Origin of the sequence: Paenibacillus durus ATCC 35681 (genome assembly GCF_000993825.1) — a bacterium.
GTDB classification, from domain to species: domain Bacteria; phylum Bacillota; class Bacilli; order Paenibacillales; family Paenibacillaceae; genus Paenibacillus_AQ; species Paenibacillus_AQ durus_B.
The window spans coordinates 3,168,288-3,225,958 of sequence record NZ_CP011114.1; the positions used below are offsets into that span (position 1 = coordinate 3,168,288).

Below are 57,671 nucleotides of genomic sequence, written 5' to 3' on the forward strand. Positions count from 1 at the left end.
AGCTCGACATCGCCAGCCACGATTTTGCCTTGACCCAGTGCAACGTCGATCAGCGTGCTGTAATTGGAGAGGCTTTGCAGCGGGATGCCCGCTTCCTTGAATGCATCTGTTGCACGATCCAGTTCATAGCTGAAAATTGCCAGCACCGCAAGCGGCTCTCCTCCCGCTTCCTTCACGGCCTGCGCAGCCTTAATCGAGCTGCCTCCGGTCGAAATCAGGTCTTCAATGACGATGACCTTTTGGCCGGGTGCAATGATGCCTTCGATTTGGTTCTGTTTGCCGTGTCCCTTCGCTTTGTCGCGGATGTAGGCCATCGGCAAATTCAGCTTGTCCGCGACCCAGGCCGCATGCGGAATGCCGGCGGTTGCCGTTCCGGCGATGACTTCCGTGCCGGGATATTCGGCCGCAATCAGTTCCGCGAACGCGTCGGCAATATAACTGCGGATTTCCGGATACGATAAGGTAAGACGGTTATCGCAGTAGATCGGGGACTTAATGCCCGAAGTCCAGGTGAACGGTTCCTGCGGACGCAGCGCGACGGCTTCGATCTTTAACAGATAAGATGCAATTTGTTCACTTCTATTCAGCAATGGGCTCACGCTTGAATCATCTCCTTAATAATATGCTCAGCAGCCTGACGGGGGTCAGAAGCGGCTGTTATAGGCCGTCCTACGACCAGGAAGTGGCTGCCCTGCCGGATCGCCTGTCCCGGCGTCATGACGCGGCTCTGGTCGTCCAGCGAAGAGCCGGATGGCCGGATGCCCGGTGTCACGGTGCGGAAGGCTGGGCCGCAGGCTGCCGATATGACTGCGGCTTCCTGAGGCGACGCCACGACACCGTCCAGCCCGGCGGCTGCGGCGAGCTTCGCGTACCGGACAACCGTATCCGGCACCTCGCCGGGAATGCCGATCTCACCGTTCATAACGGCCTGGCTGGTGCTGGTAAGCTGGGTCACGGCAATAACCAGCGGACGGGCAAGCGCGGGATTCTTGCGCAGGGCCGCATCGACGCCCTCTCTTGCGGCAGCCATCATGGCTGAGCCGCCGGATGCATGTACGTTGAACATGTCGACTCCAAGGGCGGTCACGCTCTCGGCTCCGCCTTTTACCGTGTTCGGGATATCATGCATCTTCACATCAAGAAACACGGAGTAGCCGAGAGACTTCAGCTCTCTGACAAAATCTGGTCCGGCGGCGTAGAACAGCTGCATCCCGACCTTCATGTAGCACGGGATGCCTTCCAGCTTGCCGATCAGCTCTTTCGCCTGCCCGGCATCCGGGTAATCAAGCGGGATCATCAGCCGATTGGCCATGCTCTCCCATTGCTTGTCCCGTGTAACGGTATTATCCTGCGCCGCAGCTCCCTGCAGTGGCTGCCTTTCTCCGGTCATAACGACACTCCTTCGCTGAAATATGAAAGCTTCCGCTTCCGAATCGATAGCATATAAATGCCCGGGCACAGCGGAACGGTCTGCGAGTTGACGCAAACCGTTCCTGTAATTCCCTGTGCCATACGCACCATTCTTATTGTCCGATAAAAGCCGGCATCGACTGCGAGGAGAAATTAATCGTCTCCAGCATGCGCAGCAGCGCCGTTACGGTATCAAGCGAGGTCATGCAGACGATGCCGTTCTCGACCGCTTCGCGGCGGATAAGGAAGCCGTCGCGCTCCGGCGTCTTGCCCTTCGTGAGCGTGTTGAACACGAAGTTCGCCTGGCCGCTGCGAATAATGTCGATAATGGTAGGCTCGCCTTCGCCGAGCTTGTTGACGTTCATGACGTTGAGGCCCGCATTTTCCAGCGCTGATGCAGTGCCGCCCGTAGCGATGATCTTGTAGCCAAGACTGTGGAAGCCCTTCATCAGCTCGACCGCTTCCGCTTTATCCTTGTCGGCCACGGTTACGATAATCGAGCCGGTGGTCGGGATTTTCATGCCCGCGCCGATCAGGCCTTTATACAGTGCCTTAGCATACAGTCTGTCGCGGCCCATTACTTCGCCGGTGGACTTCATTTCCGGACCGAGCGTCGGCTCTACTCTGCGCAGCTTGGCGAACGAGAAGACCGGCACTTTGACGGAGACATAATCGCTCTCCGGCCATAGCCCTTCGCTGTAGCCTTCGTCCTTCAGCTTGCCGCCGAGAATAACCTTCGTGGCCAGATGGGCCATCGGGATGCCAGTCACCTTGCTGAGGAACGGAACAGTACGCGACGAGCGCGGATTTACTTCGATGACGTAAACCTCGCCACGGTAGATGACAAACTGGATATTGACCAGTCCGACTGTCTTCAGTTCTTTAGCGATCTTGATCGTAATATCAGTGATTTTCTGTTTCAGGCTGTCTTCCAGATGCTGCGGAGGGTAGACCGCGATGGAGTCGCCGGAATGGACACCCGCGCGTTCCACATGCTCCATAATGCCGGGAATAACCACCGTTTCACCGTCGCAAATGGCGTCGACTTCAACCTCTTTGCCCAGCATGTAACGGTCGATCAGCACCGGATGATCCGGATTGACCTTAACCGCTTCTTTCATGTAGCTGAGAAGTTCGTTATCGGAGTAGACGATCTCCATCGCCCGTCCACCAAGCACATAAGAAGGACGCACCAGAACGGGATAGCCGAGCGCTTGAGCCGTGCCCACAGCTTCTTCCACCGTTGTTACGGTGCTGCCTTTCGGCTGCGCGATATTCAGACGCGACAGCAGCGCTTCGAACCGTTTGCGGTCTTCCGCTTCGTCGATACTTTCGAGGCTTGTGCCAAGAATGTTGACGCCTGCCGCACTAAGCGGAGCGGCCAGGTTGATCGCCGTCTGTCCGCCGAACTGCACGATAACGCCAATCGGTTTCTCCTGCTCGATCACATTCATGACATCCTCGAAGAACAGCGGCTCGAAATAGAGCCGGTCGGAGGTGTTAAAGTCGGTAGACACAGTCTCCGGGTTATTGTTGATAATAACTGCCTCGTATCCGGCCTTCTGGATCGCCCAGACGGCATGCACCGTAGAGTAGTCGAACTCGATGCCTTGGCCGATGCGGATCGGTCCGGAGCCGAGCACAACCACTTTTTGCTTATCGGACGGAATGACTTCATTCTCGGTTTCATAGGTTGAGTAATAGTAAGGGGTGATCGCCTCGAATTCGGCCGCACAGGTGTCGACCATCTTGTACACAGGCTTCAGCCCCTGCTCCAGACGCTTCGTCCGGACTTCGGCTTCTTTTGTCTGCTTGCCCCCCGGCTGACCTTCCGAGCGCAGCTCGGCAATGGCGCGGTCGGTAAAGCCCAGACGCTTCGCCTGGTACAGCGTTTCAGCCGTCAGGCTCTCTTCTTCGCGGATACGGTCCTCAAAGCCGATCAAGCCTTCGATTTTGTCCAGGAACCACCAGTCAACCTGAGTAATATCCTGAATTTCCTGAAGCTGATAACCACGGCGGAATGCCTCGGCAATCAGGAAGATGCGCTCGTCGTCCGGCTTCGCCAGGCGGGCCTTCAGCACTTCATCCTCAAGCAGCTCCGCTCCCGGAAGCTTGAACCGGTGAACCCCAATCTCCAGCGAACGGATCGCCTTGTGAATCGACTCTTCGAAGGTGCGGCCGATTGCCATCACTTCGCCGGTCGCCTTCATCTGCGTGCCGAGCTTGCGGTTCGCATAGATAAACTTGTCGAACGGCCAGCGCGGGATTTTGCTGACGATATAATCGAGCGTCGGCTCGAAGCAGGCATAAGTCTGCCCCGTAACCGGGTTGATGATTTCATCAAGCGTGTAGCCGAGGGCGATTTTGGCCGCCATCTTGGCGATCGGATAACCAGTAGCCTTCGACGCCAGCGCAGATGAACGGCTGACGCGCGGATTCACTTCGATGACATAGTATTGATAGCTCTGCGGATCAAGCGCAAACTGCACGTTACAGCCGCCTTCGATGTTCAGCGCGCGGATAATCTTCAGTGAGGCGCTGCGAAGCATCTGGTACTCGCGGTCGGACAGCGTTTGGCTAGGCGCCACGACGATACTGTCGCCGGTATGCACACCGACCGGGTCAAAGTTCTCCATGTTGCAGACCACGATACAGTTGTCATTCGCATCGCGCATCACTTCATATTCGACTTCCTTCATGCCCGCGATGCTCTTCTCGATCAAGCATTGGCTGATCGGGCTGTAGCGGATGCCGGCTTTTACCGTCTCGCGCAGCTCTTCTTCATTCGCGCAAATGCCGCCGCCGGTACCTCCCAGTGTGTAAGCCGGACGGACAATCAACGGATAGCCGATTTCCGTGGCAAATTCCAGCGCTTCCTCCAGTGTGGTAACAATCGTGCTCTCCGGCACGGGCTGTTCCAGTTCACGCATCAGATCACGGAACAAGTCGCGGTCTTCCGCTTTCTCGATGGAATGCAGCTGGGTTCCGAGCAGCTTAACGTTCTCTTGCTCCAGTACGCCAGCGCGGGCCAGCTCGACGGCCATGTTCAAGCCGGTCTGCCCGCCGAGCGTCGGCAGCAGTCCGTCCGGACGCTCCTGGCGGATGATGCCGGTCACGAAATCAAGTGTAATCGGTTCGATATATACTTTATCCGCCATATTTGTATCGGTCATGATGGTGGCGGGGTTACTGTTAATAAGGATAACCTCGACGCCCTCTTCCTTGAGCGCCTGGCAGGCCTGGGTTCCCGCGTAGTCGAATTCGGCTGCCTGGCCGATAACGATCGGTCCGGAACCGATCACGAGTATTTTCTTAAGCTTATCGTTCTTAGGCATTCTCTTAGTAAGCTCCTTTCACGGCTTCAAGCTGCTGTTTCGGGGTAGGAGCCACGATCCGCGCGTTCGCCGCAAATTGCGCCTGGCGGGAAACGGCGGGAGTACCCTGCTTATGCTCCGCAATCATGTCCAGGAAGCGGTCGAATAAATAACTGCTGTCATGCGGTCCCGGGGCCGCTTCCGGATGGTATTGCACCGAAAAAGCGGGATAGCGGGTATGCTTCAGCCCTTCGATCGTCTTGTCGTTGTTGTTGATATGCGTAACTTCAAGCTCCGTACCTTTTACCGAGTCTTCGTTTACGGTGTAACCGTGGTTCTGGGACGTAATGTAGCAGCGTCCGCTTTCCAGTTCCTTGACCGGATGGTTGCCGCCGCGATGTCCGAATTTAAGCTTCTCGGTGTCTGCTCCGCAGGCCAGTGCAAACAACTGGTGGCCCAGGCAGATGCCGAAGATCGGGTATTCACCGAGCAGCTCGGAAATCGTCTTAACGGCATATGGAACGTCTTTGGGGTCCCCGGGACCGTTGGACAACTGGATGCCGTCGGGGTTAAGGCGGCGGATCTCGTCAGCCGTAACATTATGAGGTACGACAATGACATCGCAGCCGCGATTGTTCAGTTCGCGCAGAATCCCCGTTTTGGCGCCGTAATCCACAAGCACGATCTTCTCCTTCGTTCCGGGGCTGCTGTATGCGCTGGCAGTGGAAGTGCGGGCCACCTGGTTGCGCAGCTCGGCGATCGATGTATCATTCATCATTTCCATCAGTTCTTCCACCGGCTTGGTCGAAGTGGTCAGGATGGCCTTCATCGTGCCATAGTGGCGGATGATGCGCGTCAGCATACGGGTATCGATATCGCTGATGCCGGGAATCCCGTACTCTTTCAGCAGGTCGTCGACGCTGTATTCGGCGCGCCAGTTGCTCGGCACCGTCTCATGCCGGCGCACGACGAAGCCATGCACGAAGGGCCGCACGGACTCGAAATCATCACGAGTGATGCCATAATTCCCGATCAGCGGATACGTCATGGTCACGATTTGTCCGCAGTACGAAGGATCGGACAGTACCTCCTGATATCCTGTAATCCCCGTATTAAATACAACCTCTCCAGTCTTCTCGCCCTCTGCGCCGAATGCGGTGCCGGTAAACAGCGTTCCGTCCTGTAGCAGCAATCTTGCCTGCATTCCTGTCCACTCCTCTTCATTCTGTATTCTCAAAACTGTATGTGTTCTTAACCTCCGGAGTGTCTGCTTCGGGTTCCTTCGACTCTTAGGCCTAAGAACCCCGCTTCGTTCTTTCGGTTCGCTTCTTATTCTTCACTCCATACAATACGGCCGTCCGTGAGGGTCATCACCGGCCAGCCTTTAAGCTTCCAGCCTGTAAACGGCGTATTGCGTCCCTTGCTGGCAAAGTTATTCGGATCGACTTCCTTCTCCGTCTCCAGATCAATCAGCGTCAGGTCAGCCGGGGCTCCCGGCTCCAGAACGCCGGTGCTTAGACCGAACACGCGGGCCGGATCGGAGGTCATTCTCTTGACCAGCAGGGAAAGGTCCATCTTGCCGGCGGCGACAAACTTTGTATACATCAGCGGAAAAGCCGTCTCGAATCCGACAATCCCGAACGGCGCAAGCTGCATGCCTTTGGCTTTCTCCTCCGCGCTGTGCGGCGCGTGGTCCGTCACGATGATGTCGATGGTTCCGTCAAGCAAAGCTTCGATGCAAGCATCCACATCGCGGCGTGAGCGCAGCGGCGGATTCATTTTCCAGTTGGCATCAAGGCCGGGGATATCTTCCTCAGACAGCAGCAGATGATGGGGGCATACTTCGGCGGTCACGCGGATGCCGATTTCCTTCGCCTGACGGATCAGCCGAACCGACTGTTCGGTGCTAACATGGCACACATGGTAATGCACGCCTGTCGCTTCTGCCAGCAAAATATCCCGTCCGACATGGATCGCTTCCGACTCGTTCGGAATGCCCTTAAGCCCATGCTTGCGGGCAAAGCTTCCTTCGGCCACCGGAGCCCCAACGACCAGGGAATTATCCTCGCAGTGCGCGATTACCGGCATATCCATGGAAGCCGCGATACTCATCGCATCCTTCATCATTTGAGCCGTCTGCACGCCTACGCCGTCATCCGTAAAGCCGATCGCTCCGGCTTCCTTGAGAGCGGCAAAATCGGTGAGCTCTTGTCCCTGCTGTCCTTTCGTAATCGCGGCATACGGCAGCACTTTGACCAGTCCGGCCTCGCGAGCCTTGTCCTTAACAAGCTGTACGATTTCCGGGCTGTCCGTAACCGGCTTGGTGTTCGGCATGCAGGCAATCGTCGTAAATCCGCCTTTGGCCGCCGAGCGGCTGCCGGTTTCGATCGTCTCCTTATGTTCAAAGCCCGGTTCGCGCAAATGCACATGCATGTCGATGAATCCCGGAACAAGCAGCTTTCCGGCCGCATCGATCGTCTCGGGACCTTCCGCGAAACTTTCGTTGTCGTTCAGGACAGCCGAGATGACGCCATTCTCAATCTTGATATGCTTGCGTTCCAGACCACCGTCGGCATTCAAAACATTGGCATTTTTGATGATCACGTTCATGCTGTCTCCTTTTGCCCGCGACAGATCCATCCGGGCTCTTATGTTATTATATAATAAAAATTCATTCTTGTGTATATTTATTAACCCGGCCTTTTCGATCTTAGCGGATTGCTCTCTCGATGACAGCCATCCGCACTGGAACACCGTTGGACATTTGAGGAAAAATGAGCGATTTGGTGCTTTCCACCACCGCATCGTCAATCTCGACATTCCGGTTAACCGGCGCCGGATGCATAATGACCGTATTCGGACTTAATCTTGAGGCGCGCTCTTCCGTCAAGCCGAACTGCCGCCGGTATTCCTCGGCCGACTGCAGCATCCCGGTCGCGTGACGTTCAAGCTGAACACGGAGCATCATGACCACATCCGCTTTCAGCGCTTCATCTATCGTGACATAAGGCGCATGCTCCATAAGTTCAGGGGCTTTCATATTATCAGGTGCGCAGAACTGCACCTTGGCCCCCATCTTGGTCAGCCCCCACAGATTGGAGCGGGCTACCCGGCTGTGCATAATATCGCCGATGATCGATACGGTCAAGCCTTTGATTTCACCGAAAGTCTTGATCATGGTATACATGTCCAGCAGCGCCTGCGTCGGATGCTCGTTGTTGCCGTCGCCGGCATTGATCAGCGGAATCGATACCTTCTCCGACAGTTGGGCCAGCACACCGGTCGGCTTCAGCCGCACGACGCCCGCGTCGATGCCCATGGACTCCAGGGTGCGCACGGTGTCGTAAATCGACTCGCCTTTTTCCACGCTGGAAGCGGCGGCTGTGAAGTTCAGCACCTGGGCGCCAAGACGCTTCTCCGCCATTTCAAATGAGAACCGGGTTCTCGTGCTGTTCTCAAAAAACATGTTCGAGACGAACCGGGAAGCGAGCACAGAGCTTACTTTTTCAGTCTGCTTATCCCAATATGCCGCTCTATCCATTATTGCGGCAATTTCCGTTTGGTCTAACCCTTTCAGTCCCAGCAGACTGCGTTCTTTCACTCTGGTAGCTGTCATCATTTATTTTGCCTCCCAGTTCGATAGTATGTGCACTTCGTCCATTCCGTCGACTTCCTTCAGCGCCACTTCAATCGACTCATGCCTTGAGGTCGGCACGTTCTTTCCTACATAATCCGGGCGGATGGGCACTTCCCGGTGACCCCGGTCAGCCAGAACCGCGAGTTGAATCATTCTCGGCCGTCCGCAGTCCATGAGCGCATCCATCGCCGCGCGAATCGTGCGTCCGGTGTAGAGAACATCATCGAACAGGATGATCTTTTTGTCCCGAATGCCGGAACCGCCGCCGGGAATGATCAGCGTCCCTTTTTCGTTACAATCTCCGTCGCTGGCATTATTATTCTTCCCGGGCTCCAAGTCATCGCGGTAAGGGGTGACATCAAGCTCGCCGTATGCAACATCTGCGCCTTCGATTTCCTTAATCCGCTCCGCGATCCGGCGTGCCAGATACACACCTCGGGTGCGGATGCCGATCAGCATGCAATCTTCGATGCCTTTGTTCTTCTCGAGGATCTCATGGGCAATGCGCGAAAGCGCCCGGCGAATCGCCGTCTCGTCCATAATGACGTTTTTTTCGATAATCATTAATCATGCCCTCCAGGTCATGCGCCCTGTGCCCGATCTGCCGCCAAACCAAAAAACTCCTTGCCTGAAGCAGGCAAGGAGTGAAATCCGCAGATTGAAGAAGAATGATGGGCGCGCAGCAAAAGAGCTCCGTATAGACAGACGGATTCCCTACAAAAAGCCGCGAACCTCGATTCACGTTACCTTGCCAGCCTCACGGGACTGAATTAAAGGCGCTATTCATTTATCATATGAATTATGACAGAATGGACAGCCTGTGTCAACATATCCAAGAAAAAAGCCCCCGCACCATAACCGGAACGAGAGCTCTGCTTTCAATTAAATTAAAATTCAAATTCGACGTCGCTCAAGCGGCGTTTGATTTCCGAAATCACGCGCAGCTCTTCCTCTTCACCTTTGGCAATAAAAGTGACGGAGAATCGCACGAACGCGCCCGCATCATCCCAAGGCACGGTGGAGATCAGCTTCTCGCGAATCAGATATTGGGAGAAATCCTCGCCCGACTCGAAGCGGCGTCCGTCCTTGATGCCTTTCGGAGCTTCCACGTACATGAAGAAGGAGCCCTTCGGTTTCGTCGCCTTGAAGCCAAGGCTGTTCAGCGCATCCACCAGCAGGTTATGGCGGCGGGAATATTTGGCCGCGATCGCTTCTGTGATCTCTGGATGGGCAAGACCGTAGGCCGCCGCTTTCTGAATCGCGATAAACTGGCCGGAGTCGTTATTGTCCTTAACGTCGCCAAACGCCTTAACGATCAGCGGATTGCCAGCTACGAACCCGATTCTCCAGCCGGTCATATTGTAAGATTTGGAGAGGGAATGCAGCTCTACGCCAACGTCCTTGGCGCCGCGAACGGACAGGAAGCTCAGCGGCTTCAGACCATCATACGTCAGCGCTGCATATGGGGCGTCGTGAATGACGACAACATTGTATTTCTTCGCCCAGGCCACAACTTCGGCAAAAAATTGCGGAGTCGCGCTTGCGCCCGTTGGGTTGTTCGGATAGTTCAGGTAGAGCAGCTTCGCCTTGTACGCGATGTCTTCCGGAATGGAGCTCAGGTCAGGAAGGAAGTTGTTCTCCTTCTTAAGCTCGACATTGTAGACTTGCCCGCCCAAATATTTCGTGTGGGTGCCCAGCACCGGATAGCCCGGAATGGTCATGATCGTAATATCGCCCGGGTTGATAAAAGCGGAAGGCAGCATCGCGAGCGCCGGTTTCGAGCCGATGGAATGCAGAACTTCAGTAACCGGATCAATACCGTCTACATTAAATACGTCTTTCAGATATTTGGCCGCAGCTTCTTTGAATTCGGCAATTCCGTTATCAGCATAGCCGCGGTTATCTTCCTTGGCCGCTTCCTCAGCCAGCTTGGCGACGATGCCCGCATCCGCCATCTCATCCGGTTCGCCGACGCCCATATCGATCAGCTCAATATCGGGGAAGTCTTTTTTGGCCGAGGCCTTGGCGCGCTTAATCTTCTCAAATTTATAAATATTGGTGTCCTTGCCGTAGTTCGCTCCGCCGATGCGATCTGCGAAATTGTTCTGGATATACGTATTCTGATAGTGTTCAACGCTCATAAAAGTGATCTCACTCCTGCTTCTAGAATATAAGACAATGAACAGGCGCCCAGCCTATCCATTCTATACTGTTAAATATGACGTAACAGCGGCTTCAAAACAATGGACAAATCAGCAGTTGATTTGTACTTATCTGCTCCGCAGGCGGGCGAGCAGTTCTTCCATATCCTCAGGCAGCGGCGCCGAAAACTCCAGATATTCCTCCGTGGAAGGATGGACGAATCCGAGTATGGCCGCGTGCAGAGCTTGCCCGCCTTCCATAAAGATTCCTTTACTCCGGCCGTATACGGGATCGCCGACGAGCGGATGCCCGATAAATTTCATGTGTACCCGAATCTGGTGCGTTCGTCCGGTTTCCAATTGAAGCTGCAGCAGAGTACAATCGCCGAACCGCTCCAGCACGGTAAAATGGGTGATCGCCGTCTTGCTGTTCTTCTCCGTTACCGTATAGAGCTTGCGGTCATGCGGGTCTCTGCCGATCGGAGCATCCACCGTTCCCTGATCATGGGCCACATTGCCTTGGACGACTGCCAAATAGCGCCGGGTCACGCTGTGCGCTTTGAGCTGCGCGGCAAGCGAATTGTGGCTGGCGTCGTTCTTAGCGGCCATAATGAGGCCCGATGTGTCCTTGTCAATCCGGTGTACGATGCCGGGGCGAATCTCGCCGTTAATACCCGATAGGTCCTTGCAGTGATACATCAAAGCGTTGACCAGCGTACCGGAGGGATGACCCGCCGCCGGATGCACGACCATGCCGCGCGGCTTGTTGACGACAATCACGTCGGCGTCCTCGTAAGCGATGTTCAGCGGGATATTCTCCGGCGTCAGCTCCGAGGTTTCCGGCTCAGGAACCGTCACGCTGATTGAATCCCCTGTAGAGAGCTTGTAATTCGCTTTTACCGTCCTGCCGTTTACCGTAACATGTCCTGCCTCGATCCACTGCTGCACCTGAGAGCGGGAAATTTCCTCTTCCCAAGCTTCGGTTACATATTTATCAATGCGTTCTCGGGCGTATTCCTCCTGAACGGTCCAGACGACGATATCGTTATCCACGGCTTCGCCTTCTGCCCCTTCATTACGGGCGTCCATACTCAATTCTGTTCATTCCTTTCCTCTGACTCGCTTGTTTCCTTCACTTCAATCACTTCAGTTGAGCCGCCCCTCATATCCATAATGGAATCGAGTATAATGAGCGCCACCCCGACGACAATACAGGAGTCCGCCACGTTAAAGATCGGAAACGTATAGCTGCCGAAATTAAACCGCAGAAAATCGACAACTTCGCCTGTTAGCGCCCGGTCGAGAAAGTTGCCGACTGCACCGCCAAGCACGAGCGACAGCGCGAAGGGCAGCAAACGCCGCGTCCTTTTTACTTTATTCAGATACCAGACGATCCCAATCAGGACGACAACCGTCACCAGTATGAGAAACCAGCGCTGGTCCTCCAGAATGCTGAAAGCGGCGCCGCGGTTGCGATGCGATGTGATAACAAAAAAGTTTCCGATCACCGGAATTTGTTCGTCGATTTCAAGACGCGTGGAGATCAGATATTTCGTTCCCTGGTCAAGCAAAAATACGATTAGCGCGATCAGATAGTACACCACTTCAGCTTGTCACTCCGTTCTTATTTTTCCCGCCCGAAAGCGGTCCAAACGTGTATAAAAGACTTGTATATTGTAGCACAGGCCTTAAGAACCCGTCCATTGCGGCACACCCCGCGCCTTAACTTTCAAAAGCATCATTTTCCAGCGGTAAAAACCCAGCCAATCGGCCAACCTAACAAGGAAAACGGCATATGGAAAGGAGCCGAGGCTAATGAATCACCTGTCTTCGGAACAGCTTGCCCACCTGCGCGGCCTTCTTATCCGCCAGCGGGACGATATCCGGCACAGGCTTAAAGAGAACGAAGATCACGGTCTTGAAGATTCCATGCGGGATATGTCGGGCGAATTGACCGAAATTGACAACCATCCCGGCGATGTCGCAACCGACCTGTATCATCGTTCCATGGATATCTCGCTTCAAGAGCTCGAGGAACTGGAACTGAAGGATATAGAAGACGCGCTTCAGGCGATGGACACAGGCAAATACGGCATTTGCGCGGCAAGCGGACAGCCGATTCCATATGAGCGCCTGGCCGTTCTTCCCGCCACACGCTACTCCAAGGAATACAGCCCCCGCCAGGAAAAGCCGCATACGCGCCCGGTTGAAGAGCAATTTCTTACTCCTCCTTTCGGGCGAAGCAGTCTCGACGAGCATGAATATAACGGTTTTGACGGCGAGGACGCCTGGCAGATCGTTGAAAGCTTCGGCACCTCTAACACGCCGGCGATGGCAGAGGGAAATAATATCGATTCTTACAATGATATGGAAATCGAAGCTGATGATCCGGACGGCTTCGTCGAGCCCTGGGAAAATTTCATCGCCACGGACATAACGGGCAATCATGTGACCGTCGTAAAAGGACATCAATACCAGAGTTATATGGACAGCGGAGAAGGCGATTACCTGCTTGATCCCAACGCTAAAATTGAGAAGGAGTAGCCGCAACGGCTGCTTCTTTTTTTACAATGCGTCTTTATGCTCAATTTAGGACTTTTATCCTTCTTTCTTTCTAGATAAAATCTATTAGCAGATAGAAAATCAATCTATTCGTCAAATTTCGAGCCTATCTATATAAATATGTTGACAAAAGCAGGGCTAGGAATATATTGTAAGGGAAAATTATTCTTTTTATAATAAACTCAATATGGGCAAAGTTCTCCGAAAGGGAATGACGCAAAGCCATGGATCTACAGTCTCATTCCTCCTTTTGAGACCATGACAGCCAGGTTGCTGAAGAACCGGGATGACTGTACATCAAGCGTCCTAGATGGTAATTTTGTCAACCGACCTGTACTCTGTTTTGAGTACAGGTTTTGTTATTTGTTATTCTGATCTGCCGGATTTACTTCGAAGGATCGATAACATGGCAAACAATATTTAATTTGTGAGGTGGATCTTTTGAAGACAGTCGCAGATTATATGGCGGAAGCACTACACAATCTCGGAGTAACGCATTCTTTTGGCATTATCGGTAAATCCATTTGCCCGATAGTTCTTAAAATGGTGGACTATGGTATTGAGTTTATTCCCGGAAGACATGAATCCAGCTCCGGATTCGAAGCTTCCGGCTATGCCTTGAAAACCGGAAACCTCGGCGTCGCTTTCGGCACCTCCGGTCCGGGGGGGACGAACCTCCTCACAGCGGCGGCACATGCCAAAGCCAATAACCTCCCTGTGCTGTTTATCACGGGACATCAATCCATTCAGGAGCTCGGAATTCCCCAATGCCAGGATTCCTCTTCGTATCTTGCAGATTTGGCGGACATGTTCAGACCCGCTACGCTGTTCAGCAAGCTAATCGAACGAGGCGACCATTTCAGCACGATTTTTAATCATGCCATTTCTATTGCGCTAAGCGGCAAACGCGGACCTGTTCATCTGTGCATTCCGTTTGATGTCCAGACCGAACCGCTTAAAGAATGCCGAATTGTTATCCCTGAACGGGAAACACTTGTCAATTACGCTAATTTTGATCGTGTTATTGATGCCATTAACCATTCCAGCAGACCGCTGATCATAGCCGGTAAAGGCGTCAACCGCTCCGGCGCGCATACGGAATTGGTCCAATTGGCGGAGACCTTTAATATTCCTGTCGTGACAACTCCCGGCGGCAAAGGCGCTATTGCCTGGGATCATCCGCTGTACCACGGTCCGGTCGGTGTGGGCGGATGCAAGCATGGCGACGATTTATTAAACCGCAGTGATTTGTTTATCGTGCTTGGGTCCCGGCTCAGTGATATGACCATTTGCAACCTCAAGGCGGAGAACCATCCAAAGACCTTGATTCAGTTTGATGTAGACCCTACCTTTGTAGGAAAAATATTGAATTCCCAGACGATAGCTGTCGGTGGAGATTTGCGTGATAATTTGTCGCTGTATCTCAAGAATGTTGATACTGCCGCTATTAACAAACGCGAAGCGGAGACCGCTGTTCATTATGCGGAAGAACTGCCAGATCTGCCTAAACTTTCACTGGCGTCGGTAATGAGCACGATGAGCGACCTGATCCCTTATAACAATACCGTATTTGTGGATGACGGCAGCCACGGCTTCAATGCCGTGAAGTGGTACAACGTGAAGAAACCGGGCAGTTTTGTCTTCGACGCCTACTTTGCCTGCATGGGTAACGCCATTGGCATGGCGATCGGTGCAAAGGCTGCTTCCCCTGAGGAAACGATATTTTGCATTACCGGCGACGGCTGCTTCATGATGCTTGGTACTGAAATAAATACTGCCGTTTGCAAGAATATCCCGGTCATTTTTATCGTTGTGAATAATATGCAGCTGGATATGGCGTTAAAAGGAATGGAAAAAACTACAGGCAGAATCGACGGAACTCTATTTGAAGTCCCTATGGATGCCGTAAAATTTGCCGAATCGCTGGGAGCTGTCGGCTTTAGATGCGAGACCGCAGAGCAATTTGCTGCCGCCATCAGCGAAGCTGTGGCTTTAAACCGCGTTGCCGTCATCGAGCTGCTGACTGACCGTGACGAAGTGCCTCCTACCGCACACCGCACACTAAATCTCAATTAATAGTTACACAGACAATAGCAGCATACGCTAGCAAAAATTTAGGAGGCATCTCTATGAAAGAGAACATAAACAGCGGTTTTAAGCATTTCTCCAATCTTTCCGGCGATTATGGAGCCAAGGCGATGGCTCCGGTCAAAGAGCATTTTCCAGAATTGGCTGAATTTATTATGGGCAATGCTTATGGCGACATTTTTCAGCGAACCACTATTGGCGCGGATTGGAAAGAGATTGCCGTTATTTCCTCTTTAATTACGATGGGTCAATTCGAGCAGCTCGGCGTCCATTATGTGATGGCGCTCCGTGTAGGCATGACCGTTGATCAGATCAAAGGCATTTTACTGCATCTGGTACCCTGTGTTGGCGCTCCAAGGATTATTTCCGCTTTTAATGTTCTGCTCTCTACCCTGGATGAGATCCAATAACTGATCTGTCGACAAAATAATGCATCATTCGACTTTTTTATTGCATATCTGAGAAATTTATGTATACAATAAAGAAAAATATCCCAACGCTAAGGTTGCAATGTCGAATGTTGGCGTTAGCAGATAGTTTTTAAGGATATATGCACGAAGACTGACTGCGGAGACTCAGTTGGGCTGAATGCTAAACTCATCAAATTCCGGGAGAGATGAAGACATGGGAAAATTTATTTTGAAGAAAGACACCGCTAAAAAGGTAATTAATATTGAACTAGAAGGAACTTTTTCAGAAGAAGACGGCCTTAAATCGATTCAAGCCTATAAAGAAACGATCAGTGGTATTACTCCTGTAGACTATCAGCTGAAGATTGATTGCAGAAAGCTGAATGTAACCGCACCTGAAATTGTGCCGCTCCTCGAAGGCTGCTTCATCATGTTCAAGGGCGACGGATTTGAAAAAGTAAATCTTACCCTTGAAAATAATCCTGTCCTCAAAATGCAGCTGTCTCGTCTGGGCCGCAAAGCAGGACTGGAAAACCTGGAAATTATTTCAGTCTAGTTATACCAACGGAGTGAACGCTCACGCAACTTAGTGCTCAGTGGATGCTTTCGATGCGAGTTTTGTACGAAGCTGGACAATGAAGTAACGCTCACAAAACTTTTAGGAGGATACATATGGCTGGGATTCGTATAAAGGACATTGATATCTATCATCCAAGCAAAAAGATTGGCAACGACTTTTTCATTGAGCATTTTGACGAAAAGGGCATTGATATCCGTGGACTTCTCGCCGCTCTGGGCCGTGAAAACCGCTACAGCATCGATAATCAGGATGAGAATTCCCTGACGATGGCCTTCGAGGCAGCGAGCAATGTTCTGGAAAAGACCGGTCTTACCGGTGCCGATATCGATCTCATTGCTTATGCGACCCAGACTCCTGAGTATATTTTTCCTACGAACTCCTTGATGATTCACCGGCTGATAAACGGAGCATCCCATACAATCTGCATCGACAGCAATGCGAACTGCGCGGGAATGACAGCTTCGGTTGAACAGGTTAGCCGGCAAATGATGGCCAATCCAAGAATCCGCCGCGCTCTGGTCATCGGCTCAGATCATGTTGCGCCGCATGCCGACAAGAATGATCCTGTGTATTATGCCAACTTCGGTGATGCTGCCGCCGCTGTCATTTTGGAGCGTGATGAGAATTCCGTAGGCTTCATAGATTCCATCTATCAGACAGACACTTGTGTTTACGGCAACTCGATGTTTCCGTCAGAAGGCTTGGCCAAGGTGGGCCGCACCGGCGTTGGTGCCGGGGAGTTCAATGTTAGATTCATTCCTTTTGACGATTCGATCTGCGTTGACGCCGCCTCTGAATCTATCAACACCTTGCTTAGTGAAAATGAGATCGCCCCTGAATCGATTAAAGCGGCTTGCTTCTCTCAATTGTCACTTCCCAATATTCGCGCGGTTTCCGAGAAGACGGGCATCGGCAGCGACGCAGCCGTCTACATCGGCGATGAATTCGGCTATACCTCGACGAGCAGCCCTTTCATCGCTCTGCACAAAGCTGTAACCACTGGCAAAATCGAACGCGGAGACAAGCTTCTGTTCTGGACGGTTGGCGCCGGCTGGCAAAACGTAGCTTTTGTCATGGAGTATTAAGCCTTAATCTAGAAAAACGGCTCACACGCAGATGTTCTGCATGCGGGCCGTTTTTCTAGCCGGAACTAAAACGTATGGAGTTCGAGCTGATGTTGGACGATGCGGACGATATCGGCGATGTAATCCCCGATAATCGGCAGATTAAGAGCCCCCAGCACCTGAAGCACGTAAATGATCGTTGCGGCAAAAAAGGTAAACCCAATGGCGATTCCGACGCCGCGCGCGGTACCCGACAGCACGTTCAGCCATATCAGCCGCCAAGGAGAATGCAGCAGCTCCAAATACTCGGAAATCCGCGACTTTTCCATTCTTTGCGCCCATTCAGTAACCACCCGGTAAACAGCGTCGAGCTTGTCCCTGTCAGGAGGTTCTGACGGGCCTTCCCCGCTACGCACTAGCTGCTTCCAATGCATCGGATCTGATCGAAGGTCCGCCCCTCCGTCTATGTCCTCCTTCATCTTGCGCCCCCTCCGTTTTACGCCGAAACCTAAACGAGCCCGGCGAATAGAGACTGTCTGTCTATTCTTTCGCACGGGACTCGCCTATTAGCGCCGAAATATTCAAGCCGGGAATACTTCTCGCATTAACACCTGCGGTCATACTTCTGACGCTAGTATATGCACTTTACGGATGGGACATGCGCCAATTCAGCTGATGAACGGTAGCTTAGCCGATAAGAATGCCGATCGTTTTACCGCCGATATCCACCGTTTCAAAAGAATCGCCGCTGCCGAAATCAACTGTCGTCACGAGGACATTTTCCCGCAGGACATTCTCGAACGCGGTAACGGCAGCTTTCAGCTCGTCATCGACATCGAGAGTGAGCGCGACACGCTTATCGATCGCCAGATCAAGCCGTTTGCGGTAATCCTGAACCGCGCGTACGATTTCACGCACCCAGCCCTCTTGTTCCAGCTCGGGCGTGATTTCCGTGTTCAGGGCGACCGTAATTCCATAACCGGATGCGGACGCGAAGCCCGGTTTGGCCTGCTTGTCGATCAGCAGCTCTTCTGCGGTGATTTGCAGCTCTTCGCCTTCCAGCGAGGTAACGGCGACCCGCCCGTTTTGTACTGCGCTGCGCGTGGCGTCGCTGTCCATCGATTTCAGGAACCCTTGGATGAAGCCGACGTTTTTGCCGTATTTTTTGCCCGCGACCTTCAGGTTCAGCTTCAAAGTGAAATCAACAAATCCGCTGTCGCTCGTCTCCAGCACGATGGACTTGACGTTGATCTCGTCCTTGATGATCTCCTCGTAATCCGCGACATTAAAGCTGTGGCTGATGGAAACAATTAGCTCGGAAAGCGGCTGACGGGTCTTGATTCCGGTCTCGTTGCGGACGTTGCGTGCCAGCTCGACGATGTTACGGGCGCTCTCCATATCCTGCTCAAGCGTGGTATCGATCAGGCTCTCGTCGGCTGCCGGGTAATCGGCCAAATGTACGCTTTCTCCGCCGCCCAGGTTGACGAAAATATCCTCAGCCAGCATCGGCATGAATGGAGCGACAATCTTCGCCGTCGTCAGCAGCACATGCGTCAGCGTACGGTAAGCGTCCAGCTTCTCTTCTCCAAGCCCGCTGCCCCAGAAACGGTCGCGCGAACGGCGGATGTACCAGTTGCTCAGCTCGTCGATAAAGTTCTCAATCGCTTTGGACGAGTTGACGAAATCATTGACCGCAAGCCCTTTATCCACAACGAGGATCAGGCTGTTCAGCCGGGACAGAATCCAGCGGTCCAGCTTGTGATTCGACAGCTTAAACGGATGCTCGGCCGGATCGTATCCGTCGATGCCCGCGTACAGCGTCAGGAACGCATGAGTGTTCACCAGCGTATCGACGACCTTGGATTTGCTCTCGCCCACAAGCCCGCGGGAGAAGCGCTTGTTGTTCCACGGCGCGCTGTCGGCCAGAATCGCCCAGCGGAACGCGTCGGTGCCGTATTCGTTCATGATATCCCAAGGGTTAATGACATTGCCTTTGGATTTGGACATCTTCTGGCCGTTCTCGTCGAGAATATGGCCTGTCGCGATAACCGCCTTATAAGGCGCCTTACCCTTGAACAGCGTCGATACCGCAAGCAAGCTATAGAACCAGCCGCGCGTCTGGTCGATGCCTTCGCAGATCATATCGGCCGGATATTGGTCGTCCAGCTTATCCGCGTTCTCGAACGGATAATGGCTCTGAGCAAACGGCATTGAGCCGCTGTCGAACCATACGTCGATGACTTCGGAGGTCCGCACCATTTCCGCACCTTCCTTGAACGGGCTGCGCAGACGGATGTTATCCACATACGGCTTATGCAGCTCGATGTCTTCCGGCACATCAGAGGTGGCCATTTCTCTCAGCTCGGCGATGCTATGCGGCGCGAACTCCTTGCCCGTCTCCTGGCAGACCCATACGTTCAGCGGCGTGCCCCAGTAGCGGTTGCGGCTGATGTTCCAGTCCACCAGTTCATCAAGGAACTTGCCGAACCGTCCTTCGCGGACATGCCCCGGATACCAGTCAACGCCATTATTATTAGCAATCAGTTGATCCTTGATGGCCGTTGTGTTGATGAACCAGCTGTCTGTCGCATAGTACAGAAGCGGCGTGTCGCAGCGCCAGCAGAACGGATAGCTGTGCTCGTACTTTTCCTTACCGTACAGCAGTCCCTTCTCCGACAGCATTTTGACGATATCGAGGTCGCAGTCTTTCACAAAGCGTCCGGCAAAATCGGTTACGGTATCGGTGTATTTACCCGACGTATCCACCACATTCACGAAGGTGATGCCGTTCTCGCGGCAGGTTTTGTAATCGTCCTCGCCATGCGCCGGAGCCATATGGACAATCCCTGTACCGCTGGCATCCGTAACGAAGGAAGCGCCGACGATGACATTGCTTCTTTCCGCCTGGATGTAGCTGAACGGTGGCTGGTACGTCTTGCCGACCAGATCGGAGCCTTTTAATTCGGACAGCACCGTATGCTCGCCCTTGGCCACTTCTTCCACCAGATTTTTGGCCATGATATAGACGCCGTCCTCCTGCTGCACCCGGACATAATCCATATCCGGATTGACCGCCAGCGCCATATGCGCCGGAAGCGTCCAAGGCGTCGTCGTCCAGGCCAGCACATATTCGCCGCTGTCGTCCAGCTTGAATTTGGCCGTGGCGCTCAGGTCTTTAACCGTCTTGTAGCCTTGAGCCACTTCATGTGAGCTGAGCGTCGTCTGGCAGCTTGGACAGTACGGGCTGACACGGTGTCCACGGTACAGCAGCCCTTTCTCATGAACCGTTGCCAGAATGTTCCATACGCTCTCGATGTATGTGTTGTTCAGGGTAACGTAAGGATTGTCGAGATCGGTCCAGTATCCGATCGCTTCCGTAAATTCGCGCCACTGCTTCTCGTAGCCGAAGACGCTGTCTTTACACTTTTTGATGAACTTCTCGACACCGTAGGCTTCGATTTCCTGCTTGCCGGAGATGCCGAGCTGCTTCTCAACGCCAAGCTCAACCGGCAGACCGTGGGTATCCCAGCCGGCCTTGCGCACGACGCGGTAGCCCTTCATCGTCTGGTAGCGGCCGATAAAGTCCTTGATCACGCGCCCAAGCACGTGCCCGATATGCGGCGCGCCGTTCGCGGTCGGCGGACCTTCATAGAATACATAGTTCGGCTTGCCTTCGCGGTACTCGATCGATTTGCGGAACGTATTCTCCTCGTTCCATTTCTTTAAGATGCGGACGTCTCTGTCCCGCGCTTTTTCTTTGATGTCTACTTTATGCATGATGGTCAACTCCTTTAAAAATTTCGATCCCCCTAAATCCCCCTTAGCCAAGGGGGACCCCAAGGGCTCCGCCCTCTGGACACCCGGAAGTTTGTCAGGGTCCGGGGCGGCGGCGTTCTATTAAGTTACTGTTGGCGTAATGCTCGCTTGCCGCAAGCGGCCGCTCTACGGCGGCGCAAAGCGTAGGCCCAGCCGCCGCATATAGGCGGCTGGCTTGGGCACCCGAGCCGCGAACCCGTCAGGGCAGCATTTGCGAGGGGCCACTAGCGGGCGGCGCGGAGCCGCTCGCACCTGGGTTGGCCCTTGGCACCCGAGCCGCGAAACCCGTCAGGGCAGCACTCGCGAGGGGCCACTAGCGGGCGGCGCGGAGCCGCTCGCACCAGGGTTGGCCCTTGGCACCCGAGCCGCGAACCCGCCAGGGCAGCCTTCGCGAGGGGCCACACGCGGGCGGCGCGGAGCCGCTTGCACCTGGGTTGGCCCTTGGCACCCGAGCTGCGATCCCGTTAGGGCAGCACTCGCGAGGGGCCACTAGGCGGGCGGGGCACGAGCCGCTCGCACCTGCTTGGCCCTTGGCACCCGAGCCGCGAACCCGCCAGGGCAGCACTTGCGAGGGGCCTCACGCGGGCGGCGCAGAGCCGCTCGCACCCGCTTGGCCCTTGGCACCCGAGCCGCGATCCCGTCAGGGCAGCCTTCGCGAGGGGCCTCACGCGGGCGGCGCGGAGCCGCTCGCGTCCAACCGGCACTGCGAAGGCCCCGAGCGGCGTCCCCGACAGGGGATGCCGCGAGAAGGGCCGCTCCACCGCCAACCTCCGCTCCCCAACCGGCGAGCCCCGCGCTCCTCTCCAACCCTTGCGGGTGTCCAGAGGGTGCAACCCTTGGGGTCCCCCTTGAGGAAGGGGGATTTAGGGGGATCGCCCTCCAAACAAATAAACGCCCCGCCCCCAAAGGGGCGAGGCGACGCTCGCGATACCACCCTAATTCCGCGCAGACTCCTTCCGTGTTAACGGTCAAGGTACAACGCGATCTCAGCTCCCGCGCAAGAACGCGGGTCCGGTGTAACGTCCGGGAAACGGCTCACCTTACACACGACATAACGCTTCGTTTCAGGTTCGCTTCTTGGGGAGGATATTCCGGCACGGTCTGAACATCGGCTTGCAGCAGGGCGCCGACTCTCTGGGGATCATTACCATGACGTACTAGTCCCGTCATCGAATACATATAAAATGTTGCAGATATGTTCTAGTTATAGCCTCTTTGACGACAAAAGTCAACAGGCCAAGGCAAGTGCCTTAAAATACTTCTTCACGAACCTCGCGGCTTTCCAGCGCGTCCCAATCGTCTTGGGACAACAGCTCCAGCTGCGCTTCCACCAGCGTCCGGAACCGTGTACGGTAAATCGAAGCCTGCTTGCGCAGCTCTTCGGTCTCAATCGCGATTTTGCGGGACTTGGATAAGGCTTCGTTGATAATCCGGTCGGCGTTCTTCTCGGCTTCCTTGATGATCAGTTGGCTTTCCTTCTTCGCGTTGTTCTTCACTTCATCGGCAGTTTCCTGGGCTACAATGATGGTCTTCGACAAGGTCTCTTCGATGTTCGTAAAATGGTCCAGGCGCTCCTGCAGAGTCATAAGCTGATTACTAAGCTCCTTGTTCTCACGGATGACGCTTTCGTAATCCTTGATGACCTGATCCAAAAACTCATTGACCTCGTCTTCATCATAACCTCGGAGCCGCCGGGTAAACTCCTTGTTATGTATATCGAGCGGCGTTAATGGCATGCTGTGCACCTCCTAGAAATTTCGGGCCTCGCCCAAACGTCCGTTCATCTCCGCGGACGAAGAAGAAAGTCAAAAAAACAAGTTAGGAAAGGGCGATCGACCCATTCTTCCCGTGAATGCCTTAGAACTCGCCTCTGCTACAATTATCGGCGTCCAGCTCCACAAATGTTAGCTGCCCTCATGAGTTATTCAATTTCGACAGGCGTACCGAAATTCCTGCAAGAAAATTATACAAATTTACCGACCCGGACACGGTATCGGCCTCTTTTGGTCAGTCCGCCAATCTCCAGCACTTTAAACCGTCCAAAGCCTTGAATGGAGACCACATCGCCTTCTTTAAGTTGGAAAGAAGGGTCCTCTTCCACCTTCCAGTTTACCCGGACGCGGCCCGCTTTAACGGGAACGAGAATTTTACTCCGGCTTAACCGGCACACATCCGCAGCGACTCCGTCCAGCCTCAGGGAAGAGACAGTAATCTCCATGGGCTCCAGCCTGACTTCGGATCTGCGAAGCTCCGAAACCGGCAGCACTTCCACGCTGACTGGAGCGCGGCCTACGCTGCTCATATTCAGCGCCAAATAATCAGCGATATCCGACGTCACGACGGCATGGCAGCCGTTCTCCAGGACGTGGATATCGCCAATTTTACTTCGCTTGACTCCCAGACCAAGCAGGGAACCCATATAATCTCCATGCTCCAGTTCCGAAAGTTTCTGCTCAGCAGGTGTTATGCTCAGCACTTTCAGCGCCATATCTTCGTCTTCCAAATCACGGTAATCGGGAGCGATCAGCGCTCTCCGCCGCTCCGCTTCTTCATGCCCGCCATCCCATCTGACCTTCACATCGGGATGACGGTTAACCAAAGATTGCAGGATGTATCCCTGCCGCGGATCAAGGAAATCCGTCAGCTTCACTTCGTGATAACGGGCCGCATTTTCCACCCATTCATAGGCCCGGTCCACAAACTGCCGCTCATCAGGATGAAAATGACCGTAAATTTCGTTCTTCATCCCTTATCCTATCAAATAAATCAGCACGGACCGCAATCCGTTCATCGCTAGCTCCAGCACGAGCAGAGCTACAACCGGCGAAAAGTCAATCGTTCCGAACAAGGGCGGAATAATCTTGCGGAACGGCGTTAAATATGGCTCCACCAACTTTCCGAGCAATTCACCGATGAAGTTGTCACGGACATTCGGCAGCCAGGACATCAGCACGTAGAAAATAATCATGTAGAAATAGATGTTGAACAGGATTTCGATAATGGAATAGATTTGGGGCAAAGCCCATTCACCTCATTCTGTTATAGTCTTGGTCGTCTGCAAGCATTTCCGAAATGGAGCCTTGTATTTCAACGGTATCCGGCGAGCAGAGGAAGATATTCCCCCCGATTTTGGAAATGCCGCCGCTCAAAGCATACACCGTTCCGCTTAAGAAATCGATAATCCGCATCGCCTGGTCATTGCGGACCCGCTGCAGATTGACGACAACAGTACGATGCGAGCGAATGTGGTCGGCGATTTCTTGAGCTTCGTCATAGGACCGCGGCTCGTACAGCACAACCTTTACATTTTTTTGCGAATGGATGCTGACGACGTTCCCTGCCCGCTGGTTTTTGCGCGTTTCTACAGGATTCGGCGCATAATCTTCCTCATCATGCTGGTTAAGCGGTTCACGTTCAACGATCTCCTCTTCTTCCTGTAAACCCAAAAAGCTCATAAACCGGTTCATGACGCCCATTACGATCCCTCCTCATGGCCTACCAATACCGTACCCAGGCGCACCCAGGTGGCCCCTTCTTCAATCGCAACTTCAAAGTCATTCGACATGCCCATCGACAGCTCTGTTATCGGCTCCGGAGTCAGCCCCATACCGTTAAGCTTGTCCCGCAGTTCGCGCAGGCCGCGAAATACCGGACGCGTAAGCTCCGGATCTTCCTCATGCGGCGCCATGGTCATCAGTCCGATGATTTTGACGCGGTTAAGACGTGAGATCTCCTGCAAAAAATCGGGAACCTTGTCCGGACTCAGGCCGTATTTCGACTCTTCTCCGGAGACGTTCACCTGAAGAAAAACGTTCACATAAAGCCCTTCCGCTTCCGCCTTGCGCTGCAGCTCCTTGGCCAGCGACATCCGGTCCAGTGAGTGAATATATTGAAATTTGCCGATAACATCTTTCACCTTATTGGTCTGCAAATGCCCGATAAAATGCCATGTTCCTTGATGTCCCAGCGCTTCCCACTTGCTCTCTGCAACCTGCCAGCGGTTCTCGCCAATATTTACAAGGCCGGAAGCCAGCACGGCGGATGTCGCTTCCAGCGATACATATTTCGTTACAGCGATGATATGAACATCACGGCTGTTCCGTCCGCTTCTTGCGCACGCTCGCTCAATCCGCCGGCTGACTTCGGCTATTCTTTCCTGCAATGTCGAGGACAACGGTCAACTCTCCTTTATTCCGATCCAGCTCGCCATTCTTCCCGTAACACCGTTTTCCTTGCGGTAAGAGAAGAATAAATCATGATTACAGCTTGTACACCAAGATGTACATTCGATATGAGTCGGCAATATTCCTGCTTTTATCATAATGCGTCGGTTCAATTCTTTCAAGTTGAGCATCATTTTGCCATTATGCGCGGTCGATGGCCGGTAAAGACTGTCTGCGGATTCCTCTGCCAGAGCCAGACTACCCTCCAGCTTTCGGACGCGGTCCATTACGAAATCATCCACTTCATAACAGCACCCGCCGATGCTCGGTCCGATAGCAGCCCGGATATCTTCTTTACGGCTGCTGTAGACCATTTCCATTCTCTGAACCATAGCCGAAGCGATTTCCGCAACCGTCCCTTTCCAGCCCGCATGGGCCAATCCGACAACACCTGACACCGGGTCATGGAAAAAGAGGGGTACACAATCCGCATAAAAAGAAGTCAGCAGCACGCCGGGCACATTGGTCAGAAGTCCATCCGTGTCCGCAAACGCCGAAGTCCGGTCCAGGCTGCCGCGCCCCTTGTCGCCAGCAATTACAACAGCAATTTCCGCCCCGTGCACTTGTTCCCCGCATGTCCAGTCTTCGAGCGCAAAGCCGAGGCTTTCAGCGATGGTCTTACGGTTCTTAATAACATCCTCCGGAATGTCGCCCACATGAAGAGCGCAGTTCAGGCTCTCGTAAGGCGCGCGTCCGGCTCCCCCGGTCCGTCCTGTAAACCCGGCTGTTATTTCCGAAAAACGGTCAGTCCACGGCCTCAGGCTGAATAATGCCGGACTGGCGCTATTTTGTACAAACGGTTCCATTCTCTCACCTCGTCTTTAAGTGTACCATAAGATAAACTCCTATAATCTCAAAAAAGACAGCGCAGCGTTCAATACGCGCGCCGTTCATTCCGTTCTTCCCGCTGGATCACCAGCATCTCCCGTTCTTCCGCTTCTGACGAAGGGCGGGGTTCCTCCATTTTGACGAGCACGACATCCGAACCGATCTTCACAATGTTCCGCCACGGAATGACGAGATCGGCGCCCCCGCCGAACAATCCCAAAAACCTTGTATATCCCGGAACGATAATCGCGTCAATGACTCCCCGCCGCAGATCCAGTTCCAAATCGCTGATTTGTCCAAGTCGTCTCCCGTCGATAATATTGATAACGTCTTTGGCCTGAAAATCGGAAATTTTCATTTTTTTGCCCGAAGCCAGAGCTTCCTGATTCATGTCCGCCACCTCTGTTAGTTCAAACGTATACTTTAAGTATATGTAGCGGCGGCTTGGTCAAATGCTCTTTATTTAGGATTGTCAAAAAAATAACCCACCGTCAGGCGGACCCTCGGGTGGGATGGTTGTCCTCATTTGGGTTATGACTTCACATGCTTTTGCATCTGCTGGATGGCCGACTTCTCAAGCCGGGAGACCTGGGCCTGGGAAATACCGATTTCATCGGCGACCTCCATTTGCGTCTTGCCCTCGAAAAACCGCATCGACAGGATGCGTTTTTCCCGCTGTCCAAGCCTCTGCAGCGCCTCCCGCAGCGCAATTTCCTCAATCCAGGAGACATCTTTGTTCTTGTCGTCGCTAATCTGGTCCATGACGTAAATCGGATCACCGCCATCGTGATAGATCGGCTCGAACAAGGATACGGGGTCTTGAATGGCATCAAGTGCGAATACGACATCCTCTTTCGGCACGCCCAGTGCCTCGGAAATCTCAAAAATCGTGGGCTCCCGCGAGTTCTGGTTCGTCAGGCTGTCGCGCACCTGCAGCGCCTTGTAGGCAATGTCCCTGAGAGACCGGGAGACGCGGATCGGATTGTTGTCCCGCAAGTAGCGGCGAATTTCGCCGATAATCATCGGCACCGCATAGGTGGAAAATTTAACGTTCTGCGACAGATCGAAGTTATCGATGGCTTTCATCAGCCCGATGCAGCCCACCTGAAACAAATCGTCCACGAATTCCCCGCGGTTGTTGAACCGCTGAATCACGCTCAGCACCAGTCTCAGATTGCCGTTTACCAATTTCTCTCTGGCGGATGTTTCGCCATGCTGCTGCAGCGAAGTGAACAGCTCCCGCATCTCCGCGTTCGTCAGAACGGGCAGCTTGGCGGTATCCACACCGCATATCTCGACTTTATTTCGGGTCATGATGATTAACCTCCCAAGGAGAAACATTACTGTACATTATCTCCCCGGTCGGCCATTTTATTCCTTGGCAAATCCTCCCGGAAGGTTCCCTTCAGGGCAGGCTAGACCATCTTATTGAACTCTTTGCGGAGCCGTTTGATTATTCTTTTTTCCAGACGGGAAATATAGGATTGGGAGATGCCGAGCAGATCGGCGACGTCCTTCTGCGTCTTCTCCTCGCCGCCGCGCAGCCCGAACCGCAGCTCCATAATGAGCCGCTCCCGCTCGCTTAGCTTCTCCAGCGCCTTCTGCAGCAGTTTGCGGTCGACCTGCTCCTCGATGTTCCGGTAGATGGTATCATTTTCCGTGCCCAGCACGTCCGACAGCAGCAGTTCATTTCCGTCCCAGTCGATATTAAGCGGCTCATCAAAGGATACCTCGCTGCGCGTCTTGTTGTTGCGGCGCAAATACATCAGGATTTCATTCTCAATGCAGCGCGACGCATACGTGGCCAGCTTGATTTTTTTCTCGGGATCGAATGTGTTGACCGCCTTGATTAAACCAATCGCGCCGATGGATACCAGGTCCTCGATATTAATGCCGGTATTTTCAAATTTGCGCGCTATGTACACGACAAGGCGCAGATTGCGCTCGATTAGTACCGCGCGTACAGCCGCGTCGCCCGAAGGGAGCCGCTGAAGCAGATAATCCTCTTCCTCCCGCGTCAGCGGCGGGGGAAGCGCCTCGCTGCCGCCAATGTAGTAAATTTCCTGGCTTTTCAGCCCCAGCAGAAACAGCACCCGGTAATATTGGAGCTGCAGGGTCAGTTTCCATTTGATCATCGTTGTTCCTCCTTCCAGAAGTGCGCGCCAGGAAGCTGCCGTACACGCTCTCCCGCCCGTTTGCGCAGGCCGGTATTTCCGGTATGAAATTCGGGCTTCGCTTTCTATTATTTTTAGTCCCATCAAGCGACTCCTCCCGGCTCAGCGGCAGCTTCTCCCTGTGCCAGATCCGGATGGATGATCGCCCGGTAGGCTCCGTCTCCTGACAGCGTCCCGCCGTCAAGGCCGATCAGCACCTTGCGGTGCAGGGCAATCTCTCCGCCGAGCGTTACGGCAACATGGTCAGGCTTTAGCGCGAGCATAAATGACGCTCCCCTGTTCACTCCGCGGTAGGGGACCAGTCTTAGCCGGTCCTGCCATATAAAGGACTGCCCGTCCGTCTCTAAAAGCAGCTGATCCGCCCCCTCCTGGGATAGACGTCCTTTCCATTCCTGCGGCAAATACTCCTCCCATAGCGATGCCTCCATCACCATAACGGGGGTTTTTGTCAGAGGATCATACAGCCTATTTCCGGTATCAAGCAGTCCGGTGCAGGTAACCGTCACGCCATCGATCTCCACCTGCACCATGCCGATATAAGCTTCAAGCTTCTCTCTTCGCGCGCGGGAGGAATGAACGGCTTTGTAACAGCACAGGACCAGCAGCAGGATCAATAGCACAAACCAAAACCCGATTTTCAGCCGGTATGCATATCCTCCCGTCGCCGTATACAAGATTCCGTTCCAGATATCACCAGAACTTTGGAGCAGGTAATGTACGCCAAGAATGCCGCCCGCCGCCGCAAAGTTAATCACATAAAAGGCCCCCATGCTCCGGAAGAAGCCTTGCAGGCTGGGATAACCGAAAGCGGCCAAGAGCATAACGACCGACAAGCCGAACTTGATCAAAAAGGTATACATGAAGGAAAGCTCCGGCACAAACATCATAACGACATAGAGCGCACCAACTAGAGCGGATAACCACAGCCGCCACCACTTGATCCTTACCTTGACCATCCAGCCGGTCAGCCAGAGCAGCGCCGCGTCGATCAGCAGATTGGCGGCAAAGATCAAGTCGATATAAACTACCATTCACTCACCTGCTTAAGGCTGCATATTCACGGCAACAAGAATGCTTGGCTTCGGGTCTTTTTGCTGCGATAGGAATAGTATAGAAAGTCTCAAGTCCAAAGTCTGTCTAAACCTGGGGGGCGTTAGCGGGCTTTTTTTGTCGAGATTTCTATGTATCCGTCAGGAACAGCTTATGCCTGTATGCCGATCATCAGTACTTTCTGAATGTAAAAAAAGAAGCTGCTCCTTCTGTAGAGCGGCTTCCCTTGTGTTGCTGCCATGTAAAAAAAAGGGTTCCTTCGCCTTGCGGCCAAGAAACCCGGTTATTCTTCTTTCCGAGGGAAAGACTTGCTTGCAGATCAGTCGTTATTACCCCGCGAACGGTTGCGCAGGAAGGTCGGAATGTCCAACTGGTCGGAGCTCGTTTGGTTGCCGAAAGGACGAAGATTATTCGTCTTGTCCGCTGCCGGCTCGGTCTGATTCGAAGCCGGACGGCGTCCCGGCGCGGCAGGAGCGGCCTTGGTTTCGAAGCCGGTAGCAATAACCGTAACCTTGATCTCATCCTTCATGCTCTCTTCGATTATCGCACCAAAGATCATGTTAACATCAGGGTCGGAAGCAGAGGTGACGATCTCCGCCGCTTCGTTGACTTCATACAGCGACAGGTTGGAGCCGCCGGTAATATTCATGATGACACCGCGCGCGCCTTCAATCGAAGTCTCAAGCAGCGGGCTCATAATCGCCTTGCGAGCCGCTTCGGAAGCGCGATTCTCGCCGGTTGCGATGCCGATGCCCATCAGCGCCGAGCCGCGTTCCGTCATGATCGTCTTCACGTCGGCAAAGTCAAGATTGATCAGACCAGGAACAGCGATCAGGTCGGATATGCCCTGTACCGCCTGTCTCAGCACGTTATCCGCTTCGCGGAACGCCTCCAGCATCGGAGTCTTCTTATCAACGATTTCGAGGAGACGGTCATTGGGAATGACGATAAGCGTGTCGACTTTTTCCTTCAGCGCCTCGATGCCAAGCTCAGCCTGTGTGGAACGCTTGCGGCCTTCAAAGGTAAAAGGACGGGTAACTACGCCAACTGTGAGCGCTCCGCATTCCTTGGCGATTTCGGCAATCACCGGCGCTGCTCCTGTGCCGGTTCCACCGCCCATGCCTGCGGTAACGAACACCATGTCGGCTCCCTTTAAAGTATTCGAAATCAGATCGCGGGATTCTTCGGCCGCTTTCTTCCCGACCTCCGGATTGGCGCCTGCGCCCAAACCGCGGGTCAGTTTGTCCCCGATTTGCAGTTTATGTTCCGATTTGGCCATATGCAGCGCCTGGGCGTCCGTATTAACCGTGATGAACTCTACGCCCTGAACGCCGTTTTCAATCATCCGGTTGACTGCATTGCTGCCGCCGCCGCCAACGCCGATGACCTTAATTTGCGCCAGGCTCTCCATTTCAAAATCAAATTCCAACATATTGTTCCCTCTCCCCCTCAATGTGCTTGGATGGCCGGTCCAAGTGTATCTGGACGTTCACTATATGAAATCGCTGAAAATATTTTTTAGACGCTCCACAAATCCCTGCTTCGGAGCGGTCTCCTGGCTTGGTGCGGCGCTTGGTTTGCTGCGGCCCGCCGTCTTCTTGTTCGCGCTCGCTACCGCGCCGCTACCGCGTCCCCGAAAACTGCGGACGACATGGTGCAATATGCCGACGCCGCTCGTAAATCCGGGATCTCTTACCCCGATGTAGTCGGGAACGGCAACCCGGACGGATGCGGATAATTCCGCTTGAGCAGCCTTTAATACGCCCGGCATCGATACAGTTCCGCCCGTTAGTATATAACCTCCGGGGAGATCGCTGTAACCTAGTCTTTTCACTTCCTGACGAATCAGGTGGAAAATTTCCTGGACGCGCGGCTCAATAATCGCAGCCAAATCCTCCTGGTTGAATTCCTTCTCCACATTGCTGCCGATTCTCAGCACCTTGAAGACGACTTCGGTTGCAGCATCGTCAATCCAGGCGCATCCGTATTTGAGCTTGACTTTCTCCGCCTGATCGGTCAGCGTGCGCAGTCCGTAGGCGATATCATTCGTTACAAATTCTCCGCCGATCGGTATTGTTGAGGTTGCAATAAGGGAACCTTCTTCATATACGGCTATCGTCGTTGCGCCGGCTCCGATATCCACCAGCACCGCCCCCCTGGACTTCTCGTCCTTGGAAAGCGCTAACCCGCCGGATCCGAGAGACATCAGCACAAGGTCTTTAACTTTCAGTCCTGATTTCTCCACACAACGCAGCAGGTTATGTATTGGCGTCTTGGCTCCGGTAACGATGGTGGCCTCCACTTCGAGACGGACGCCTATCATTCCGCGCGGGTCCTGAATGCCTTCAAGACCGTCGACGATATATTGCTTGGCAACGACGTCGATCACCTCACGCTCCGGCGGCAGCGCAATCACTTCCGCAGCTTTGAGAACGCGCAGGATATCCTCTTCGCCGATTTCGCGATCTTCGTTCTGGACGGCTACTACGCCGTGGCTGGATTGCAGACCGATATGATTGCCGGAAATGCCGACATACACTTCGGATATTTGAATGCCCACCATCTGTTCCGCGTGTTCGACAGCGCTCTTGATGGACTGGACTGTCTGGTCGATATCTACAATCGCACCCTTGCGTATACCCTCCGAGTCGGCAGATCCGACACCGATAATATTCAAGGTTCCATTGGTAACTTCCCCTATAATTGCCCGAACTTTGGATGTACCGATGTCCAAACTAACAATGATGTCATTGTTGCTCAAGTCCTATGGCACCTCCTGATTAATCATAATGGTATCCCGCCGCCAAAATAGAGACGGAAACGTCTATCTACCTTATTCCACATGCCCATTCCTTTCCCTCTTTTTTCTCCAAATTTTTTGAGCGGGAAGGAGAGTCCTTCGCCTGGAAATAGGAGCGGGAGCAGGATGTTGAAAGTATTGCTTAAATATAAAAAATCCTAAGAAAAAAGAGGGATGAAAATTTATTGCCCATAAAACCGATTGTAGCATTTTTTATCCCCTATGAGTAGGGGCTATTTATTCTGCTGCGTCTTCTTGCGCCCCGCTCCCGGCAAAGGGCACATAGGAATCCGCTTCAAGCATCGTAATCATGCCCGGCTCTTTCGTTTCGATGACCTGATTCAAGTATTCCACCTTGTCTTTCAGCAGCGAGACGGCCGTAGTCACTTCAAAGTGCGAACGGGTATACAGCTTGATCCGGTCCGGAAAAGACAGCGTCGGCGAAGGAACGATCTCGGATATATCGCTGGTCAGTTCGTTCGGTATTTCCGCCAGCACCCCGCACAGCCTAGCCTTATAAGGATCGGAAGCCTTCCAGCCCGTCAGAATGGGCTTCTCTACGGCAATCCCGCTCTCATCGATGGAAACCGACGCGCCGCTGGAGAGGATCGCCTTCAGGCTCCCGCTTGGATCAATCTCGTAGGCAACAGCGGGAAACTCCTTAATCTGTACGATAACGACGCCGGGGAAATGCTTGTCCACCGTCACCTGCTGCACCGTATTCAGCTCAAGCAGCGATTTCTCCACTTCACCCTTGGATACGGCAAAAAACTGCCCGCCCTTCTTGAGGCCGCTTTGCCGAAGCAGCTCTTCCGGGGTAGAGTATTTGCTGCCAAGGAAATCGATCTCCGTAATTCGGCTAGCCTGTGATCGGAAAAAGATAACGCCAAGCAGCGCGATAAACAGCAGCAGCAGGATCGCCGTAACCTTACGGCTTCTTTTTTTCTTGGGCTTGTCCTCTTGCAGAACAGGCAGTCGGGTATTTGACATTCTTTAATCTCCGTAGTAAGGCCTGCCTCCCCCATCGTTCAACTGGAGGAGACAGGGAAGTTTAATTTGCAAGATCAATCGGCCCCCGCACTGGCGTCTTGCGGCTGATCCGGGCGCCAAGTTTCTGAAACAGCAGTTCAATGCCATCGTAACCTCTATCAATATGATGGGCCTGCTCGACGATAGTCGTGCCTTGAGCGGCCAGTCCAGCAATGACAAGCGCCGCCCCGGCCCGCAGATCGGTCGCTTCCACTGTGGCGCCATAGAGCCGTTTGACGCCGCGGATAAATGCACGGTTCATATCGGTCGAAATATCGGCGCCCATCCGTACCATTTCCTCCACATGCTTGAATCTGCCTTCAAACACGGTCTCCTTGATGATGCTAAAACCGTCCGCCAGTGCGAGCAGCACCATGATCTGGGACTGAAGATCCGTCGGAAAAGACGGATAGGGCGAAGTCACAATGCGTTCTACCGAGCGGGGGCGCCCCATACAACTAATACTGATTATATCATTGCACACCGTAATTTGAACACCGGCGCGCTTCAGGACATGAATCAGCGAATTCAGATGACCTGCGTTGGCGTGCGTAAGCGTGACGTCTCCCCGGGTTGCCGCCGCGGCGATCATGACCGTTCCAGCGACAATCCGGTCGGGAATAACTTCATAGCTGCAGGACTGCAGCTTGTGTACACCCTGAATGGTAATCGTATCGGTGCCCGCTCCGATAATCGAGGCGCCCATTTGGTTCAAGAAGTTCTGCAGATCCTGTATCTCCGGCTCCCGGGCCGCTCCGGAAATCGTCGTTGTTCCCTCTGCGGTCGCAGCGGCCATCATAATATTCTCCGTCGCCCCTACGCTCGGATAGTCCATATGAATGTCGCAGCCCTTAAGCCGGTCTGCCCGGCAGGAGATTTTTCCGTTCGCTTCCTCGATCTCCGCCCCAAGAGACTGCAGTCCTCGCAGATGCAGATCGATCTTGCGTTCGCCGATAGCACATCCTCCCGGCTGATAGATCGTTACTTCACCGAACCTTGCCAGAAGCGGTCCCATCAGGAAGATGGATGATCTCATTTGCTTCATCAAATCTTCCGGAACATGCGATGAACAGGCAGACGATGTGTCCACCGTTACCGTATCCCCTTCATGTCCGGCCTTGCAGCCGAGCCGCTCCATAATCGCAAGCATCGTTTCGATGTCCAGCAGCTTTGGCACATTATGCAGCGAGTGAACGCCTTCGGCCAGCAGGCTTGCCGCCAGTATGGGCAGCGCCGCGTTTTTTGCTCCATGGATACGTATGGTGCCTGACAGGGGAATTCCACCCTCAATCACCAATTTGTCCAATGTATCACCTCCGAGATTACCGCTCACCCTCCCGCTAGGGCGCCGCCGGCGCTTTAGGTTAAAAGCACGCTTAAACCGGCAAAGGCAGCCGCTTTTCGGATACTTCAGGCAGTCGCAAGATCACTCTTCAACGGAGGAAACCGCGCCGTCAGCCCTTTCCGGAAGCAGCCTTAGGTGATTGTCACGATTTATAGGATATCGTATGTAGATCTCCTCAGGTGTGTGACAGGAGGGAGCCAGGAAACGAAGGATAGGCTGCCGCTACAGGACCGTACCTGCGAAAGACCGGTTCACTTCCGGCGCGAGCCGGCAAGCCGCCTTAGCTCCTGAACGACCAGAGCCGCGGAATCGCGCTTGCCCAGCGCCAGCGAAGCCTCTGACATTTGCTTCCGGACGGCCGGGTCGTCCGTGATGGAGCGGACTGCCTTGTAGAGCGACTGTCCCGTTAATTCCTTCTCCAGGATCACGATCGCCGCTCCCGCGCGTTCCAGTTGCCGTGCATTCGCTTCCTGATGATTGTTCGTGACGTTGGGAGACGGAATAAGGACGGAAGGAATGCCCAGCGCCGTAATTTCGGCGATAAACGATGCGCCCGCACGGTTCACAATCAGGGATGTGCAGGCAAGCACTTCCGGCATATTATGAATATAGGGAAGCACATGCAGCCAGCTTGGAAAACTTCCAAGCTTCTGACGCAAGCTTTTACGCGTCTCCTCGTAATAGGGCTCGCCCGTGACATACACGTAATGAACCCCGGATTCCCTAACGGCAAGCGAGGCCATTTCGATCATCGCCTCGTTAATCGCTTTGGCCCCCCGGCTGCCGCCGACCACCAGCACGACCGTGCTGCCTTCGGGTATGCCCAAGGTTGCGTAGCCCCGCTTCGGATTCGCCTTGCTTACCGTTGTCGCGCGCGGATTCCCGGTATAGATGACGCGCTTGCTTCCGGGAAAAGCCGATTCGGTCCCTTCAAAGCTGACCGCCACCGTGCTCGCGTACCGGCTTAAAAAGCGGTTGGTCAGCCCCGGAATCGCATTCTGCTCGTGAATCAGGGTAGGAATGCCGAGCCTTGAGGCCGCATATACCACCGGTCCGCAGACATAGCCGCCCGTTCCGACGACGACATCGGGCTTAAATTCCTTCAGCATCCGTCTGGACTCCCTCACGCCCTTCAGGAAACGCATGACCGTCTTCACGTTGTCCAGGGACAGCTTTCGCCGGAAGCCGGTAATATCGATCGAGCGGAACGGAAGATTCTCCTTCGGAACCAGCGTGCTCTCAAGCCCGCGCGTTCCGCCGATATATAAAAATGCGGAAGATTCATCCTCCCCTTCCAGCTGCCTTGCCACAGCGACGGCGGGATAAATATGTCCTCCCGTGCCGCCGCCGCTTAATACGATACGCATTGCCTTCACCTCACATAACGGGATAAATTAAGTAAAATGCCGAGCGCCGTAAGCATCAGCGTCAGCGAAGATCCGCCGTAGCTAATCAGCGGCAGCGTAATGCCTGTAACGGGCATCATGCCGATGACCACGCCGATATTAATGACAACCTGCACCGCCACCATGCTGACGATGCCTACTGCCAGGTAGCTGCCGAATCGGTCCGGCAGGCTCATCGCCACTCTCATTCCCCGCCAGATCAGGATAAGGAATAAGATTAACACCGCAAGTCCGCCGATAAAGCCCAGCTCTTCAGCCAGGATGGAAAAGATAAAGTCCGTCTGCGGCTCGGGCACATAGCTGTATTTCTGGCGGCTCATCCCGAGCCCCAGCCCCCCAAGTCCGCCGGGGCCGATCGCATACAGCGACTGGATGATCTGATAGCCCTTGCCGAGCGGGTCCGACCAGGGGTCGAGAAATGCGGTAATCCGCTGAAGCCGGTATGGCGCGGCTGCGACCAGCGCGGCGAATCCGGCGACGCCCGCCGCGCCAAGGCCCAGCAAATGGCTCATTCTCGCCCCGGCGGTAAAAATCATCATCAGAGCCGCCCCCATCATCACCGTCCCTGTACCGAGATCGGGCTGAAGCATGATCAGTCCGAAAGCTGTCCCGATCAAGGCCAGCGGCGGCAGAAGCCCGCGCGTGAACGAAGAGATGTCATAATCCTCGCGGCTCAGCCAGTTCGCCAGAAAGAGGATCATCCCCATCTTCATGAACTCGGAGGGCTGGATGCCGAAGGAACTGATGCCGAGCCAGCTGCGCGCGCCGCCGCGTACAACGCCGATTCCCGGAATCAAGACAATCACAAGCAGGATGAAGCAGATGATAAGCACCGGTCTGGACAGCTTTTTCAAAACACGGTAATCCAAGTTGGCCGTAAAGAACATAGCGGCTAGACCCAGCCCGGCAAAGAGCAGCTGTCTTTTGACAAAATAAAAGGAATCGCCATAATTGCGAAAGCCCAGCACAGAGCCCGCACTGTACACCATAATCATGCCTATGGCCAGGAGCGCCAGAATCGGAATGAGCAGCCAGATATCCGGCGCAGGACGAGTCTTATTCATGGGGTGCACACCTCTTGCATCGTAGTGGAGGCTTATCCAATTCCTCCCTACTTACAGATTATGCACCGCCTCTTTAAAAATACGCCCCCGCACTTCATAGGATGTGAACATGTCCCAACTGGCGCATGCGGGCGACAGCAGAACAACATCCCCCTCTTCAGCGAGAGCGGCAGCTTCCTGCACGGCCCTTTGCAGCACCGAGGCGGCGCTGTCTTCATTATCGACAGTGACAACCGTCTTTAATCCGGCGAGCTTCGCAACATGCGCGAGCTTGTCCTTCGTCTGTCCAAGCGCCACCAGCGCTTTGACGCGTCCTTGAAGGACCGGGAGCAGTTCCATGTAATCGGAGCCGCGGTCAAGCCCTCCGGCAATGAGCACGATCGGCTGGCGGAACGAGGTAAGCGCCATCGACGTTGCCTTGGCGTTCGTCGCTTTGGAGTTGTTGTAGTAAGCCGCGCCGCTCTTTTCCGCGACATATTCCAGCCGGTGCTCCACACCGCGGAAGGAAGCCAGTGGCTCGGCGAGCCCGGCAGGGTCCGCTCCGGCGGCAATGGCGATAGCGCAGGCCGCCAGCGCGTTCTCCACATTAAAGCGCCCGGGAAGACCGATGGAAGCCACCTCCGCGATCACGGTCTCGCTCTCGGTATAGTCGCGATAGACAATGACGCGTTTCAGGTCATCCTCGGTGTCAGGCACGAAAGAAGGACGGACAAATACCCCTTGCACCAGTTCTTCACTCATAGAAAACGGCAGGATACCCGCCTTGATACCAGGCACAAGCCCTCTGCAGTAGGGATCGTCCCAGTTCAGCACAGCCGTATCGCTCACTCCCTGATTGGCAAAAAGCTTCGCTTTGGAATCCACATAATCGCGCATATCGCCGTGATAGTCAAGATGGGTCTCGGCCACATTCAGCAGACAGCCTACTTTGGGCCGGAAGTCTTCTGTCCCTTTTAGCTGAAAGCTGCTCAGCTCCACCACCATCCAGTTGTCCGCAGAAGCTTCCTGCGCCGCCTGAGTGAGCGGAGTTCCGATATTTCCGGCTACAATCGGATTCATACCGGCGGCCTCCAGCATTTTTCCTACCCAGGTCGTTGTGGTCGTCTTGCCGTTGGAACCCGTAATACCGATGATCGGCGCCTCGCACAGATGATAGGCCACCTCGACCTCTGTCACCACCTCGATGCCCAGCTCCAGCGCTTTCTGAACCGGCGGAACGTTGTACGGGATTCCGGGATTTTTAACGACGAGCTTTACGCCTTCGTGGACGAGTCCATCCGGATGACCTCCACATATAACAGAAATTCCCAAAGATTCCAGTTCGGAAGCTTCGGGACATTGTTCTCTCTCTTTTTTGTCGTTAACCGTGACGACGGCGCCGTGCTCATGCAGCACCTTGGCCACCTGCACGCCGCTCTTCGCAAGCCCCAGCACGACGATCTCTTCATCGCGGTACATATCCGGATGTTTCATTATCTACAACCCCTTGCTCATATAAAGTCCCAGGCCAGCCAAGATGATGCTTACCGCCCAGAAGGTAATGACGACCCGCCATTCCGACCAGCCGCCAAGCTCGAAGTGATGGTGGATCGGGCTCATTCTGAAAATACGCTTGCCGCGTGTCTTGAAGGACGCGACCTGCAAAACGACGGACAGCATCTCAATAACAAAGACGCCGCCGATCACGACAAACAGCAGCTCGCTCTTCGTGACAATGGCGATTGCCCCGATAGCCCCGCCAATGCCTAGCGATCCGGTGTCGCCCATAAATACTTTGGCGGGATGAGCGTTGAAGACGAGAAATCCGAGCACCGCGCCGATCATTGCCGCAGCGCATACGCCGGCCGCAATCGAAGTCGCCTGCATCGCAACCACCGCATAAGCGGCCAGCGCGATTGCGGCTGTCCCGGAGAGCAGACCGTCCACGCCGTCTGTGAAATTGACCGCATTGGTGATCGCCATCATCATGATCACGATGAACGGATAATAGAACCAGCCGGTCCAGTCGAAGCTGACCGCGGTTCCGGGAATGCTGATGGCTGTGCTGTGTCCCGCGAAAATCAGCAGGCCGCACATCGCCGCACCGACAATCAGCTGACCCAGCAGCTTCTGGCGGGGCGTCAGGCCGAGCGAGCGTTTGAACACGATTTTGATATAATCATCCAAAAAGCCGATTAAGCCATATCCAAGCGTAGCTACCAGAAGAACATAAAAGTCCGTATTCACGACAGAAAATTTCAGGTAGGACAATGTAAACGCCACGATGATGATGACGCCGCCCATAGTGGGCGTGCCCGCTTTTTTGAGATGGCTTTGCGGCCCGTCGTCGCGAACCTGCTGTCCGAATTTCATTCTGCGCAGCAGCGGAATAAGCAGCGGAGCGGCAATGACCGCAAGGATAAAAGATACAGCGATAGTCAGAAGCAGCAGTTGATAATCCACGGGTTCACCCTCTCCAAATCTTTAACTTTGATTAAAATGGTCATATAGGCGCTGAAGCGCTTCTTCCAGCCTCATGCCTCTGGACGCCTTGAACAATACGATATCTTTCTTATCGGTCTTCTTAATGAGGAGTTCGGTCAGCTCAGACTTGTCGGTAAAAGCATATACCCGGTCCGGACCGAACCGAAGTACGGCGGCCTTCGCCAAATGTTCGGACAGCGGTCCGTACGCAAAGACAAAGTCAACTTTCTCCGGGTCCAGATAAGACCCGATTTCCCCATGAAAGGCGGCTTCGTCCGGCCCAAGCTCAAGCATGTCCCCTAACACCGCAATTTTGGCACCCGTGCCCTTCATGGACTGAAGCACATCGATGGCGGCCTTCATTGACGTAGGGCTGGCATTATAGGCGTCATTCAGCAGCGTAAGACCGGAGGACGTCCGGATGATCTCAATCCGCATTCCGGTCAGCTTGAGTCTGCTAAGTCCGGCTGCCATCTCTGCCTCGCTCACTCCGTAGTGGCTTGCCACCGCCAGCGCGGCCAGGCTGTTCACGACATTATGCGTGCCGGGCAGCGGAAGCGTAAAGGCTTGCTCACCGTAGCGGCTGGAAGTGAACGTCGTTCCGCCTTGATGCGTCATGATTCCTGTCGGATAATCGTCATTCCCAGACCCAAGCCCGAAGCGGAACGTCCTGAGACCCTCGGGCGCCGTGAATTCCGGCTCGCCCATCACCTCGGCAAGCAGCGGCTCGTCGCCGTTATAGATCAGCAGGCCGCCCGGTTTAAGCCCTTCGGTGATTTCCAGCTTTGCCCGGGCGATTTCCTTGCGCGAGCCAAGCTGGAGAAGATGCGATTCGCCCACATTGGTAATGACGGCCGTGTCCGGCTGCGCCAGTGACGAGAGCAGCGAGATTTCTCCGCGCGAGCTCATGCCCATTTCCAGTACGGCGATATCCGTGTCCGGCGACATGGAGAGGACGGTGAGCGGCAAGCCGATATGATTATTAAAATTCCCCTGCGTCTTGTGCACCTTGAAGCGTGTCTCCAGCAGGGCGGTAATGATATCCTTGGTCGTCGTCTTCCCATTGCTGCCGGTGACGGCGACTACGCGCGGTGCCACTTCCTTAAGATAAGCGGATGCCAGACGCTGAAGCGCGGCCAGCGTGTCATCCACCAGAACCGCATTTCCCTGCGGAGCGGCGCCCTTATCCCGCATCCACAGCGTAGCGGCTGCGCCGGCTTCCAGCGCTGATCTGCTGTAATCATGCCCGTCAAAGCTGTCGCCAACCAGCGGTACGAACAGGCAGCCGAGTGTAATTTTGCGCGAGTCTGTGACAACTCCTGTAATTTCTGTACCGGAGGCGCTGCCCTGGGACAACTCGCCCCCGCACATGGCGGCTATGCTTTGCAGTGTTCTTGTAATCACTAGCTTCGACCCCTTATAGCTTCTTGCGCGACGATGCGGTCATCGAAATCGAGAACAGCGCCGCCAATGAGTTGGTAGGTCTCATGACCTTTCCCCGCAATCAATACTACATCGCCGGGGCTTGCCATTTCAATAGCTTTCACGATTGCTTCGCGCCGGTCGACAATCAGCTCATACCGGCTGCGGTCCACGCTGTCTTCAATCAGCCCGGCCTCTATGTCCTTCAGAATCGCTGCCGGATCTTCAGTTCGCGGGTTATCGGAAGTGACCAGAATAACATCGCTGTACCTTGCCGAAATTTTTCCCATAAGCGGACGTTTCGTCCGGTCACGGTCGCCGCCGCAGCCGAAGACGGTCAGAACTTTACCCTCCGCGAACTCCCGGACCGTACGAAGCACATTTTCCAATCCGTCCGGAGTATGCGCATAATCCACAACGACCGCGTAAGGTTGGCCTTCGTCAACCGACTCCACGCGCCCGCTTACCCCCGGCACCGATTCAAGGCTGGCCTTGATATCCGCAAGCGGAACTTCCTCAAGCAGAGCAGCGCTTATGGCCGCAAGCGCGTTGTACACATTGAATTTGCCTACCATCTTGAGTGAAATATCGGCTTCACCCTTAAAGGTGTCCACGTGAAACGAGGTGCCTTTGGCCGTGATGGAGATTTGCGAAGCTCGGACGTTGGCCTCGTTGTCAATACCGTATGTAATGACTTCGGCTGCCGTCTGGGCCGCAAAATAGGAGCTTGCCGTATCGTCCGCGTTCAGGACGGCGTATTTCCGTTCTTCTTTCCAGGGAGAAATCACATTTCCAAGTCTGGAGAAGAACAGCCCCTTCGCCGCGCGGTACTCTTCCATCGTATGATGATAATCCAAATGATCTTGTGTCAGATTGGTGAAAATGGCGGTGCGAAAGTCCGTTCCTTTTACCCGCCCCTGCTCGAGCGCATGCGAGGAAACCTCCATCACGCAGCACTGCACGCCACTAGACGCCATATCGTTCAGAGAACGCTGAAGCTCAAGGGACTCCGGCGTCGTCCGGGGCATCGGATAGCTGACCCCGCCATAGCGCATTTGTATCGTTCCGATAAGCCCCGTCTTGACACCATGATCCTCCATGATGCGTTCGATCAGATACGTTGTCGTCGTCTTTCCGTTCGTACCGGTAACACCGATCATCTTCATCCGGCTGCTGGGAGACTTGAAAAATGCATTCGACAGGACGGACATCGCGAACCGGCTGTCATCGACTACAATCTGCGGCAGATCGATTTCAAGCTTTCGCTCGACTACAAGCGCCGCCGCCCCGCTTGATGCGGCTTGAGGAGCAAAATCATGTCCGTCCACGGTAAATCCGGGCAGGCAGATGAACAGATCTCCCGGCTTTACACGGCGGGAATCCGCCTGCAAATCGGTAATCTCTATCCCGCCGTTCCTATATAAACGCGCAGCCGCCAGACAAGATGATAATTCTTCAAGTTTCATTTTAATCCCTCGCTCTATTGTATCGAATAATCTCTCTTTATCATTATGGACTGGAAGAACCCATATAAATCCGGATCGTCGATCCCCGTTCCACTCTTGTTCCCGCCTTGGGCGCCTGATTGATAACCATGTCTCCGGTGCCGGAACGGACAAGATTGAAATTCATATTCATATCCTCGTAAATGTCCTGAACCGTTGCTCCAACCAAATCCGGCACTACATCAATGGGCGTTTCCCCGAGTTTGTAAACTTTGGCAAGCTGGTCTTTACGCTGAGGCACCTTCAAATAGTGCAGGGAATCTTCCAGAATGTTCTGCACGATCGGCGCAGCCACAACGCCCCCGAACTGGATGCCTTGTGGATTGTCTACAGCAGTGTATACGACAATTTGCGGATCATCCGCAGGCGCGAAGCCGATAAAAGAAACGATATGCTCGGACGCGGAATAGCGTCCGTTAATGACTTTTTGCGCAGTACCGGTCTTGCCGCCGACCCGGTAGCCGTCAATAAATGCCGGCCGGCCCGTTCCTTTGGCGACGACGCTCTCCAGCGCTTCGCGAACTTTCTTTGACGTTTCCTCCGAGATAACCTGACGAACCATCTCCGGCTTCACTTCGGATACGGTCTGCCCGGTATCCGGATTGATCCACGCTTTGGCAACATGCGGCTTGTAAAGCTTCCCGCCGTTAACCGCCGCCGACACCGCCGCAATCTGCTGAATCGGCGTCACGGATACCCCTTGACCGAAGGCTGTAGTCGCCAGTTCTACCGGCCCTACCCGCGACGGCTTGAACAGGATACCGTTCTCCTCGCCGTTCAGATCAATTCCCGTTTTACTGCCAAAGCCGAAGTTGCGGATATATTGGAACAGCGCGTCTTTTCCGAGCCGCTGCCCCAGAGCAACAAAGCCAGGATTGCAGGAATTCTCCACCACCTGCAGGAATGTCTCACTGCCGTGACCGCCTTTTTTCCAGCAGCGCAGCCTGGCCCCGCCCACTTCAATATAGCCGGGATCGTAAAAGTGTTCATGCTGTAAATCCACCTTGCTCTCGTTCAGCGCCGCCGCCAGCGTAATGATCTTGAAAGTCGAACCGGGTTCGTAGGTCATCCAGATCGGCAGATTCCGGTTATAGACTGCGGAGTCATACTCCTTATATTGGCCGGGCTCGTAGCCAGGGCGGCTGGCCATCGCCAGAATCTCCCCGTTCTTCGGATTCATGGCAATCGCCCAGCTAGCGTTGGCCTGATATTTGACCATGGCCTGATCCAGCTCCCGTTCCATAATGGACTGAATCTGCTTGTCGATGGTCAGTTCCAGTTTCAGGCCATCCTGAGGCTGCGCATACCTTTCCGAAGAGCCGGGCATCAGCCGCCCTCCAGCATCGGACAAATACGAAATATTCCCGCCTATGCCTTTCAGAAGCTTGTCATAGACATTTTCGATGCCTGTAATCCCCTGATTGTCTATGCCGGTGAAGCCGAGTATATGCGCCGCCAAATCTCCATACGGGTAAAACCGCTTGCTGTCCTCGGCCACAACGATGCCCGGCAGCTGCAAATCACGAATGTTCCCGGCGAGTTCCATCGTAATTTTGCGTCCGCCGGGCTGCAGTCTCACCGTGGATTCACGTTTTGATAACAGGGTCATCAGCTTCTCCTGTGTCATTCCCAGAAGCGGCGCCAGCTTCACCGCAGTCCCTTCTTTGTCCTTGATCTGAACCGGAATGGCATACACGGTCGGCGAACTGATGTTATAAGCCAGCGCAGTCCCTTCGCGATCCAGAATTTCGCCGCGTTTGGCTGTGAACGGAATGTTACGTCGCCATGAATTCTCCGCCTTCGCCGACAGTTCTTCTCCCTTGGACAGCTGCACATAGGCAAGACGCAGGACCAGAGCTATAAATAATACGGCAAGCCCCAGCAAAGTCCACAGCATCCGCCGCCGCGATACAACGTTCGAAACCTTCATCTCCGTCATCCCCGCTTTCCAAAGCATAGACATGCGCTCTTTCTTCATGACTATTCAGGACAAACAGGGCTTAGAACAAGCCTAGTTCGAGGATGCGGCGTTCTGTTCGGAGTTACTATCCGGTTTTGATGAGGTAGCCGATTTGGTATTCGGATCAGCCGCTTCCGCCAAGGCTACCTCGGTGTCTTTTGCATCTTGCTCGCTAGGCTTCAGGGTCAGCGCAACTTGCTTTTTGCCGTTATTCACGGATTCCTTCTGTTCCGTGACATATCCTTCTCCGCTGACCTGGATGCCTACCTTCAACAGGCTGAGCACCTCAAGCGCATCCCGAAGCGATTCGCCGCGAAGATCGGGGATGGTCGGCTTATCGCCCTGCTCGCTGAGTAGGTATACCTTCTGCCCGGAAGCAAGCGCCGTACCCGCAGACGGATACTGGCTGGCCACCGAAGCGCCGTCTCCGACAGTTTCAAAATCATAGCCTTGGTTCATCAGCTGTTCTCTCGCAGACTTCATCGTTTGACCGACCATGTTCGGAGCAGTGCGCGCCGACACCGGATCATTCCCGGATTTCTTTCCGTTCTTGTCATTTGCGTACACTTTGGGGACGCCCATATACTCCAAAGACTGGGAAACGATCTTCTTGAAGATCGGGGCGGCCACCGCGCCACCGCCGCCATCCGTCTTGGGTTCATCGACGATGACAATCACGGCAATCTTCGGATCGTTGACCGGTGCGTAGCCGATAAAAGAAACCACGTTCTTAGTGTAATCGTACTCCCCGTTGACCACCTTAACAGCCGTACCAGTCTTGCCGGCCACACGGTATCCTTCGATGTAAGCATGCTTTCCGGTGCCTTTATCCTGATCGGCAACCACCTGTTCGAGATATAGGCCGGTCTGCTTGGCGCTCTCCGCCGAAATGACCTGACGCACCATTTCCGGCTTCTTAACTGTCTTTTTGCCGGTGTTCGGGTCTTCGATTTCCTTGACCACATAAGGCTTCATTAACTTGCCGCCGTTGGCAACCGCCGATACCGCCGCGAGCTGCTGGATCGGGGTGACCTGCACCTTCCCGTGTCCGTAAGCCAGAGTGGCGAATTCCACTTCCCAATGCGGCGTAATCGATCCCTTGGCTTCGCCGGGGAGATCAATGCCCGTCTTTTGGCCGAAGCCGAAATTATCAATATACTGTTTCAGCCGGTCTTTTCCCAGCATTTCATAGCCCAACTTGACAAAGCCTACATTACTGGAATGCTTCACGCCGTCTAGATAGGTAATTCTTCCCCAACCCCCGTGCATATCACGAAGAGACCTTCTGTAACCTTTAATTCGAATCTGTCCGGATTCAAACTTTGCGTTCGGATCGAACAGCTTCTCCTGTACCGTCCCGGCCAGCGTTACAATTTTAAAAGTCGATCCCGGCTCATAAATAGACTTGATCGCATGATTGTAGAAATCCCCTTGATCCTGAGTCTTCCAATATTCATTGGGATTAAAGGTAGGCATATTCGCCATGCCCAGAATCTCCATCGTGTTCGGGTCGGCGGCAATGACCGTCATGCTCTTTGGCTGATATTCCGCGTAGGCCTCTTTCATTGCATCTTGAATATAGTATTGGATGGTGCTGTCTATGGTAAGCTTGAGGTTATCGCCATTGACGACCGGCTTAAATGTCTCTGCCGCATCGGGCAGCTTGACGCCCTTGCCATCGCTCTGGTAATCAAGCTTTCCATCTGCTCCCTTCAACTGCTTGTCGTAGAAATATTCCAGCCCGGCCACGGCGTTGCCTTCACGGTCCGTATACCCGAGAACATGAGCGGCCAGCGAATCTTTGGGATAATAGCGTTTCTGGTCCTTGACAAAGCCGATGCCAGTTTCGCGGATATCATGCTCCTCTTCCAGCTTTTTCGCGAACTCGGTAATCTTGTCGGCCACTTCCTGATCGACCTTCCAGCCTTCGTTGCGTACCTCGCGGTTCTTTAATAAATTGCCGTTCTTGTCCTTCGCATCGATCAGTTCTTCGAGTTCCGAAACCGGCTTGTTCAAAATCTCATGCAGCCCCTGAATGACTTCGTCGCGAAGGCCCCGCTCATGAATAACGTCCGGTTCCACGACTACCGTAAAAGCGGGCACGTCGCTGGCAAGGACACTTCCGTTGCGATCTGTAATTTCTCCGCGCAGGGCTTTGATAATGGTTGTATGCGCCCAAGTCTTCGCGGCCTCTTTTTGCCAATAATCCCCTTGAAGCACCTGAATATAGAATACCCGTCCGACCAGAACAAGAAAAAAGAGGGTAATACATCCCCCTATGAACAGCATGCGAAGCTTTATTCTTTTTATCATACGCAGACCTCACAACTTTTTTTCGCGTTCTTACCAATCCCTATGACTATTTATCATTAGTATAAGCAACATCCCGAGGAACAAAAATCGTCTCTTCGTCGTCAGGAGAGCTCCAGCCCCAGGAACGGGCCTTAGCTGGAATCTGCTGCTCCAGGTCCTGCTTCTCTTTCTGGTAGACGGCAATTTTTTTCTTCGCCTCTGAAATTTTCGTATCAAGAGTCTGCGCCTGCTTGTTCAAATCGTAAATGTGGGCATAGCGCCATACCAAGACGCTGGACACAAGGACGAATAAGGCTAGAGTCAGGAGATATAGAAGCTTCTCTTGCACGGGGAGCGCCGTTCGCCTTGTGATAACCTTTGTCTTTTCGCGGTAGCGTGGATTAACTTTCGGTTCCCTTTGTTGCTGCACAGCCAAATTGCCGCGGGTATAGGCCATCTCTGACTCTCCTTTTATCGTCTTTTTTACAATTTCTCCGCAATGCGCAGCTTGGCCGAGCGGGCGCGAGGATTCAAGGTTAGCTCCTCTTCGCCGGGCGTAAGCGGCTTGCGATTAATCAGTTTCATCTGGCCTTCGCCTCCGCATACACATAGCGGAAAATCCGGCGGGCACGTACAGCGGCCGACATAGCTGTTCAAGATTTGCTTGCAAATCCGGTCCTCCAGGGAATGGAACGTAATCACGGAAACTCTCCCTCCAGGAGCCAGACAACGCACAGCCGCATGAAGGGCCTCTTCAAAAGCGCCCAATTCATCGTTTACGGCAATGCGCAGCCCCTGAAAGCTTCGTTTGGCGGGATGTCCGCCCGTCCTGCGCGTCGCTGCCGGAATTGCCTCCTTAATTATATCGGCTAGTTCCTTCGTACTATGAATAGGATGAACCGCTCTCCGCTCAACAATTTTTCCCGCAATTCGCCTGGAGAACTTCTCCTCTCCATACTGGAACAGCACGCGGGCGATTTCCTGTTCGGGCCAGGTGTTTACGATCTCAGCAGCGGTCAATTCGGCACTCCGGTCCATCCGCATATCGAGCGGAGCGTCATGGTTATAACTGAAACCGCGCTCTCCTTCGTCAAACTGCGGGGAGGAGACGCCTAGATCGAACAGGATGCCGTCCACCTGGGGAATGCCGTCTCTCTGCGGCACCATAGGCAGCGCTCTCAGCACTTCCTCCAAATCCCGAAAATTTGTCTTGACCAGGATAACTTTGTCTCCGAAGGATGCGAGCTTTTCCTTGGCGTTGTCCAAGGCCCAGTCGTCCTGATCGAGCGCGATCAACCGGCCCTGACTGCCCAAGCGGGAAGCGATTAGGGCACTGTGCCCCGCTCCTCCGAGCGTACAATCCACATAGATGCCGTCTTCTCTGACATGTAAGCCCTCCGTCGCTTCTTCTTTCAGAACCGTGATGTGATGAAACAAGACTTATCCCTCCAAGACAGTATTCGGTAAACAAATTATAAATCAAAGTTGAAATCCACCAGCTTCTCGGCGATCTCGTTGAACGATTCCTCCGACTGCCCGAAGTACTGTTCCCAAAGCTCCTTCTTCCAGATTTCCACCCGGTTCGATACGCCCAGAATAACACAGTCCTTGTTCAGCTTTGCATACTCACGCAGATTGGCGGGAAGGGTCACCCTCCCCTGCTTGTCCCACTGGCATTCTGTCGCTCCCGAGAAAAAGAAACGGCTGAACGCGCGTGCATCGCTCTTCATGAGCGGCAGACTTTTCAGCTTTTGTTCCATGATTGCCCATTCTTCCATGGGATAAACGAACAGGCAGGAATCGAGTCCGCGGGTGGCCACAAAAGAGGCGCCGAGCAGCTCACGAAACTTAGCCGGAATAATAATACGGCCTTTATCGTCAATGCTATGCTGGTATTCCCCCATAAACATTGGCTGCCCACTCCTTAATCCCTCTGGTCCCCACTTTACCCCACTTTTCACCACTTAAGCATAATAGATTCGTCACTAAAAATCAAAAACCTTCTTCCGTTTAAAGGAAATTTATTCCTGCCTTTATCGTCCTTGCATCCTTAACAAAATCGCGTGGTACTATTCAGGAGTCCGTCGCAATGCGACATTAAACAGCGCGGATCAATACGAACCGTCTGAAAGACTATTGACGAAAAAGACATACGCCAGCCATGCCGGAGGTAAAATCATCAGCAAATTTATCGAAGCGGATGACGGGTTCGTGCTTTGTGTCGAAGACAAATTTCCCGGCGGTCCTGAGCTAATCCGCGTTTCGACCTTGTTCATCCCTTCATTTTCGAAAAATTCCTTCTATTAAATAGGCCAAAATTTCATAGCGGACTTTATGAAAGCACAAATAAAAAAGGCAGCTTACCAATTCAATATTGGCTAAGCTGCCTGCTGCCTTTTTCAAAATATCAGAATTTATAAGCTGAGCGCTTATCATTTTGCCTTATATTTCTGCGAGAAACGGTACCGCGATTAATCAGTTCAGCTTCCAGCTGTCCAAATACGCAACCTGCTCAGGTGTCAAGCTGTCAATGCTGAGCCCCATGCTTTCCAGCTTGTAGCGGGCAACCTGCTCGTCCAGCTCATAAGGGACATTCTCGACCTTGACGCCGATTTTTTCATAGTTGTCATTTACGTATTTCAGCGAGAGCGCCTGCAGCGCAAACGTCATGTCCATAATCTCCGCCGGATGACCGTCCGCCGCGCCTAAGTTGACCAGCCGTCCCTCAGCCAACAGGTACAGCTTGCGACCGTCCTTAAGCTGGTATTCCTCGATATTTTTACGGACAACGCGCTGCGTCACCGCTCTCTCTGCAAGCTCCGGCTTGTTGACCTCCACATCAAAATGACCGGCGTTGCACATAATGGCCCCGTCCTTCATCACATCGTAATGCTGGCCCCGGATGACGTAACGGTTGCCGGTTACGGTAACAAAGAAATCGCCCAGCTTGGCCGCTTCCAGCATCGGCAGGACATGGAAACCGTCCATATGCGCTTCAACCGCCTTAATTGCATCAACTTCTGTAACAATAACGTTCGCCCCAAGTCCCTTGGCCCGCATGGCGACGCCTTTACCGCACCAGCCGTAACCGACAACCACGACTGTCTTGCCCGCTACCATCAGATTAGTCGTACGGATAATGCCGTCCCAAGCGGACTGGCCGGTTCCGTAGCGGTTATCGAACAGATGCTTGCAGTATGCATCATTGACGGCAACCATCGGGAATTTCAGCACACCCTGCTTCTGCAGAGCTTTCAGCCGGATAATACCGGTCGTTGTCTCCTCCGCGCCGCCGCGGATGTTCACCATCAGGTCAGGCCGCTCGGAATGCAGCAGCGTCGCAAAATCGCCGCCGTCGTCAATAATCAGGTCGGGCTTGCTTTCCAGCGCCTTGATGTTGAGCGCCTTGAACTCCTCGGGTGTCGGATTGTATTTGGCAAATACGGTAATGCCGTCTTCAACCAGAGCGGCACAGACGTCGTCCTGCGTGGACAGCGGGTTCGAGCCGGTAATCGTTACCTCGGCACCGCCGGCCTGCACAACCTTGGCCAAGTAAGCCGTTTTGGCTTCCAAATGCAGCGTTATGGATACTTTCAGCCCTTTGAACGGCTGTTCCGCTTCGAACTGCTCTCGGATACGGTTTAACACGGGCATATGCTGGCGGACCCAGTCAATTTTGAGATGTCCGTCTGGAGCGAGTGACATATCGGCTACAATACTATTTTGCTTGGATAGGGAACTCATTAGATAACCTCCTGATCGCTATTTATGATATTAACTTCTTACATATAGATAATCCGGTGCGTCCCGCTGTAATCTGTGGGGAGCTCCATCAGCCCGTCAAGCCAGGATCGGCCGTATCGGTTCAAATAATAGATGATATTGTAAACTCGTTCCTGCAGTCTGCCCAGCGGCATAAGCGAACGTTCAATCCGCTCCCACTGCCGCAGCGCGGCTTCATTCTGTTTTGCCATTGCGTCCTGCACTTTATTTTGCAAGAAGGAAATTTGATCCAGTATTTTCTCCTTGTTGCTGCCCCCAAGCTTGACAAGTCCGGCCTGGACCGTGCCGATTTGTTCGATAAGAGGGTCGTACATCGCGGAAAAAGCGGCTTTCGCCTCCTCGAACCTTCTGCCAAGCTCCAGCTCGTCCTGCGCTTCAAGCCACCGCCGCTTCTTGTCCTCCAGTCTACCTTGGACATCGGCGAAAGTCAGTCCGTATTTCTCTAAATGCTTATGCAGCGTGCCTTCCACGATAGTAAAAGACATGCGGGGAATAATCAGCGGCATCCGCAGCCCCATATGTGCAAACGCCCGGCCGGTAATCCCCCAGTATGAGATCTCGCCTTGTCCAAGCACCGTTGCCAACACTGGCAGAAGATAATCCTGCATCAGCGGCCGTGTCAACACATTGTTGCTGAAACGATCGGGGTGCCGGTCCAGAAGATCCAGCAGCTCCTCGCGGGAAAAAGAAACAGTGCCTTTACGGTCGGTGAATAATCCGTCCTTCTTGATCAGCAGCAGCCGCGCTCCTTCATGAATATAAAAAAGATTCGCTCCGCCAGCCGTCACATCGGCCTGAAGCTGAAACCCTCCCTCCTTAATGTCGGCAGCCGTCTTATGGTAGGAGGCTTCAAGCATATCATTGTTCTCGATCAGCGAGCGGAAGAACGGCTGCTCCAGCCGCCGCAGCGCCGGGTCCGCCGAATCCAGCAGCACCAGGCCGTATTTGCCGAACAGCGAACCCATAATTTCCGCAAAAGCGCAGCTCATGCTGCCGCCTGAGGCAGCGCCCCGCATTAGTTCCATCATTTCCGCCTTAAATTCACTCTCCTGAAGTAGTTCTTCCAGCTGTTCTAGCGGGCGGCGCCAATGGTCCTCTTCCAATTCAATATGGCTGACCGGGGAATGCCCCGCATCCGGATGCTCGATTCTCAATTTCGTTACTTCCCCCGACCGGTTCAGCACATATGTATGATTAACCTCATCCCAATCGTGGTCCTCGCCAGCAATCCAGAAAAGGGGGACGACCGGCCGGTCCAGCTCCCGGCTCGCTTCTCGCGCGGCAAGAATAGCCGTGACCGCTTTATAGATAACAAGGAGCGGGCCTGTAAACAGGCCGCTTTGCTGTCCGCCGGCAACGACAAGCGTCTCCGGCTGTTCCAGCAGATCGAGCGATATTCTTACCTTCTCATGGTTATTATACCTTGAGTTATAGGCCCGCAGCACTTCCGCAAGTTGGCTGCGGTCAGCCCGGAGGCTCTCGCTTTGATCCAGCCAAACGGCGCGCTGCTTCTTGTTCTCAAGCGTAAAATTGCCGCCGTATAAATGAGCGACCGTTTCATAGCTGTGCATGAACCCTCGGGCGAGCGCCGATCCGCCCGGCAGCGGCTCCGGTACAACATTCATCTTAAGCTGCCCCCTGTTCTCAAACTTCTTAACTGATTGTATCCAATGGAGAACGCCGCGTCAAAGATCATTCTCAAAATTCATCATTAATTGACAAGAAGAAACGGCTGCGCCGTCCTGTTAGGGACGGTATCGTTTCTCGTAGAAATATAAGGCAAATGATAAGCGCGAAGCTTATACGTTCTTATATTTTGAAAAAACGGGATTTCCGGCGCTCCTTCAAGAGCTGCCGGAAACCCCGGAACTTTCAAGTATTTTCCCATCGGACAAGAGAGTTCAGGCTCTGCCCGAAACTTAGGCGTATGCCTTGGCTACCCAGTGGCCTTTCGAAACCTCAACCAGCTTCGTTTCTTCTTCGCTGGTCTTCGCGTCAGCCGAGAAAATCGGGCTGGCCAGCTCATCATGCATATGCAGGCGTTTCTTGTTGACCTCAATTTCCGGATCGGGAATCGGAATAGCTGACAAGAGCGTTTTGGTATAAGGATGAATCGGGTTGGCGTACAGTTCTTCACTCTCGGCCAGCTCAACCATCTTACCCAGATACATGACCGCCACGCGGTCGCTGATATGCTTAACCATGGACAAATCATGCGCAATGAACAGATAGGTCAGACCCAGACGGCCCTGAAGCTCTTTCAGCAGGTTGACGACCTGAGCCTGAATCGACACGTCAAGCGCTGAAATCGGTTCGTCGCAGACGATGAATTTTGGATTTACCGCAAGCGCGCGGGCAATCCCGATCCGCTGGCGCTGGCCGCCGGAGAATTCATGCGGATACCGCGTTGCATGGTCATGGTTAAGACCAACCATATCGAGCAGTTCCTCGATCCGTTTCTTCCGCTCAGCGCGGCTGCCGGCCATTTTATGGATATCCAGCGCTTCGCCGATAATATCCGAAACCGTAAATCGCGGGTTAAGCGACGCGTAAGGGTCCTGGAAGATCATCTGCATGTCGCGGCGCATAGCTTTCATTTTCCCTGGAGACAGTTTGTAAATGTCCGTACCGTTAAACTTAACGCTGCCGGCGGTCGGTTCGTACAGACGCAGGACCGTACGGCCCGCTGTCGTTTTTCCGCAGCCTGACTCGCCTACCATTCCGAGCGTCTCACCTTCGCGGATCGAGAAGTTGATATTATCGACCGCTCTGAGCACCTTGCCTTGGCCTACATTAAAATATTTCTTGAGGCCTTCCACCTCAATCAGTTGCTTGCTCAAGATTGTTGCACCTCCTTGGCCATCGGGTGCAGATTCCAGCAGCGCGCCGTATGCGTATCGCTGAATTCCGTAGTGCCCGGATCGATTCTTTCGCAGATTGCCATCGCTTCACTGCAGCGCGCGGTGAATGGGCAGCCGATCGGCGGTTTGATCAGATCGGGCGGCGTGCCGACGATCGGGATCAAAGGCTCGCCTTTCTTCTGGTCCAGACGCGGCATCGAACGAAGCAGCCCCTTCGTGTACGGGTGCTGCGGATTTTTGAAAATTTCCCATCTTGTTCCTGTTTCCACCACTTCACCCGCGTACATGACGATAACCCGGTCGCACATGCCGGCGACAACGCCAAGGTCATGCGTAATCAGAATGATGGAGGTGCCGAGCTTTTGCTGCATATCCTTCATAACGTCCATGATCTGCGCCTGGATCGTTACGTCGAGCGCCGTTGTCGGCTCGTCCGCAATAAGCAGCGCCGGACGGCAAGCCAGAGCAATCGCGATCATCACCCGCTGCCGCATACCGCCGGAAAATTCATGGGGATATTGATTAAAGCGGGCCTCGGCATTCTTGATGCCGACAAGCTTCAACATTTCAATGCCTTGCTTGGTCGCATCGGCCGCTGACATTTTCTGATGTTTGATCAATACTTCCGTGATTTGCTTGCCCACTTTGATCGTGGGGTTAAGAGAGGTCATCGGGTCTTGAAATATCATGCCAATGTCTTTGCCGCGAATAGCTTCCATTTCTTTGATGCTTTTCTTGAGAATATCCTGTCCCTGAAAAATGATTTCGCCCTTCTTGACTTTCGATGGCGGCGATGGGATCAGCCGCATAATCGATTGAGCGGTAACGCTCTTTCCGCTGCCGGACTCGCCGACGATCGCTACCGTTTCCCCTTTGCCGATCTCGAAGTTCATACCACGGACGGCCTGTACTTCACCGCCCTTTACAAAAAACGAAACATGCAAATCTTTTATCTGTAAAATTGGGTCCATTATCGTTCACCTCCTATTTCTTCAGTTTAGGGTCAAGCGCGTCGCGAAGGCCGTCACCAAAAATGTTAAACGCCAGCATGGTCACACTGATCAAAATTGCCGGGAACAGCATACGCCATGGGAATGCCAGCCAGCCGGTCAGCGCGTCACTGATCATGGAACCGAGCGAGGCTCTAGGTGCTTGTACGCCGAGTCCAAGGAAGCTCAAGAATGCTTCGGCAAAGATTGCATTTGGAACGGACAGCGTAACCGTTACGATAATCGGTCCAATAGCGTTCGGAAGCAGATGCTTGAACAGCAGGCGTGCGGAACCTGCACCCATTGATCGCGACGCCAGCACATACTCGCGGTTCTTGAGCTGCATAATCTCGCCGCGTACAATCCACGACATGTTAATCCAGCCCGTAATCGTCAGCGCCAGGATGATCGTCCACAAGCTTGGCTCCAGCACGACCAGAAGCAAAATAACGACCAGAAGATATGGAATGGAGTACAAAACCTCAGAAATTTTGTTCATGATGCTGTCCGTACGTCCACCGAAGAATCCCATGATCCCGCCGTATACTACACCGATGAGAAGGTCAATCAGAGCTGCGGCCAGACCTACGATCAGGGAAATTCGCGCACCGTGCCAGGTGCGGACGAACACGTCGCGGCCCAGTTCGTCGGTGCCGAACCAGTGTTCAGCGTTCGGGGGTACGTTCGTATTCAAATAGTCATTGGAGTAATAATCAAACTTCGTAATATGCGGACCGATAATAGCACCGATAATAATCAATACGAGCAGGCCCAGCGAGACCATGGCCATTTTGTTCTGGCGCAGCCGCTGCCAAGCGTCCTGCCACGCCGACAGACTTTCGCGTTCAATGACTTCCGCCTGCTTCTCATCCACGCCAATCTTGCGGAAATCTTCGGGCTTCAGGTTAACGCCCGATGGATCCATATTTTGTTCAGATGCCACTCTTTAGCCCTCCTTTCCCCCGGTCAATTTGATACGCGGATCCACAAATACATAAGCAATGTCTGTAATAAAGCGAGTTACCATTAACAGAATACCGTAGAAGATCGTAATTCCCATAATGATCGGATAGTCGCGTGTACTTATCGCTTCGACGAACTGCTTGCCGATGCCGCCAATGCCGAAGATCTGCTCGATTACGACGGAGCCGGTAACGATGTTAGCCGTCATTGGTCCCAGATAAGTCACGACCGGTAAAATGCCGTTACGCAGCACGTGGCGGAAGAGGATAACGATCCAGCTAAGACCTTTGGCCTTCGCCGTCTTGATATAATCCGCATGCAGCACTTCAAGCATGCTGGATCGGGTCAGCCTGGCGATAAAAGCAATCGGCTGCGCCGACAATGCAGCGACTGGAAGCACATAGTCTAAAGGATCATTAAAGCCCATGACATCAACCCAACCCAGCTTTGAAGCAAAAACATACTGCAGCACCGTGGCAAGCACAAAGCTTGGTACCGCTATTCCAAGAACCGCCAGTACCATCGCCGCGGTGTCGATAAATTTGCGGTGGTAGAGCGCCGCCAGCATCCCCAGAAAAATACCGACAATAATCGACACGATAATAGCGACAAGCCCCAACTTCAGTGAAGCGGAGAACGTCTGTCCAATAATATGTGATACGTCCTGATTCAAGCGTTTCATGGAAACTCCAAAATCACCTTGCACAATGTTACCCAAATATTTAAGATACTGCTGGGAGACGGGCTTGTCCAGACCGTACTGTTCATACAGCCGCTGGCGGATTTCGTCCGGTATTTTCTTCTCGGATGTGAACGGATCACCCGGAATAGCCTTCATCAGAAAAAACGTTGCTGAGATCAGCACAAACAGGGAAACCAGCATATAAAAAAACTTATTCGCAATATAGCGTACCATGCCCGTCAACACCTCCTTCGACATTTTTTTCACAACATAATATGATTTTATGCAATTATTGACCAGTTGTCCACGATTCTATATTTTGTAATTTATATATAATTTTTACAAGTGATAAACATGTAAGAAGAAACGACTGTACCGTCCTGATAGGGGACGTCATCCGTTTCTCGAAAAATATAAGGCAAAGGATAAGCGCGCAGTTTGTAAGTTTATATTTCAAAAAAAACTACGACTGCCCGTTTAGCAAACAAACCCGTTGTTCAAGGCGAGCCAAGTACAAATTCGGGTTTCGACGAAAGCGGAGTCGTTGTACACCTTCCAACAGACGGGATTCCCACTGACTCCGTTCTTGGCGGTAGGAGGCATATTCTACATGTCGGAGTCGACTTAAAAGGTCGGCTTGGTCCAGGGCATCATCCACCCAGACAATAAATTCTCCATTGCGCCAAATGTAACGGTTCCAACTACGCAGCCCCGTCATTCGACGGTGACGTGTCTTGGTCTGACGAAAATATCGTTCATGGTCATTGTTGGTTCGGGGCAGATAAGAGGTGTCATAACACGCAAAGAGGCCCTCCCAAAACCCCTCTGTATATCGCCGGAAATTGGTAACCATAATCACATCCTCTTCGCGAGTATACGTATTCTCCAGTTCGTCTCTTAGCCATTGCATCTGCAGACGGACGGAGGCAGCGGTTTGTCCCGGTTTGGGATTTAGAATATGGGCGGCATCCTCGAGAGGACGAAGCCAGCGCTTCACCGCCTCATATTGAGGATGGAAGGTCTCGAGCTTCTCAAAAAGCTTCAGCAGCTTCCCGTTGAATCGGAGCCCCCTTTTTTAGAGCAGCGTTTCAGTGATTTCTGGATCGCCTTTGCCCCTTCGTAAACCCGGATACCGGGAAGATCCAGAGGCGGATTGCCATCTTCCAGCAAAATGGAGCGTACGGCCGCCAGGTATTCCTTGGTAATCTCGGCTTCGTCGGAGGATTCGCACTGCACTTGTTTTTCCAATTCACGGATACCGCGCAAGTTTTTCTTAATGCCTGTCTTGAGTTTTCGGTCAAGCTCCATGACAGGTTTGGCAATGTCCTTTAGGTAGTGGTACTGACAGTACTGGTACGGGATGTCCGGCCACAGCCCGGACATCGCCAGACGGATCGAATGTTGGCCATCGCTGAGGAGTCCAATGACGGGAAAGCCTAACTGTTCCACCGGTTCGAGTAGACGCTTCAATTCTTCCGCGCTGCCGCTTTTCAAGTTTTTAGCTGCCAAAATGCTGCCGCTAAATCCTTCCCGCACCACGTACAGCGTCTCGTTTCCCTTTTCGGGTTGAACTCCATCCATGGAAAGAAGCAGACCGCCATATTCCCGTACGACATCTGCCAACTTCTCGCGAAGATGGTCGGTCACCGAAGCACGGAGCAAGGTGAGATAGCGTTCGTACAGCCGCATACAATTGCGCTCAGAGGTCACGACACCTCGTTGGTTCAATTCCTCGTTTAGTTCCGCAAGGGTGTAGTGGTGCTTGAAGCGAAGCTCGCCAACGAGCGCAAGCACATCGAAGCCATAAGAC

49 protein-coding genes and 1 riboswitch (2 of these 50 cut by a window edge) are annotated in these 57,671 nt (G+C 53.6%); of the genes, 5 read left to right on the plus strand and 44 right to left on the minus strand.

Annotation, left to right across the window (positions count from 1 at the left end; all coding sequences use genetic code 11):
- The 10 genes from pyrE to lspA all read right to left on the minus strand — a co-directional run.
- A protein-coding gene (gene pyrE / locus VK70_RS14690) for an orotate phosphoribosyltransferase (RefSeq protein ID WP_025696339.1) crosses the window boundary here: on the minus strand, window positions 1-599 show its 5' portion. Its footprint begins 43 nt before the window's first position; only the first 599 of its 642 coding nucleotides appear in the window; the start codon lies at window positions 597-599; its stop codon lies beyond the left edge, outside the window.
- Window positions 596-1,312 (minus strand): orotidine-5'-phosphate decarboxylase, encoded by a 717-nt coding sequence (pyrF, locus tag VK70_RS14695; protein WP_046724297.1) that lies wholly within the window; start codon window positions 1,310-1,312, stop codon window positions 596-598. Before pyrF ends, pyrE begins: the two co-directional genes overlap by 4 nt.
- A 211-nt stretch (window positions 1,313-1,523) precedes the next feature.
- Window positions 1,524-4,745, minus strand: coding sequence for a carbamoyl-phosphate synthase large subunit (gene carB / locus VK70_RS14700; RefSeq protein WP_025696624.1), 3,222 nt, complete (start codon window positions 4,743-4,745; stop codon window positions 1,524-1,526).
- A gap of 4 nt (window positions 4,746-4,749) precedes the next feature.
- Window positions 4,750-5,928 (minus strand): glutamine-hydrolyzing carbamoyl-phosphate synthase small subunit, encoded by a 1,179-nt coding sequence (carA, locus tag VK70_RS14705; RefSeq protein WP_025696625.1) that lies wholly within the window; start codon window positions 5,926-5,928, stop codon window positions 4,750-4,752.
- Window positions 5,929-6,053: 125 nt separating this feature from the next.
- Window positions 6,054-7,334, minus strand: coding sequence for a dihydroorotase (locus VK70_RS14710; protein ID WP_025696628.1), 1,281 nt, complete (start codon window positions 7,332-7,334; stop codon window positions 6,054-6,056).
- Window positions 7,335-7,434: 100 nt separating this feature from the next.
- The gene (locus VK70_RS14715) at window positions 7,435-8,343 is read right to left on the minus strand and encodes an aspartate carbamoyltransferase catalytic subunit (protein WP_025696629.1); all 909 of its coding nucleotides are present in this window, start codon (window positions 8,341-8,343) and stop codon (window positions 7,435-7,437) included.
- Window positions 8,344-8,925, minus strand: a complete 582-nt coding sequence (gene pyrR / locus VK70_RS14720) for a bifunctional pyr operon transcriptional regulator/uracil phosphoribosyltransferase PyrR (protein ID WP_025696630.1) — start codon at window positions 8,923-8,925, stop codon at window positions 8,344-8,346.
- Between the two features lie 323 nt (window positions 8,926-9,248).
- On the minus strand, window positions 9,249-10,502 hold the full coding sequence (locus tag VK70_RS14725; protein ID WP_025696632.1) for an LL-diaminopimelate aminotransferase: 1,254 nt from the start codon (window positions 10,500-10,502) through the stop codon (window positions 9,249-9,251).
- 129 nt (window positions 10,503-10,631) lie between these two features.
- A complete protein-coding gene (locus tag VK70_RS14730; RefSeq protein ID WP_036641218.1) occupies window positions 10,632-11,591 on the minus strand; it encodes an RluA family pseudouridine synthase in 960 nt (319 codons plus the stop codon).
- A gap of 2 nt (window positions 11,592-11,593) precedes the next feature.
- Window positions 11,594-12,106, minus strand: coding sequence for a signal peptidase II (gene lspA, locus VK70_RS14735; protein ID WP_025696635.1), 513 nt, complete (start codon window positions 12,104-12,106; stop codon window positions 11,594-11,596).
- 211 nt (window positions 12,107-12,317) lie between these two features.
- On the opposite strand from lspA, the gene VK70_RS14740 reads away from it, so the two are divergent.
- From VK70_RS14740 to VK70_RS14760, 5 genes are all read left to right on the plus strand, one after another.
- Entirely contained in the window at window positions 12,318-13,046 is a 729-nt protein-coding gene (locus VK70_RS14740; protein ID WP_025696638.1) for a TraR/DksA C4-type zinc finger protein, read from the plus strand.
- Between the two features lie 198 nt (window positions 13,047-13,244).
- Window positions 13,245-13,342, plus strand: a riboswitch (cyclic di-GMP riboswitch).
- A gap of 154 nt (window positions 13,343-13,496) precedes the next feature.
- Complete coding sequence (locus tag VK70_RS14745; protein ID WP_051505139.1) at window positions 13,497-15,140, plus strand: thiamine pyrophosphate-binding protein; 1,644 nt, start codon at window positions 13,497-13,499, stop codon at window positions 15,138-15,140.
- 53 nt (window positions 15,141-15,193) lie between these two features.
- Entirely contained in the window at window positions 15,194-15,562 is a 369-nt protein-coding gene (locus VK70_RS14750) for a carboxymuconolactone decarboxylase family protein (protein WP_025696641.1), read from the plus strand.
- Between the two features lie 214 nt (window positions 15,563-15,776).
- Window positions 15,777-16,118, plus strand: coding sequence for a hypothetical protein (locus tag VK70_RS14755; RefSeq protein WP_025696643.1), 342 nt, complete (start codon window positions 15,777-15,779; stop codon window positions 16,116-16,118).
- 116 nt (window positions 16,119-16,234) lie between these two features.
- Window positions 16,235-17,227 (plus strand): 3-oxoacyl-[acyl-carrier-protein] synthase III C-terminal domain-containing protein, encoded by a 993-nt coding sequence (locus VK70_RS14760; RefSeq protein WP_025696644.1) that lies wholly within the window; start codon window positions 16,235-16,237, stop codon window positions 17,225-17,227.
- A gap of 65 nt (window positions 17,228-17,292) precedes the next feature.
- Here VK70_RS14760 and VK70_RS14765 read toward each other — a convergent pair whose 3' ends face one another.
- The 34 genes from VK70_RS14765 to VK70_RS14935 all read right to left on the minus strand — a co-directional run.
- Window positions 17,293-17,640, minus strand: a complete 348-nt coding sequence (locus VK70_RS14765; protein ID WP_025696646.1) for a DUF5665 domain-containing protein — start codon at window positions 17,638-17,640, stop codon at window positions 17,293-17,295.
- Window positions 17,641-17,893: 253 nt separating this feature from the next.
- Window positions 17,894-20,983: an isoleucine--tRNA ligase gene (gene ileS, locus VK70_RS14770; protein ID WP_025696647.1), complete on the minus strand. Its 3,090-nt coding sequence runs from the start codon at window positions 20,981-20,983 to the stop codon at window positions 17,894-17,896.
- A gap of 1,289 nt (window positions 20,984-22,272) precedes the next feature.
- Entirely contained in the window at window positions 22,273-22,758 is a 486-nt protein-coding gene (locus VK70_RS14775) for a DivIVA domain-containing protein (protein WP_025698162.1), read from the minus strand.
- 227 nt (window positions 22,759-22,985) lie between these two features.
- Window positions 22,986-23,768 carry a YlmH family RNA-binding protein gene (locus tag VK70_RS14780; protein ID WP_025698161.1) on the minus strand — a complete coding sequence of 261 codons (783 nt, stop codon included), beginning with the start codon at window positions 23,766-23,768 and terminating at the stop codon, window positions 22,986-22,988.
- A 3-nt stretch (window positions 23,769-23,771) separates the two neighbouring features.
- The gene (locus tag VK70_RS14785) at window positions 23,772-24,041 is read right to left on the minus strand and encodes a YggT family protein (protein WP_025693103.1); all 270 of its coding nucleotides are present in this window, start codon (window positions 24,039-24,041) and stop codon (window positions 23,772-23,774) included.
- A 7-nt stretch (window positions 24,042-24,048) separates the two neighbouring features.
- On the minus strand, window positions 24,049-24,498 hold the full coding sequence (locus tag VK70_RS14790) for a cell division protein SepF (protein WP_025693102.1): 450 nt from the start codon (window positions 24,496-24,498) through the stop codon (window positions 24,049-24,051).
- Window positions 24,498-25,196 (minus strand): YggS family pyridoxal phosphate-dependent enzyme, encoded by a 699-nt coding sequence (locus VK70_RS28625; protein WP_025698159.1) that lies wholly within the window; start codon window positions 25,194-25,196, stop codon window positions 24,498-24,500. Before VK70_RS28625 ends, VK70_RS14790 begins: the two co-directional genes overlap by 1 nt.
- A gap of 3 nt (window positions 25,197-25,199) precedes the next feature.
- Window positions 25,200-26,051 (minus strand): peptidoglycan editing factor PgeF, encoded by an 852-nt coding sequence (gene pgeF, locus VK70_RS28630; RefSeq protein ID WP_025698158.1) that lies wholly within the window; start codon window positions 26,049-26,051, stop codon window positions 25,200-25,202.
- 68 nt (window positions 26,052-26,119) lie between these two features.
- On the minus strand, window positions 26,120-26,464 hold the full coding sequence (locus tag VK70_RS14805; RefSeq protein WP_025693099.1) for a YlmC/YmxH family sporulation protein: 345 nt from the start codon (window positions 26,462-26,464) through the stop codon (window positions 26,120-26,122).
- A gap of 140 nt (window positions 26,465-26,604) precedes the next feature.
- A complete protein-coding gene (sigG, locus tag VK70_RS14810) occupies window positions 26,605-27,387 on the minus strand; it encodes an RNA polymerase sporulation sigma factor SigG (RefSeq protein ID WP_025698156.1) in 783 nt (260 codons plus the stop codon).
- A gap of 101 nt (window positions 27,388-27,488) precedes the next feature.
- Window positions 27,489-28,208 carry an RNA polymerase sporulation sigma factor SigE gene (sigE, locus tag VK70_RS14815; RefSeq protein WP_046724301.1) on the minus strand — a complete coding sequence of 240 codons (720 nt, stop codon included), beginning with the start codon at window positions 28,206-28,208 and terminating at the stop codon, window positions 27,489-27,491.
- Between the two features lie 122 nt (window positions 28,209-28,330).
- Window positions 28,331-29,278: a sigma-E processing peptidase SpoIIGA gene (gene spoIIGA / locus VK70_RS14820; protein ID WP_025699188.1), complete on the minus strand. Its 948-nt coding sequence runs from the start codon at window positions 29,276-29,278 to the stop codon at window positions 28,331-28,333.
- A 338-nt stretch (window positions 29,279-29,616) separates the two neighbouring features.
- Window positions 29,617-30,729 carry a cell division protein FtsZ gene (gene ftsZ / locus VK70_RS14825; protein WP_025699186.1) on the minus strand — a complete coding sequence of 371 codons (1,113 nt, stop codon included), beginning with the start codon at window positions 30,727-30,729 and terminating at the stop codon, window positions 29,617-29,619.
- Window positions 30,730-30,789: 60 nt separating this feature from the next.
- Window positions 30,790-32,058: a cell division protein FtsA gene (gene ftsA, locus VK70_RS14830; RefSeq protein ID WP_025699184.1), complete on the minus strand. Its 1,269-nt coding sequence runs from the start codon at window positions 32,056-32,058 to the stop codon at window positions 30,790-30,792.
- 276 nt (window positions 32,059-32,334) lie between these two features.
- Window positions 32,335-33,087 (minus strand): cell division protein FtsQ/DivIB, encoded by a 753-nt coding sequence (locus VK70_RS14835; RefSeq protein ID WP_025699182.1) that lies wholly within the window; start codon window positions 33,085-33,087, stop codon window positions 32,335-32,337.
- A 61-nt stretch (window positions 33,088-33,148) separates the two neighbouring features.
- Complete coding sequence (gene murA, locus VK70_RS14840; protein WP_025699181.1) at window positions 33,149-34,432, minus strand: UDP-N-acetylglucosamine 1-carboxyvinyltransferase; 1,284 nt, start codon at window positions 34,430-34,432, stop codon at window positions 33,149-33,151.
- A gap of 290 nt (window positions 34,433-34,722) precedes the next feature.
- Complete coding sequence (gene murG, locus VK70_RS14845; RefSeq protein ID WP_025699180.1) at window positions 34,723-35,838, minus strand: undecaprenyldiphospho-muramoylpentapeptide beta-N-acetylglucosaminyltransferase; 1,116 nt, start codon at window positions 35,836-35,838, stop codon at window positions 34,723-34,725.
- A gap of 5 nt (window positions 35,839-35,843) precedes the next feature.
- Window positions 35,844-36,941 carry a stage V sporulation protein E gene (spoVE, locus tag VK70_RS14850; protein WP_025699178.1) on the minus strand — a complete coding sequence of 366 codons (1,098 nt, stop codon included), beginning with the start codon at window positions 36,939-36,941 and terminating at the stop codon, window positions 35,844-35,846.
- Between the two features lie 51 nt (window positions 36,942-36,992).
- Window positions 36,993-38,414 carry a UDP-N-acetylmuramoyl-L-alanine--D-glutamate ligase gene (gene murD, locus VK70_RS14855; RefSeq protein WP_046723442.1) on the minus strand — a complete coding sequence of 474 codons (1,422 nt, stop codon included), beginning with the start codon at window positions 38,412-38,414 and terminating at the stop codon, window positions 36,993-36,995.
- Between the two features lie 3 nt (window positions 38,415-38,417).
- Window positions 38,418-39,383 (minus strand): phospho-N-acetylmuramoyl-pentapeptide-transferase, encoded by a 966-nt coding sequence (mraY, locus tag VK70_RS14860; RefSeq protein ID WP_025700579.1) that lies wholly within the window; start codon window positions 39,381-39,383, stop codon window positions 38,418-38,420.
- A 21-nt stretch (window positions 39,384-39,404) separates the two neighbouring features.
- The gene (locus VK70_RS14865) at window positions 39,405-40,808 is read right to left on the minus strand and encodes a UDP-N-acetylmuramoyl-tripeptide--D-alanyl-D-alanine ligase (RefSeq protein ID WP_025700577.1); all 1,404 of its coding nucleotides are present in this window, start codon (window positions 40,806-40,808) and stop codon (window positions 39,405-39,407) included.
- Window positions 40,808-42,292 carry a UDP-N-acetylmuramoyl-L-alanyl-D-glutamate--2,6-diaminopimelate ligase gene (locus VK70_RS14870; RefSeq protein ID WP_025700575.1) on the minus strand — a complete coding sequence of 495 codons (1,485 nt, stop codon included), beginning with the start codon at window positions 42,290-42,292 and terminating at the stop codon, window positions 40,808-40,810. The genes VK70_RS14865 and VK70_RS14870 overlap by 1 nt, the downstream gene beginning before the upstream one ends.
- A gap of 43 nt (window positions 42,293-42,335) precedes the next feature.
- The gene (locus VK70_RS14875; RefSeq protein WP_025700573.1) at window positions 42,336-44,261 is read right to left on the minus strand and encodes a stage V sporulation protein D; all 1,926 of its coding nucleotides are present in this window, start codon (window positions 44,259-44,261) and stop codon (window positions 42,336-42,338) included.
- Window positions 44,262-44,342: 81 nt separating this feature from the next.
- Window positions 44,343-46,604: a penicillin-binding transpeptidase domain-containing protein gene (locus tag VK70_RS14880; RefSeq protein ID WP_025700571.1), complete on the minus strand. Its 2,262-nt coding sequence runs from the start codon at window positions 46,602-46,604 to the stop codon at window positions 44,343-44,345.
- 46 nt (window positions 46,605-46,650) lie between these two features.
- Window positions 46,651-47,040 (minus strand): hypothetical protein, encoded by a 390-nt coding sequence (locus VK70_RS14885; RefSeq protein ID WP_025700570.1) that lies wholly within the window; start codon window positions 47,038-47,040, stop codon window positions 46,651-46,653.
- 26 nt (window positions 47,041-47,066) lie between these two features.
- Entirely contained in the window at window positions 47,067-48,020 is a 954-nt protein-coding gene (rsmH, locus tag VK70_RS14890) for a 16S rRNA (cytosine(1402)-N(4))-methyltransferase RsmH (protein ID WP_025700569.1), read from the minus strand.
- A gap of 35 nt (window positions 48,021-48,055) precedes the next feature.
- Window positions 48,056-48,493, minus strand: coding sequence for a division/cell wall cluster transcriptional repressor MraZ (gene mraZ / locus VK70_RS14895; protein WP_025700568.1), 438 nt, complete (start codon window positions 48,491-48,493; stop codon window positions 48,056-48,058).
- A 565-nt stretch (window positions 48,494-49,058) separates the two neighbouring features.
- Window positions 49,059-50,327 carry an adenosylhomocysteinase gene (locus VK70_RS14900; RefSeq protein WP_025700566.1) on the minus strand — a complete coding sequence of 423 codons (1,269 nt, stop codon included), beginning with the start codon at window positions 50,325-50,327 and terminating at the stop codon, window positions 49,059-49,061.
- 38 nt (window positions 50,328-50,365) lie between these two features.
- A complete protein-coding gene (bshC, locus tag VK70_RS14905) occupies window positions 50,366-51,991 on the minus strand; it encodes a bacillithiol biosynthesis cysteine-adding enzyme BshC (protein WP_046723444.1) in 1,626 nt (541 codons plus the stop codon).
- A gap of 294 nt (window positions 51,992-52,285) precedes the next feature.
- A complete protein-coding gene (locus tag VK70_RS14910) occupies window positions 52,286-53,206 on the minus strand; it encodes an ABC transporter ATP-binding protein (protein WP_179945316.1) in 921 nt (306 codons plus the stop codon).
- Window positions 53,203-54,198 carry an ABC transporter ATP-binding protein gene (locus tag VK70_RS14915; protein ID WP_025694557.1) on the minus strand — a complete coding sequence of 332 codons (996 nt, stop codon included), beginning with the start codon at window positions 54,196-54,198 and terminating at the stop codon, window positions 53,203-53,205. The genes VK70_RS14910 and VK70_RS14915 overlap by 4 nt, the downstream gene beginning before the upstream one ends.
- Window positions 54,199-54,211: 13 nt before the next feature.
- Complete coding sequence (locus VK70_RS14920; RefSeq protein WP_036639012.1) at window positions 54,212-55,141, minus strand: ABC transporter permease; 930 nt, start codon at window positions 55,139-55,141, stop codon at window positions 54,212-54,214.
- Between the two features lie 21 nt (window positions 55,142-55,162).
- Complete coding sequence (locus VK70_RS14925) at window positions 55,163-56,095, minus strand: ABC transporter permease (protein ID WP_025694555.1); 933 nt, start codon at window positions 56,093-56,095, stop codon at window positions 55,163-55,165.
- A gap of 807 nt (window positions 56,096-56,902) precedes the next feature.
- On the minus strand, window positions 56,903-57,671 hold the 3' portion of the coding sequence (locus tag VK70_RS14935; RefSeq protein WP_025698584.1) for a transposase. 11 nt of this gene lie beyond the right edge of the window; 769 of the gene's 780 nt are visible here — the last part of the coding sequence; its start codon lies beyond the right edge, outside the window; its stop codon occupies window positions 56,903-56,905.

Excerpts from the sequence above, each read along its gene's own strand:
- pyrF (WP_046724297.1), bottom strand. The coding sequence starts at position 1,312 with ATGGCCAATCGGCTGATGATCCCGCTTGATTACCCGGATGCCGGGCAG.
- carB (WP_025696624.1), bottom strand. The coding sequence starts at position 4,745 with ATGCCTAAGAACGATAAGCTTAAGAAAATACTCGTGATCGGTTCCGGA.
- carA (WP_025696625.1), bottom strand. The coding sequence starts at position 5,928 with ATGCAGGCAAGATTGCTGCTACAGGACGGAACGCTGTTTACCGGCACC.
- VK70_RS14710 (WP_025696628.1), bottom strand. The coding sequence starts at position 7,334 with ATGAACGTGATCATCAAAAATGCCAATGTTTTGAATGCCGACGGTGGT.
- VK70_RS14715 (WP_025696629.1), bottom strand. The coding sequence starts at position 8,343 with ATGATGACAGCTACCAGAGTGAAAGAACGCAGTCTGCTGGGACTGAAA.
- pyrR (WP_025696630.1), bottom strand. The coding sequence starts at position 8,925 with ATGATTATCGAAAAAAACGTCATTATGGACGAGACGGCGATTCGCCGG.
- VK70_RS14725 (WP_025696632.1), bottom strand. The coding sequence starts at position 10,502 with ATGAGCGTTGAACACTATCAGAATACGTATATCCAGAACAATTTCGCA.
- VK70_RS14730 (WP_036641218.1), bottom strand. The coding sequence starts at position 11,591 with ATGGACGCCCGTAATGAAGGGGCAGAAGGCGAAGCCGTGGATAACGAT.
- VK70_RS14740 (WP_025696638.1), top strand. The coding sequence starts at position 12,318 with ATGAATCACCTGTCTTCGGAACAGCTTGCCCACCTGCGCGGCCTTCTT.
- VK70_RS14750 (WP_025696641.1), top strand. The coding sequence starts at position 15,194 with ATGAAAGAGAACATAAACAGCGGTTTTAAGCATTTCTCCAATCTTTCC.
- VK70_RS14755 (WP_025696643.1), top strand. The coding sequence starts at position 15,777 with ATGGGAAAATTTATTTTGAAGAAAGACACCGCTAAAAAGGTAATTAAT.
- VK70_RS14760 (WP_025696644.1), top strand. The coding sequence starts at position 16,235 with ATGGCTGGGATTCGTATAAAGGACATTGATATCTATCATCCAAGCAAA.
- VK70_RS14765 (WP_025696646.1), bottom strand. The coding sequence starts at position 17,640 with ATGCATTGGAAGCAGCTAGTGCGTAGCGGGGAAGGCCCGTCAGAACCT.
- ileS (WP_025696647.1), bottom strand. The coding sequence starts at position 20,983 with ATGCATAAAGTAGACATCAAAGAAAAAGCGCGGGACAGAGACGTCCGC.
- VK70_RS14775 (WP_025698162.1), bottom strand. The coding sequence starts at position 22,758 with ATGCCATTAACGCCGCTCGATATACATAACAAGGAGTTTACCCGGCGG.
- VK70_RS14780 (WP_025698161.1), bottom strand. The coding sequence starts at position 23,768 with ATGAAGAACGAAATTTACGGTCATTTTCATCCTGATGAGCGGCAGTTT.
- VK70_RS14790 (WP_025693102.1), bottom strand. The coding sequence starts at position 24,498 with ATGGGCGTCATGAACCGGTTTATGAGCTTTTTGGGTTTACAGGAAGAA.
- pgeF (WP_025698158.1), bottom strand. The coding sequence starts at position 26,051 with ATGGAACCGTTTGTACAAAATAGCGCCAGTCCGGCATTATTCAGCCTG.
- VK70_RS14805 (WP_025693099.1), bottom strand. The coding sequence starts at position 26,464 with ATGAATCAGGAAGCTCTGGCTTCGGGCAAAAAAATGAAAATTTCCGAT.
- sigG (WP_025698156.1), bottom strand. The coding sequence starts at position 27,387 with ATGACCCGAAATAAAGTCGAGATATGCGGTGTGGATACCGCCAAGCTG.
- sigE (WP_046724301.1), bottom strand. The coding sequence starts at position 28,208 with ATGATCAAATGGAAACTGACCCTGCAGCTCCAATATTACCGGGTGCTG.
- spoIIGA (WP_025699188.1), bottom strand. The coding sequence starts at position 29,278 with ATGGTAGTTTATATCGACTTGATCTTTGCCGCCAATCTGCTGATCGAC.
- ftsZ (WP_025699186.1), bottom strand. The coding sequence starts at position 30,729 with ATGTTGGAATTTGATTTTGAAATGGAGAGCCTGGCGCAAATTAAGGTC.
- VK70_RS14835 (WP_025699182.1), bottom strand. The coding sequence starts at position 33,087 with ATGTCAAATACCCGACTGCCTGTTCTGCAAGAGGACAAGCCCAAGAAA.
- murG (WP_025699180.1), bottom strand. The coding sequence starts at position 35,838 with ATGCGTATCGTATTAAGCGGCGGCGGCACGGGAGGACATATTTATCCC.
- spoVE (WP_025699178.1), bottom strand. The coding sequence starts at position 36,941 with ATGAATAAGACTCGTCCTGCGCCGGATATCTGGCTGCTCATTCCGATT.
- murD (WP_046723442.1), bottom strand. The coding sequence starts at position 38,414 with ATGAAACATCCGGATATGTACCGCGATGAAGAGATCGTCGTGCTGGGG.
- VK70_RS14870 (WP_025700575.1), bottom strand. The coding sequence starts at position 42,292 with ATGAAACTTGAAGAATTATCATCTTGTCTGGCGGCTGCGCGTTTATAT.
- VK70_RS14875 (WP_025700573.1), bottom strand. The coding sequence starts at position 44,261 with ATGAAGGTTTCGAACGTTGTATCGCGGCGGCGGATGCTGTGGACTTTG.
- VK70_RS14880 (WP_025700571.1), bottom strand. The coding sequence starts at position 46,604 with ATGATAAAAAGAATAAAGCTTCGCATGCTGTTCATAGGGGGATGTATT.
- VK70_RS14885 (WP_025700570.1), bottom strand. The coding sequence starts at position 47,040 with ATGGCCTATACCCGCGGCAATTTGGCTGTGCAGCAACAAAGGGAACCG.
- mraZ (WP_025700568.1), bottom strand. The coding sequence starts at position 48,493 with ATGTTTATGGGGGAATACCAGCATAGCATTGACGATAAAGGCCGTATT.
- VK70_RS14900 (WP_025700566.1), bottom strand. The coding sequence starts at position 50,327 with ATGAGTTCCCTATCCAAGCAAAATAGTATTGTAGCCGATATGTCACTC.
- bshC (WP_046723444.1), bottom strand. The coding sequence starts at position 51,991 with ATGAATGTTGTACCGGAGCCGCTGCCGGGCGGATCGGCGCTCGCCCGA.
- VK70_RS14915 (WP_025694557.1), bottom strand. The coding sequence starts at position 54,198 with ATGGACCCAATTTTACAGATAAAAGATTTGCATGTTTCGTTTTTTGTA.
- VK70_RS14920 (WP_036639012.1), bottom strand. The coding sequence starts at position 55,141 with ATGGATCCATCGGGCGTTAACCTGAAGCCCGAAGATTTCCGCAAGATT.
- VK70_RS14925 (WP_025694555.1), bottom strand. The coding sequence starts at position 56,095 with ATGGTACGCTATATTGCGAATAAGTTTTTTTATATGCTGGTTTCCCTG.